Here is a 57,671-nt window from a genome sequence, read left to right on the forward strand (position 1 = left end):
TATGAACTAATTGACCTCCAAGTAATTAGTAATCCAATATTTCCATCGGCGAGTGTGAAAATTAAGAAGGGAAATCAAATTTTTAAGAGTAGCACTGTTGGTTCTGGACCTATTGATGCATTATATTCATCGATTAAAGAAATCATTGATTTAGATATTAAATTATTAGAATACAAAATTAGTAGAGTATCACGAGGGAAAGAAGCGCTAGGTAAAGTTAAGTTACAAGTGGATTATAAAGGAGAAAAATACATCGCCAAAGCAACAGATACAGATGTGATTAAAGCAAGTGCTTTAGCTTATATTAATGTCGTAAACAGTAATATTGTTGGAAACTTACTTCCAGTTTAACTAGATAGTGGCTATTCAATAAGCGTTCCATTCGTGGGGGATTCCATCATCCCCACGAAAAGTTAGTCCAGTTCGATTGTCGCATGACGTAGTTTGTAACAGTGTATCACAGCTTAGTACCTCAGACGGGCTATGAGCCGAAACTTGATTTGGCACGTATTCACCTATAAGTTTCATCGATTCCTTCTATAAGCCTTATAATGGAGGGTACGGCCCATTATTGTAGGATATATTGGTATCATATTAGAAAATATGCTAAAAGACTAAGACAAATTGAAGTTATTAACATGGCAATCAATGGTCTTAACGCTTTTGTGCGAAGATCACGAAGACTCACATTTAGGCCTAGACCTACCATGGCCGCGGTTAAACACCAAGTAGTCAAATTAGAGATTCCACTCAAAATTCCTTCAGTAATAGGGATATAACCACCGAGGGCATAGCTACCGAATAAACTCATAAGGATGAAACCGATTAAGAACCATGGGAATTCAATTTTATTTTCTGGTGAGTTATGATCCGGATATTTTCGTTTCATAAAATACATGAATATAAAGCATAACGGAACGAGCAGGAACACACGACCTAATTTCGCTAGTAAGCCGATAGCAAGCGCATCTTCCCCGCCAGGTGCTGTAGCTAAGGCAACATGGGCGATTTCGTGTAAGCTAATACCAGACCAAATTCCATATTCAATAGCAGTTAGTGGTAAAATTGGACGGAGTATGGTGTAAACAATTGCAAAAATCGTCCCAACTAGTGCAATAATTCCTACTCCAATTGCTGTATCTTCATCTTTTGATTTGACAATAGGAGCAATCGCAGCGATGGCAGCCGCACCGCAAACGCCAGTCCCAACTCCTAAAAGTAAAGAAATGTTTTTATCAGCCTTAAATACTTTAGCAAGCCATATTGTTAAAAGGATTGCAAAAATAATAACGCAAGCATCTCGAATTATCAGTCCAATCCCATCTTGTAAAACCGTATTGATATTTAATTTCAATCCGTACAAAATAATAGCTAAGCGTAGTAGCCTCTTTGATGAGAACGCAATTCCAGCTCGGATTGCTTCTGGATAACCAAATACTTGCCGATAAAAAACCGCAATCACAATTGCAGATGCTAGCAGACCAACCTGTTGAAACCCTGGCACCTTAGCTAATAAGAAGCCAAGGAAAGCGATAAAAAAGGTGAAGGCAATTCCACCAATCCAGATTAAGGTTGCAGCTTTTCGTTTAGGTTCCATTTGTTCATGTACTTTTACTCTTTCTGTTTCCAATTCCTCACCTCCAAAAATGTACCTCATTGTTAAGATAATTCAAATATGATGATAAGGAAAATAATTATATATGATATAAATAATAAGTAATACTTATAGTAGGAGGGGGATTATGGACCAACACTTACTCGTATTTGTAACAGTAGTGGAAAATGGTAACTTTTCACGTGCTGCTGAGAAATTACATATGACTCAACCAGCCGTAAGTCAGTACATCCAATTATTAGAACGTTCTTATGGTGCGAAGCTACTCGATCGCAGTAATAAATATGTTCGGTTAAATAAAGCGGGTGAAATTGTCTATTATCATGCAAAGGAAATATTAGGCCTTTATTCGAAAATGCAAGATTTAATTGATGATTTGTCTAATCTAGCAAGCGGGCAGCTATCAATTGGTGCGAGCTATACTTTTGGGGAATATGTTCTTCCGCATTTTGTTGCCAAATTGCAAGAACAGTATCCTCTCATAAAGCCTAGTATTACAATTGGCAATACAAAGGAGATAGCGGAGTTGGTACTTAGAAACCAACTGGATGTTGGAATTATCGAAGGAGATTTCAAGAATACACAACTTTCCATTGATGCATTTGCGGAAGATAGAATGTTTGTAGTTGCTTCTTCTCATCACCGTTTGGCCCAACGAGATAATGAGGCTGAAATTTCCGAACTGGAAAAAGAAAGATGGATCGTCCGCGAAATAGGATCTGGAACGAGGGAAGCAGTAGAAAAAGTGTTTCATTCTATGTCGATTTCCCCTAATGACATCATGGAATTCGGGAGTACCCAATTGATAAAAGAATCGGTTGAATCAGGACTAGGTATTACTCTCTTGTCTCATTTAACGATTCGAAAGGAAATATCTATGGGGCTATTAAAAGTTGTTCAAGTAAAAGGCACGCCGTTTAAAAGAAAATTTTCAATTGTATTGCGAACATCTTTTAAAACAAAAGCATTAGAAGTGTTTATCAATCTGTTAAAAGAAAAATACTTAATCGACGATCATATAAAGATGGAAGGGAATTGAAATACTAATGATTAGAATAAATAATATTATTATTAAAATTCAACTTTAGCCGATGAAAGAGTGATGTTTATTAATAGGGTGTGCTCTTCTAAATCTAGGTGAAATTATAACGGATATTACCCAAAAAGATATATGATAAGGTGAGATTTATGAAATGCATGCAAACTCCATATTTACTCACGTTAAATTAAGGTAGAAATAATTATCACTTCTAGAAAAAATGATTACTTTTTATTTAACCATCTGAATTTCTTTTGAGAATTTTTACGGCATTTTTAATGACATTAGGAATCGGCATGTTTAATCGACCTGCATTCTCAATAATGGATATCAATTATTGAGAATATGGAGGTAAAGGTAAAATAAAATACATCCTTAAGCTAAAATTTTTTAACTAAGTCTTGATTTATCGGTGTGTAGCAATTACTATAAAAGTAACAAAAAAATGGAAGGGTGACCTTGAAACAATGATCAATTAATCCTATTTATTAAGAAAAATTCGTTAGACATACGATCTTTTTTTCTGGATAGGATTAGCCTGTACATTATTACATACAAGCCAATAAGATCATTGTGTTCCTTCCATTAGGGATATTATGCCATTTTGTCATTGTATTGTACTGCCTCCTGTCCAGATCATTAACAGGAGGTTTTATTTTGGAAAATAACATTTCATCGGACACATCACCTAAATTGTTTAGCAACCGCGTGTTTCAAGCTATTATCGTTTCGGGTCTATTTTTACAAATAGGAATTTGGGTAAGGAATTTTGCGGTACTATTGTTTGTCATGGAGCAGACAAATGGTGATCCATTTGCAGTTTCCATGATTTCGGTAGCGGAATTCGCTCCTATTTTTATTTTTTCATTTATTGGCGGTACATTTGCTGACCGCTGGAACCCGAAAAAAACAATGGTGTGGTGCGACATTTTAAGTGCTATTTCTGTATTTGCTGTTTTAATCACGCTTATATTCGGAACTTGGCAAGTTGTGTTTTTTGTAACTTTAATCTCAGCGATTCTATCACAATTTTCACAGCCCTCAGGAATGAAGTTATTTAAATTACATTTGCCAGAAGACCAAGTTCAAGCTGGGATGTCGGTCTATCAAACAATATTTGCTGTATTTATGGTATTAGGACCTGTTATTGGGACATTTACTTTTCAATCCTTTGGTATAGAGATATCAATTATGATAACAGGATTGGCATTTTTACTTTCAGCAGGTGCACTCGCTTTTCTTCCAAAAGATTACAAAGTAGCAGAGGTAGAAGGAACAACAACATTATGGCAAGAAATGAAGAGCGGTGTTAAATATGTTCTGAATAAAAAGGAATTAAGCTTGTTAGGATTATGTTTCTTAGCTGCAGGACTTGGATTAGGTTTTATCCATCCCCTGTCGATTTTCCTTGTAACTGAACAACTCGGCTTACCAAAGGAAAATCTTCAATGGTTATTTATGGTCAACGGTATAGGCATGATATTAGGTGGAGCCGTTGTCATGATTTTCGCTAAAACAGTAACTCCTCAACGACTCATCACCTTTGGGATGCTTGTAAATGCGATAGGTTTAGCGGTCATGGGATTATCAACAAATTTTTGGCTTACGTTAACAGCTGAATTTGTTAATGGGTTAATGCTTCCTTGTATTCAGATAGGTATTAATACGATGATTTTGCAAAAAACGGAAGGTGCATATATTGGTAGGGTCAACGGAATCTTAATGCCTCTATTTACTGGTTCGATGGTATTAACAATGAGTATGGCTGGAATCGTCAAAGAGAAATTCTCATTAGTTGCTACTTTTGAAGTAGCCGCAGTCTTATTTATTATCGGCATGTTTTTCATTTTGCCATTATACAATCAGAAAACGGAAGTAAAACCAGAGAAACTTATCTCCCAAGATTAGTCTTTTTTAAATAGAAAGACATGGGCTGTCTCTGTAGTTGGTAAATAAACTAACTACTGGGACAGCTCTTTTCATTTTATTAGCTGTAAATATTACCTGAATGAATCAACTTTATTTTATATAAACTGATTGACTTAACTTAAAAAGAGGAGTAAATTTTAATAGTTCGAAAATGAACTGTTCATAAATATAAGAAAATTGGTGATGTAAGAATGGAAAATGAAAATCAACAATTCATGCGTTCAGTACAGGTCATGCGTTCATTTTGGAACGTGCAGAAAAATATCATGCGATTTGTTCAAAAGACAGCGGTTGAGAATGGATTATCAGTGCCGCAATATTCAATTTTGATAAGCATTGCACCTCTTAAGGAAATGACGCAAAAAACTCTTGGTGAGTTAACCTTCCTTCCGAAAAGCACACTGAGCCAAGCAGTTGATGGACTTGTTCAAGCAGGTTGGTTGTATCGCAAGCAAGTAGAAGGCAACCGAAGAGAGATACAACTTACTCTAAGTGACAAAGGTGAAACATTTTTAAAAACAATTCATCGAAAAGAAGGTGGAATTCATCAAGTTTTTCAAGCGGCAATTGAAATACTGACTGAAAAACAGGTTGAAGAACTACTTAAATCACATCTTCAAATTACAAATTATTTAGAAGAGCAGGCAAGAGTAGAAGGAGAGGGTTTGAAATGATTAAAATCCTGAAAAATCTAACCGTTTATAAGTGGATTGTATTAGTGGTAATCGGACTTGTCTTTGTTCAATCAATGTCTGATCTTTATTTACCAACACTAATGGCGGATATTATCGACAAAGGAGTTGTTGTTGGTAAAACTCCTTATATTTGGAAAATCGGTGGTTTAATGATGCTTGTAGCTGCGTTAGGCGCAATTGCCTCCGTATTTGCAAGTTATTATTCAGCAAAAGCAGCAATGGGACTTGGACGCGATCTTCGCCGGAAAGTCTTTAACAAAGTTGAACAATTTTCACTACAGGAATTTGACGAAATAGGTACTGCTTCGTTAATTACACGAACAACCAATGACATTACACAAGTTCAACAAGTGGTCATTATGATGCTCCGTATGGTTATCAGTGCACCGATTATGTTAGTTGGTGGAATTATTATGGCTGTTTCCAAAGATGCAAAATTATCACTTGTTATTGTCGTTACTATGCCTGTTTTAGTCGGTTCAATATTATTGATACTTTATAAAGGGATGCCGCTATTTCAAAAAGTACAAAAACGATTAGACCGATTGAATCTTGTTGTCCGAGAAAACCTAACTGGGATTCGTGTTATTCGTGCGTTTAATCGTGAAACTGAAGAGAAAGTACGTTTGACTCAAGCGAATAAAGAGTTGACAGATGTATCGATTAAAGTAAATAAAGTCATGGCATTTATGATGCCTGTGATGATGCTTGTTATGAATATAACGGTTGTCGCAATTATTTGGTTCGGTGGTATTCGCATTGATAACGGTGGAATGCAGATTGGCGACCTGATGGCATTTATTCAATATGTTATGCAAATTATGTTTGCACTTATAATGGCGTCAATGATGTTCATCATGGTTCCACGTGCTGCTGTGTCGGCAAAGCGGATTAACGAAGTACTCGACATGAAACCGGTCATTTTAGATGAAGGAACACAAAAAGCTTATCAAAAACGTGGAACACTTGAATTTGAGCAAGTGACTTTTAGTTATCCAGGAGCAGAAGAACCTGCATTATCGAACATTAGTTTTAGCGCACGTCCTGGTGAGATTACTGCAATTATCGGTGGAACAGGTTCAGGGAAATCAACCCTCGTTAATTTAATCCCACGCTTTTATGATATTTCGAGTGGAACAATTCGCGTCAATGGTGTTGATATACGTGAAGTACCACAAGAAGAAGTTCGTTCGAAAATTGGTTTTGTACCACAAAAAGCAGTCCTCTTTACAGGTACGATTGCTGATAATATTCGCTTTGGTAAAGAAAACGCAACACAGGATGAAATCGAACACGCAGCTCGGATTGCGCAAGCGGAAGATTTTATTTGTAAAATGAAAGACGGTTATCAATCAAAAATCGAACAAGGTGGTCAGAACGTCTCCGGTGGACAAAAACAACGCTTGTCGATTGCAAGAGCCCTTGTTAGAAAGCCTGATCTTTATATATTCGATGATAGTTTTTCCGCCCTTGATTATAAGACTGACGCAATGCTTCGAGCGGCACTAAAAAATGAAACAGAAGATGCGACAGTATTACTTGTTGCCCAACGTGTTAGTACGGTCGTAGACGCAGATCAAATTATCGTATTAGATAACGGCCAAATTGCAGGAAAAGGCACTCATCAAGAGTTGCTACAAACAAATGATGTATACCGAGAAATTGTCGAATCTCAGCTTTCAGAGGAGGAGATTGCATGAGTAAACATAAAAAACCTCAAGGTGGCGGACCGATGGGACATGGTCCAGGCGGCGGCAATATGATGATGATGGGACAAAAAGCAAAGGATTTTAAAGGAACACTTAAACGTCTATTATTGTATTTAAAACCTCGAAGTACTCAATTGATCGCTGTTTTCATTGCAGCAATTTTAAGTACGATCTTTATGATTGTTGGACCTAAAATTATGGGAATAGCGATTACAGAATTGTTTGAAGGAGCCTTTCAAAAGTTTCAAGGCGTACCGGGAGCATCTATTAATTTTGATAAAATCGGGCATATACTACTCCTATTAGCAGGGCTATATGTTTTTAGTAGCCTGTTTAATTACTTGCAGCAGTATATTATGTCTAGTGTTGCTCAAAAGACAGTGTACGATCTTAGAGAAGATGTCAATAAAAAGCTTGAGAAACTTCCACTAAAATATTTTGATGGACGTCCGAACGGGGAAACGCTCAGCCGAGTCACAAATGACATCGATACGGTCGGAAGCACACTTCAGCAAAGTTTGACACAATTCATCACATCAATTGTAACGATTATTGGGATTATTATAATGATGCTGTCAATTAGTCCAATTTTAACGTTGATTGCAATTGTAAGCTTACCGATTTCCATTTTTGCAATTCGACCGATTTTAAAAAGATCGCAGAAACATTTTGCTGATCAACAACGAACACTCGGACAATTAAATGGACATATTGAAGAAATGTATACGGGGCATCAAGTTGTTAAAGCGTTTGGACATGAGAAAAAGGCTGGTGCCCAATTTGATACAGTTAATGAAGAATTATATGAAGCAGGGCGAAAAGCTCAATTCATTTCTGGTATTATCATGCCAATGATGTTTTTTATCGGGAATCTAAGTTATGTATTAATTAGTGTAGTCGGTGGGATTTTAGTGACACAACGTGCAATTTCAATCGGTGACATTCAAGCATTTATCACCTATTCACGTCAGTTCACCCAGCCTCTCACTCAAACAGCTAACATTGCAAACATTATTCAGTCAACAGTTGCTGCTGCTGAACGTGTATTTGAACTGCTCGACGAAGAAGAAGAGGTGAACGAAAGTGCGACAGCTCATTTAACGAAGGCAAAGGGTGCTGTCACTTTCGAACACGTTGACTTTGGATATGACGAAGAATTATTAATAAAAAATATGAATGTTAATGTTTTACCTGGGCAAACGGTCGCTATCGTTGGACCAACCGGTGCTGGAAAAACGACGATGATTAATCTTTTAATGCGTTTTTATGAACTAAACGGTGGAAAGATTATGATTGATGGTCTAGATATCACGAAAATGTCTCGGAATGCACTTAGAAAAACTTTTGGCATGGTGCTTCAAGACACTTGGCTTTTTAAGGGAACGATTAAAGATAATATCGCGTACGGAAAAAGCGGTGCAACTGAAGCTGAAATATTAGCTGCTGCTCGTTCATCCTATGCGGATCATTTTATCCGTACGCTTCCAGACGGTTATGAGACAGTTTTAAATGAAGAGGGTTCAAACATTTCGCAAGGACAAAAGCAACTTCTGACAATCGCAAGAGCAATTCTAGCAGATCCACCAATCATGATACTTGATGAAGCGACATCAAGTGTAGATACGCGAACGGAAGTCTATATTCAACAAGCAATGAACAGATTGATGGAGGGACGGACTAGTTTTGTTATTGCTCATCGTCTTTCAACGATTAAAGATGCTGATTTGATTCTTGTAATGGACCAAGGAAAAGTAATAGAACAAGGAACGCATAAAGAACTATTAGCGACAAATGGTTTTTATGCTGAGCTTTATAACAGTCAGTTTTCTGAAAAAGAAGTAGGCTAAATAGCAAGAAGGAAGCTGCCCCAATCGAAAAGTACAGATCGACATTCGTTAGAATATGGAAACAGATTAGTCCTTCAATCGCTAAAGTTCCATGATTAAAATGAAGGGATAGCTTACTTCAGAATTAAACGGGAATCAATTAATAATGAAAAGTGACTAAAAGCTAAAAACCAAGAGAAGCCAGAAAAAGTCTGGCTTCTCTTTTTTCACTGACTAATCGATCCTGATCGCTCCGGTAGCCATTCTTTATAATAAGCGGGAAGTGTATCATCGTAAAGCATCTGAGCATGGCCACTTTCTAATAGATGTAATGTTTTATCAGGACTTGAAACGGCACCCATAATCGGTGATATCATTGCATTAGGCACGAGGCGGTCATTTTGACTTGCAATGACTAATAAATTCGCTTTTATTCTATTTAGTTTTGCTTTTTTTCCTCTAATTTTAAGCGTTCCTTTAATCAATTTGTTGTCTATGATTAGATCATGCGTCATCTGCTTTACCGCACCTGACGTTAGGGGGATATAATCATTTGTCCAAGCATTAAAGCGACGCCACCATTTCACATATTCTTCATCGTCTGCCCGATATAATAAAGACAATAAAGGGGATATATAAACGGGAGAAGTCATAAGTCGCAAACCAGACTTAACTGCATTAGCTGGTACAATTTGAAATACATCCAATATCTCATCAAATGAGACTTTTCCTTCACGCATTGCTTCAGACCATTGATCAAACTGGGGTACTTGTTCGAAATCGATTGGAGCAACTGTTAAGATTAAGTTTCTAATTGGCTCCTCTGCGATTGCTGCATAGATGGCAGCGAGTGTACCACCTATACAAGATCCAAGCAAGGAAATTTCTTTTGCGCCGGAATGCCTAAGAACTCGCTGTACTCCTTTTTGAATATAATCCAATATATACTCATCTATGGAAATATTTCCATCCTCATATCCAGGAATTCCGAAGTCTAGTAAATAGATGTCATATCCTTCTTTACCAAAAGCCCCTATCAAACTATTACCAGGACCCAAATCAAAGATATAAGGACGATTTATTATTGAATAAATGATAAGAATTGGTATATTGTATCGTTTTTTCTTAGCTGGATAATGCCATAATGTTGCCTTATTCTTTTTCCAAACGGCTATTCTTGGAGTCATCATCATTTCTGGCATTTCTTGGTTTTTAATGTCTAGGAAACTTTGTAATTTTGATGATTTTTTAGGGTCTGTTTTACGCTTTACCACTTAAACTTCCCCGTCTCATTTGCGTTATTTCCAGATGAGAGGTAAGTTTGTAAAATCTTTATTAATCGTTTTCTTCTTTCACTTGGTGATGTTGTAGGATTAGCCATGTTAATTTGTGGGTTTTTTTGAAACAGGGTAGCCAATGTTTCGTCTAATTTATCGAGTTTTTCTTCAAGTTGAACGGTCATTTTAGCAATATTGGCAATATCTCTTTTTGTTGGAAAATTAAGAGCGACGGACAACATTTCTATATTGTCTTGGTTTCTTTTAATTTGCGGGGCAATTTGATTAGAGTATAAACTTGCGAGTTCGATGATTTCTTTTTTATTCAATGAATCTTGAATTTTCTTATTAATCTTTCGTTCTGCATTGGTTCCATGTTTCTTCAATTCATAAAAAACATCTCGTTTTATAGCCATCATAATCTTCCTTTCCTTTAGTTTACACGAGTGCTGAAATGCCACCATCGACAACCAATATATGTCCAATCATATAATCAGATGCTCTTGATGCTAGAAATATGGCAGCACCTTTTAGATCCTCTTGATTACCGAAACGTCCTGCTGGCATATTCCCAAGAATATCAAAATTTGTTTGCTCAATAATTTTTTGTGTGATTTTAGTAGGGAAGAAACCAGGTGCAATCGCATTTACTTGAATACCATGTCTTGCAAGTTTAACGCCTAAGTCTTTCGTAAAGGTAATCACCGCACCTTTACTTGTGTTATAAGCAATCGTGTCTAATAATTCAGGGGCAGTACCTCCAAATCCATTCACAGAGGCTATATTAATAATTTTTCCAGAATGCTGTTTGATCATGACTGCTGCGACTGCTTGAGAAAATAAGAAGGTCCCTGTTATGTTAACGTCCATTACTTTTTGCCATTGATGTTCTTTCAGATCAAGCACAGGTGATACCCAAGATGTACCGCTATTGTTCACTAAAATATCGATTGAACCAAACTCGGCAACAGTTTCACTTACTACATGATCAATATCGGCTTTTTTTGTAATATCACATTGAAAAGCTAGCACTTTGACACCGATTTTACTAAGTTCTTCTTTGGCAGCCTCACACGCCGTAATGTCGCGAGAGGCAATTACGATATTGGCACCAGCTTCAGCTAGAGCACTCGCAATCTGTAACCCAAGACCGCGTCCTCCCCCTGTAATAATAGCTGATTTTCCAGTTAAATCGAATCGATTCATCTATAAACCTCCAATCCTCCAATCCTTTGCCTTTCTTAATAGTATAGACAAGCACACCCCTACGCGTGCGTATAAATGACCATCTGACCCCCGCCCGTTTTTACATCTGGAAATATGTAGTAAGAACTTGATACAAAGGTAGTAGATGACTTTACGCTCTTAAAGATAGATACACATCTGTTGCAATTAGTGTAGTGAAAGGCTAATGTTAAAGAACATAGAAGCCAAATATACATCAGTGTTGCACAGAGAATTTCAGATAAAGAGAAATGAAAGAAACCTCTTTGATCCAAAACAAAATCATATCAATGATTGAAGGTGAGAATATGAAGGGGATCGTTTTGTTTGATGGGGAATGTAATTTTTGTGATAAGAGTGTGCAGTTCATTATCAAACGTGATCCTAAAGGGTATTATAATTTCGCATCTCTCCAAAGTAATATAGGGCAAGAGCTTTTAAAAAAATACAAACTTTATTCAAACTTGGAAAGCTTTTTCCTAATTGAACATGATAAAGCCTATGAAAAGTCCACAGCTGCACTTAGAATTACCAAAAACTTAAGCGGATATTGGAAACTTCTTTACCCTCTAATACTTGTTCCTGTACCATTCAGGAATTGGTTATATAGGATTATCGCGAAAAATAGATATAAATGGTTCGGTAAAAAAGATCAATGTGTCATACCTTCCCCAGAAATTAGGAAGCGATTTATAGATTAAAGCGAAGGAAAAAGCAGACTAACCTGCTTTTTTTTATTGATTAATGTATTTAAAGTAAACTTCGTTAGTTTTTTTACATTTTCTGCATATGTCTTTAAACGTAAACTTATCTAAAACAGCATATCCTTTGTTTACTAATTTTCTTATTTATTCAGGATATTTCTAAAGCTAAATACGATGAAAGCAATCATGTTTACATAATCAAGTATTGGGGAACTTGGATAATGATTAAGTTAGATTCTGAACGATTCAGATCATCTTTAAGGTAAAAGAATTCGGTCCCTCTAAACAACCTCAAATTTTTAACTACTAATAAACAGCTAATGTCGTAATTCCACCCCACACACCATTATTTACAGCAATGTCCTAAAAAAATATGTTTTTCATTATTATTTAGTCCTTTTTTATAATCCAAACTTTCATAAGCAAAAATATTGAAAGTCAAAGAAGGTCAATGTATAATAAGGTCAAAGATAGTCAAAGTCAATAATTGAATTTGTAAAGGAGGAGTACAGTATGTACTGTGAAATTTGTCAAGATAAACAAGCTAATATTCAAGTTCATATGATTGTTAATGGTCAACAGCATGATATGAAATTGTGCTCCACTTGCTATAAAAAAGAGACTAGTAAGTTAACAGCAATGAATGGAGGAATGACTCCGTTTGAACCAGATTTTTTTAAAGCATTCAATCAAACTGAAAATCATATAAATGGTCACAATCAAACTTCAAAGCAAACAGCACCAAAAGGTGGAGGTATACTTGAAGAGTATGGTCGAAACTTAACAGATGCTGCAAAGGCAGGCATCATTGACCCAGTCATTGGCCGGAAAGATGAAGTGGAGCGAGTTATTGAAATATTAAATCGGCGGAACAAAAACAACCCTGTACTGATCGGGGAACCAGGTGTTGGTAAAACGGCGATTGCGGAAGGATTAGCTTTAAAAATTGCAGAAGGAGATGTACCGGTAAAATTACGAACAAAAGAAGTGTATATGCTTGATGTTGCTTCGCTTGTATCTAACACTGGCATACGTGGGCAATTCGAGGAACGGATGAAACAGCTGATTTCTGAATTACAGAATAGAAAAAATGTCATCTTATTTATTGATGAAATTCACCAAATTGTCGGAGCAGGCTCTGCGGAAGGATCAATGGATGCTGGAAATATATTAAAACCAGCTCTAGCACGTGGAGAACTTCAACTAGTAGGCGCAACAACATTAACTGAATATCGAAAAATAGAGAAAGATGGAGCGCTTGAACGTCGTTTTCAACCTGTATCGGTAAATGAACCCAGTGTCACTGATACGATCACGATTTTACACGGAATAAAAGCAAATTATGAAAAATATCATGACGTTGAATATAGCGAAGCAGCTCTTAAAGCAGCGGCTACACTTTCACATCGATATATTCAAGACCGTTTCCTGCCCGATAAAGCGATAGATTTAATGGATGAAGCAGGTTCGAAATTGAATTTAAAGATAGAAGCAAGAGATCAAGAGACTATTCAATCCCGTTTGATACAAATTTTTCAAGAAAAAGAACAAGCACTAAAAGAAGAAAACTATGAACTAGCTGCTAAGTTGCGAGACGAGGAAGATAAATTAGATAAACTGTTAAATCGAGAAAATATAGAAAAACCAATTGTGACGGTTGAAAATATTCAAGAAATTATCGAACGAAAAACAGGCATTCCTGTTGGGAAGTTACAAGAAGATGAACATAAAAAAATGCTGCATCTTCAAGAAGAATTGGCTAAGAAGGTCATTGGTCAGGAAGAGGCAGTGAAGAAAGTAGCTAAAGCAATCCGAAGAAGTCGAGCAGGGTTGAAATCAAAAAACCGCCCGATTGGTTCTTTCCTTTTTGTAGGTCCTACTGGAGTTGGAAAAACCGAACTGTCAAAATCACTAGCATACGAGTTATTTGGTTCTAAAGATGCGATGATTCGACTCGACATGAGCGAATTTATGGAAAAACATAGTGTATCAAAATTGATTGGTTCACCTCCTGGTTATGTAGGGCATGAAGAGGCAGGACAATTGACTGAGAAAGTTCGTCGTAAACCATATAGCATCATTCTTCTCGACGAAATTGAAAAAGCCCATCCTGATGTAATGCACATGTTTTTGCAAATTTTAGAAGATGGCCGATTAACGGATAGTCAGGGGCGAACTGTTACCTTTAAAGATACAGTCATCATTATGACAAGTAATGCTGGTGTTAGTGAAAAACGAAATGTAATGGGATTTGGAACAAGCACTGCAGTTGAGGAAGCTAGTATTCTGCATTCACTAGGTAGCTTCTTTAAACCTGAATTCCTAAATCGTTTCGACAGCATCATCGAATTCGCAACTCTAGAGAAAGCTGATCTATTACAAATTATCGAGATACTGATGCAAGAATTGTTTGTAACTATTCAAGCTCAAGATCTTACATTAGAAGTAACAGAGGAAGCGAAAGAAAAACTGGTTGAACTCGGATATCATCCAGCTTACGGTGCACGTCCTCTACGCAGAGTGATTCAAGAACAATTAGAAGATAGGATAGCAGACTTCATATTTGAACAACCTAGAGTAAAAAACTTTAAAGCAATTGTAGAAGATAATCAAATAAAAATTATTGCAAGATAAACAGCGAACGAGGCTGTCCCATAACGAAAGGGTAGACCATACATCTACTATGACACAATAAGTGGTTATAGAGAGTGAGGTTAGTTCCTTTGGGACTGCCTCGTTTTTGAATGCAAGAAATCAGTCTTTTATCGCACTGCTAACATCATAATGCTCTAATTCAATATCCAATGGCAATCCGAGTACAAGCTTTGCTATTTGGAATCCAATATAAGGTCCCATCGTTAGCCCTGAAGCTCCGAGACCATTTGCAACTATTAATCCATCCCAGCCAGGCATCGGTCCAATTATCGGCAGGAATCCAGGGGTAAACGGACGGAAACCGACCCGACCTTCTAAAAATGTACTATTCGCTAAACCAGGTGCTGTATCCAAAGCCTTATCAAGCACTTCCTGTAATCCGCCTGCTGTCAAGCGTAAATCAAACCAATCTGTGTTTTCATGTGTAGCACCTACGACAATCTTCTCGTTGTCAAATGCAAGCATATATTGGTCAGTTGGTGGCATAATGACAGGCCAAGCACTTGTATCTGTCTCTGGGAGTGCTAAATGGATAATTTGTGCTTTTTGAAAGCTTACTTGAAAGTTAATCCCTAGAGGCTCTAACAATTGGTTGGCCCATGCTCCAGCACAGACAATCACTTTACTTGCTTCGATTTTCTCATTATTTACTTGAACTCCAATAACTCGTTTTCCGTTAAATTGAAGGACTGCATTTCCAGAAATAAGTTTCGCTCCTCTTTTTTGTGCTGCCCGAAGCAATGAATCTCGTAACGAACGGCCATCTACTCTAGCCGCACCGCTTACATGTAGAGAAGAATATTCTTCTGATAGCGGGGGGAAAAGGCGAATGGTTTCTTGTTCAGTTAGTTTCTCGATTTCTCCGATTTCAGGTGCATCTTCTTTTCGTTTCAGAGCACGTATCTCCATGGCATTAATTTTTTCTTGCTCCTTATGTATACTTAAAGCTCCAACGCGTGCATAACCGGTTTCTGTTTCACCGTCTTTTTCAAGGTCGTCAATTAACTCCGGATAGAAACATGCACCTGACTTCGCAAGCTGGTACCATGCTTTATTCCGCCGTTGCGATAGCCAAGGGCAAACAATCCCTGCCGCAGCATCTGTCGCTTGACCAGCATCCTTGCGATCGATAATGACAACTTCCGAACCCATTTTAGAAAGTTGATAAGCGGTCGAAGCTCCAAGAATTCCCGCTCCAACGATAATAAACTTTTGCATACAAAACATCCTTTTCTTTCAAATTCCATTGCATCATTATAACGTATTTACAAGCCAACTTCATATTATTCCTTTGATAAAAACAATACAATTCCGTTATTCGTATAAAGTATTGTATAATCAGATGCAAAGCTTTAGTGATATTAGGAGGATATATTTTGATAAAAACCAAATTGAAACAATATATAACAGACGAATTGAGCAAGGGAGCTACAAACAAAATTGAATTATACAAAGAAGAAAAAGAATATGCTGAAACAAATCAACTAATTGATCCGCAAATAATCATTATTGAAGAGAAAAATGAAGCGTTACGTTTTGCTGACATATATATCGAGAGAAGCGATAAAGAAACGGAAGAACTCATATCAGAAGAAAATAGTGCTTTCTTAGATCAATCTATTATATTTTTGAAAACAAATCGGAATGAATTTATGTACGTTGAAGCTGATTCGTTTGATATTATTGGAGTAGAAGCTGTTTCTCTTGAACTTGATGATGTTTTTGGTACATACGACGTGATGCTTGGTTTAAAACAGCAGAAAAAAACGGGTCCCGTAATTAAAGAATTATTGGCAAAACAGCTTGGTGAGTCAGCATCCTTCAATTTACTATTTAATCAAGGGGAAGGCATGTGGGATCTGAATTTTTCATTAAATGATCTCGCTGGTTTTAAAGAGGAACTTTCCATCAGAGAAGTTCTTCAACTTATTTACCGTTTCTTATTTACATTAGTTGAAGAAGTTGAAATTGCAAAGTAAAAAATTTCGCAGTGTTGTTTGGGTATGTTACGTCCAAATAGGCAAAATCATGTAGTAGAGGTAATGTTAAGAACGCGACAATAAAAAGAACCAGCCCTTTATTTGAGCTGGTTCTTTAAAATTAGGCTAAGGAAAAGCTCATTGTTGATGTTGGCACTAGGTTGATTGTAGCGAAAGCCTGAAATGGAAATCAACAGGCAAGTTTAACAAAGTCTAAAATTAAAAAGGTACTTCAACCTGTTCTTTCCGTTTTCGATCTATAGTATCTATCAAAGTACGGATGGTTTTCATAGAAAATTGAAATACAGGGCTTTGAATAAACGTATAAATAAATGTCATAACAAATACTGGCCCTCCCAAAATAAACCCAATGATTAGAACTAAAGTTTCTACTACAATCCTTGCGCGACTAACAGACAAGCCAGTTTTATCAGACACCGAAAGCATAAATCCATCCCGCGGACCTGCTCCAAAACTGCAAGCTACATACATCCCTCCGCCAATCCCAGTGATTGTAACTCCAGACAACAGAATTAGCAGATTTAACCAAAAATGCTCCGTTGCATGGGGGAGAATATCAAGCCATAAGAAAAAGTCAAAGATCGGGCCTATCAGTAATGCATTTAAGAATGTACCGACATTAATGTATCTTCTGTCAACAAGAAAGACAACAATTACTAGCATCAGACCACAAATTACATTCCAAGTTCCAATCGTCAAGCCAAACCTTTGGAACATGGCAACATTAAGAACTTCCCAAGGATGCAAACCAAGAAATTTCACATTGACTGCGATTGCATTACCTAAACCAAATAATATTAAGCCTAGAAAAAAAATAAAATAGCGAAAAAGCTTTAAACCCATTCTCTCACCTCTAACTTATATATATCCATTACTTTAGAACAGTAGAAAGGAAAGGACAAGTAATAATTGGAATTATTTCCAAAATAATTGTCCTATAAATAAGAATTTTGTGATAATATACCTTTTATTAGTGTGATAAATATAAGTTATTGCTTTGAAAAATTGAGTATTAAAGTTTGAGAAGTTAATTTCCTATTATCCAAGACATAAAAGATTGTAAAGTCCCACTTTATCTACTGCAACATCTTTGTATAGCAAAGTCTTTATTCAAAAATTCAATGGAGAAATTCCAGTCTTTAAGTCGCGAAAATGTCAATAGTCTAGCAACATACCACTTAACCTTTGATAGGGAAGAAAGGAGGTAACACAATCTTAAGGAGTTGGGCTTTGTGACATTAAAAGCACTTGTACTAAATTGTACATTGAAAAAAAGTTCGAAAAAGTCGAATACATTTGCATTGGTTGAAGAAGTGACAACTTATTTCAAAGGTAAAGATGTTGAAACAGAAATCTTGACACTTGCTGATTTTAAGATTGGCTATGGGATTACACATGAAGCAGTTGATGCCGACGACCAATGGCCAGAAATTTACGAAAAAGTAAAGATGGCAGATATCTTAATTATCGCTTCCCCCATATGGCTTGGAGAACAGAGCAGTATTGCAACGAAGGCAATTGAAAGATTATATGGGGGGAGCAGTTTAACAAATAATAAAGGACAATATCTTTATTATAATAAAGTTGGTGGAGTGATTGTTACCGGGAATGAAGATGGTGCAAAGCATGTTTCAAGATCGGTTATTTATGCACTTTCCCATATAGGTTTTACAATTCCACCTAATGTAGACACATACTGGGTAGGAGAAGCTGGACCAGGACCATCATTCATCGAAGCAAAAGGAGAACAAAATAAATTTACGAGGCAGCATGCGAAAATCATGGCTTATAATCTTTACCATTTTGCAAATCTGTTAAAAGAACAACCGATTCCTGTTGAGGGTAATGTGATTGAAGAATAAGGGTTACATATCATAAAGAGAGCAGACCATGCAACCTAAAAAGGAGCCATATGATGATTCAATTTATAAATGTAACAAAGACATTTCCAGACGGTACAAGCGCGGTTGAAAATCTTAATTTAACCATAAAGGAAGGGGAGTTTTTTGTATTAATTGGCCCAAGCGGCTGTGGTAAAACTACAACATTGAAAATGATGAATCGACTAATTGATTGCACGAAGGGAACAATTACAATTGGAAACAAGGAAATAACGAAGTATGATGTTAATGAACTTCGTTGGAATATTGGATATGTTCTACAACAGACTGGCCTCTTTCCACATATGACTAATGGAGAAAACATTGCCATTGTACCAGAATTAAAAAAGTGGAAGAAAGTAAAAATTCAAAATCGAGTAAATGAATTATTAAACATGATCGGGTTAGACCCAAAAGTATATCGTAATCGTAAACCGAAAGAATTATCAGGCGGGCAACAGCAGCGGATCGGTGTTGCCCGAGCTTTGGCTGCAGATCCCACTATTATACTTATGGATGAGCCATTTAGTGCACTTGATCCGATTAGTAGGGAAAAGCTTCAGGATGATATGATTGATTTACAAAGAAAGATTAAGAAAACCATCGTTTTTGTTACTCATGATATGAATGAAGCACTTAAGCTTGGTGACCGGATTTGTGTGATGAAAGAAGGTAAAGCGATTCAAATAGGGACACCAGAAGAACTTATCAAAAATCCCGTCAATCACTTTGTGAAGGATTTCGTTGGTTCACAAAATGATCGAACAAACGATAGCTTTAATCTAAAAAATATTATACATCAACCTAGTAATGGGCTTTTTACAAACTTGGAAGACGCCATTTCTGTAGATCATTCTTTACAAGATACACTTGCTTATTTAACTGCTAACGAACAGTTGCCTGTAGAGGAGGATGGCGAGATAATTGGCATGATAAATAGGCAAATCATCATTGAATATTTGGCAGGTAAGTTGGATGAAAGAGGGCGCGGCAATGAATAGGTTCATTGATGTTTTTAGCGAAAGGAAGGGACAGTTATTCCAAGCGATAGTTGAGCACATACAAATTTCGTTTATTGCACTATTTTTTTCTGCCTTAATTGCTATACCTCTTGGGATTTACTTAACAAAAAAGCAAAAACAAGCTGAAGCGATTATAGGTATATCAGCTGTTCTTCAAACAATTCCTTCCCTTGCTCTACTTGGTCTGTTAATTCCGCTGTTCGGAATCGGCAAAGTACCAGCGATTATTGCTCTAATTGTTTATGCGTTGCTTCCAATTATAAGAAATACATATACAGGAATTAAAGAAGTTGACTCCTCAATACTTGAAGCGGCATGTGGAATGGGGATGAATAGATGGCAGCGATTAATAAGAGTGGAGCTACCGCTAGCAATGCCTGTTATTATGGCAGGAATCCGAACAGCAATGGTATTAATTATTGGGACAGCTACTCTTGCAGCACTCATTGGAGCAGGCGGTCTTGGTGAAATTATTTTACTTGGGATTGATCGAAATAATATGATTCTCATTATATTAGGCGCTGTCCCAGCAGCACTACTAGCGATCTTTTTTGATGTTCTACTACGTACGGTTGAACATTTATCTTTCAAAAAAACGATTACAGCAGTTGGAGCAATTATTACTGTGTTTTTCTTATCTACTATTGTGCCTTTAGCATTTCAAGATAACGAACAGACGAAAACAATCGTGATTGCAGGTAAGCTCGGTGCAGAGCCCGAGATTTTAATTAATATGTATAAGTTACTAATCGAAAATGACACAGATTTACATGTAGAACTGCAGCCTGGCCTAGGGAAAACATCATTTGTCTTTAATGCCTTAAAATCAGGCAGCATTGACATATATCCTGAATTTACTGGTACAGCTATTTCCGAGTTTTTAAAAGAAACGGCAGTTAGTACAGATCGGACTGAAGTATACAAGCAAGCGAAGAAAGGATTGAGTGAATCGTTTGATATGGAATTGTTGAAACCGATGAGCTATAACAACACGTATACTCTGGCTGTACCTAAGAAAACCGCAGATACATATAAACTTGCCAACATTTCTGACCTGAAGAATGTGCAGCAACAAATCAATGCAGGTTTCACTTTAGAATTTGCAGACCGCAAAGATGGATATCTTGGTATACAAAATTTGTATGGCATCACATTTGAAAATTTAGTTACCATGGAACCAAAACTACGATACTCTGCGATCGAAAAAGGGGATATCAACCTTGTAGATGCTTATTCAACAGATAGCGAGTTAAAAAAATATCAGCTCATCGTTTTAGAAGATGACCTTCATTTATTTCCACCATATCAAGGAGCGCCACTTTTAAGAAAAAAAACAGTGGCAGAGTATCCTGAAGTAGTCAAAGCATTAAATAAGCTTGCAGGGAAAATCACCGATGCCGAAATGCGAGACATGAATTATAAAGTAAATGTCAATGGCATCGCTCCTCGTCAAATTGCAAAGGACTATTTGAATAAGCAGGGTTTGCTTAAGTGAACTGAATGGGGCTGTGTCAGAGACCCTTTGAGCCAGCCCCTCCTTTTAGGGGTACGGTCAGGAAAATGCGGATATACAATGTAAAGCCTATTTTCCTGACGATTCCCCCGTTTTTAGCAACGTTCAGAAAGTTATAGTGGTCTTAAAGAATATAATGAGACCACTTTCTCCGAGTTAAAATGTTATTCTTCTAGTAAATTAATAAGTTCCCAACCTAAAAGCGACATATGATGCACTAAGTCTTCATTAAAACTACTAGTCCGTTTTGAATATTTTACTGCTTTTGTTAGGTGTAGAGTATTCCGAATACATATGGCAGTGATTATTTATGTTTAAAGCACTGAATCTTTGTTATTGATGCTGTGTGGTACACTCCCGAAGTAAATAGCTTTTGCCAGTCCATTCATAACTTCTCCTTTATTCGCTCCTTTTGTTTTTTCTATTCGTCCAATCTACATAAGGTTGTAGTTAAGGCTTTTTGTCTTGAATAAGAACCTAATTTCCCCATAACCAGGGATGCTATACTGTTCCTTTGACTATAAATAATGATCAAGGGAAAACTTGACATGACACAAAATAGTGTCGTATTATAAAAAAACAGATAGGACACCGATAAGTGTCGTTTGGGTCGCGAAAATCTCTAAATCTCGATCAAACTGGATTTAGTGAAGAAACAAAAGCACGCGAAGGAGCCATCGAGGGAGCTGAATATGCTTGGAAGAACATGGGTGCTCAGCTTGAAAAAGTGTTAACAGAACTGTAAAAATGATTTCTTCATCCTCTATAATTGCTGCTGTTTGGGTCCAACCTTTTTGGTGGGTACTTGAATATATCAATCACATAGAAGGTGATAATGGTTAATATTAATTGTTTTATACAATTAAACCATTCTTCAAAAAAAGGACGCTTTTCCGGAACAAGGAAAGCGTCATTTTTAATGGAATAGAGGAGTGAGATAAATAACAAGTTTTGTAGTTTAACAAAAGTGGCAGAAAGGTTATAGAATTTATTATAAACTTGAGAGTTAAGTAAATACTTTGTGGGTAGTGTTGAAAAAAGGGCCACTAATTGCTGGATTTGAGCCATGAAATTGTTTTTCAAAACGGTTTAAGTGAATATATAACGAGAAATATAAAATCTTCGTTAACAGATTAGTAATAATTTGTCGATTCGAAAAAAACACAACAAATTCATTTGAAGTTTTACTAACTGGCAATACAAATTTAGAGAATTGTAAGGAGATCACAATGAAAATAAATCAATTAATTGCGAACAATATTAACAAGTTAGATGCAGCACTCCCAGAAGATCAATCGTTAGGAATTGCTGGTTTGTCTGGATCTGGTAAAACAACTTTTTGTCAAACAATTGGTGAAGAATCAAAGAAGCGTCTTGTTTCCTTATTGCCTAAGGCTGAATATCAGTATTTATTTCCAAATATTATGGAAACTAATTTCAGTGCCATCAAGATGGAAGAGATGCCTTTAATCCTTTTTCTCGGAAGATCATCCATTTCTTCCAATCCACGTTCAACAATTGGCACACATACTGGCGTTTTTAAAGAGATTCGCGAACATCTTGCTGAAAAATTTAATCTTTCTCCAGAAGTGTTTTCATTTAATAACCCATTAGGCTGGTGTCCAGGTTGTAAAGGACGCGGAACTACTAATAATATTGAATGTAAAAAATGTGGGGGGAAACGTTTTAATCAAGAAGTTGAGCAGTATACGATTGAATTATTTGATCAACCACATTCGATTTCCGATATCAACAACTTAAGCGTGGAATCAATTCTTTCTCTAGCAGACGTTTTACATATTAATGAAGCGAAACAACATATTCTCCAAAATATTATCAATATGAATATTGGTTACTTAACATTAAATCGAATTATGGGTACATTGTCAGGTGGAGAATTAACACGTCTATACTTGGCTGAATTCATGGCAGTAAGTGAAAATACCGTGATTATTATTGATGAAATCTCAGTGGGCCTTGATCACCAAACATTATTGAATATTTTAGAACAGATTAAACAATTAGGCTATAAGAATCAGATTTGGCTCATCGATCATTCTGACACAGTGCTCAATACAACAAATGAACAATTGTTCTTTGGCCCTGGCAGTGGTAAATATGGCGGAAAAATTGTGGAAGAATCGCCGCGTCCACAACCAATACAATGGGAACGAAATCAAGCGATGCCACCAGAATACTACCAATTCCATGATCTATATTGCCGTAATATTCAAATGCATGTATTCCAGGTACCCAAAAATAGACTTGTAACCGTTACAGGAGAGTCTGGGTGTGGAAAATCTACACTTATCAATGAATGTATAGTCATAGATTTTCTAAAGCGATATCCAAAAGATAAATTGGTTATGGTAGGTCAAGATCGAAACCAATCAATTACCAGTCGGTCAACAGTTGCGACTTTTCTTGATATTAAAAAGAAACTTACAAAATATAGTGAAGAGATTGATGATATTTTTCAGCGCTCGATTGAAGATATTATTGATGAACTGCCAAATGAAGACATTGCTCATAAACGCTTGAGCTTATTGATCAAACTTGGACTCGGTTATTTGACATTAGAAAGAAAAACACAAACATTATCGACGGGTGAATTTCAGTGTGTTCATTTAGTTTCGGAGTTGTTTGCTAACTCAAGAAACCCACATACGCTGTTTATTTTTGACGAGCCTTCAAAAGGGTTATCACAAAATATTTTAAACCAATTCATTGATAGTCTCAGGGGCATTCTAGAAGATGAATCAGTCTCTATCCTAATGATTGAACATAATGCCTATATGTTGGAAAGTTCTAATTATATCGTTGATTTTGGTAAAAGACAGCTTGCGCCTGTTACTCATCTTGATGTTGTCAGTCATGATGATTATTTTCAACAAAAAATTCGGGAAGATATCGGAGTTCCAATGCCGATTACTTCCACACTTACGTATCAAAATGGCATTACTTATTTAAAAGAAAATCAGATCGACTATTTTAAAAATGCAGAAAACGTTTATAAAGGTGGTATCTTAAAAAGCTTATCATCAATGGCCCGTTTGATTTATGGTGAATACGAATCTGACACCATTGCTCCTGTCATTGCGATTGATCTTGAAAGACATTTGTATAGCCAATATAGTTTCCTTTATGAAATTGGTGGTCTGATTAACCATATTATAGCATCGCATCCGAATAATAAAGATACTAAAAGCTTTGATTTCTTTTCTCAGGACAACCATTGTCCATCATGCTCGGGACGTCTTAAGATTGAAATATTTGATAAAGATCTTATAATTCAAGACAAAAATCTCCCATTCTGGGATGGACTATTCTTTCCGGAAGTAATGGAAGTATTAAAATTTTATCAATATCAAAAATTAGAATTTCTATTTGAAGAGATTAAGAATGAGCTCGGGTTTGACCTGACGAAAAGCTATAATGAGATGTCAGATGAAGAAAAGCATACATTTTGGTACGGGTATTTCGAAAAGTCATTTTATGATAAGAAAGGCAAGGCACGTAGAACATGGGTAGGTTTTAATACCATCATTGGTGGGTATATTGTCGTTTCAAAATCAATTATTAAAGAGCAAATGAAAGCTTCTAAAGAAATGATTACATGTCCTATTTGTGAAGGTACTGTTTTAAATCACCATAAACCGCTTAAATTTGGAGACACAGATATTCGTGAAATGATCAATCAGCCGATTGACCAAGTATTGAAAATAGTAGGTGATATACCTGCACTCGTCAAACTGAAATCAATTGTAGGTGGCGATATGATTTTGACAGAAGATGTCTCCCTACTGTCTAGAAAAACACAAGTCTATTTAAAAATGTTTGAATTAGAACAAGCAAGCTTTACAGGTTATGAAATGGTATTACAAAATGTCTTACCATTCTGGGACATAATCAAAAACAATATCGAATCCATCAGCAACAATAATCAAGTGACCATCTGTGATTTTCTTCATATCAATGAAACGAGAGAAACGATTATTGATAAGTATTTCACAAATGGAAAATACAAAAAACTAACATATGTTTATGAAGCATTCGGTTACAAAAAAATAGTTACCCAAATTAATAAAATTAAGAAAAACCAGCCATGTCCATTCTGTAAAGGAAAGAAAGTCATTTCGGAAGATGGTCTCCATGATGGCGTGTATAAATTAACAATTCCATGTGTAAGTTGTTTTGCAAGTGGCATCAATGATGAGGGACGTAAGGAAATTATTGATGGTATAGACGTAGAAACATGGCTAACGGGCAAGGTAAGTGATGTTGTTAATGAAAGCTTGAATCATGAAGGTGTTGCAGATATCTCCATTTTCAATCGTATTCGTGAGTTGAATAAACAAGATATGATGGCGGTTTATCAATGCCTTGAGCAAAATCATTAAATAAAAATTATGAAATAAAAGCTAGATGGCAGCTAGTGATAGATAACCCATTTGCAATCAGAATTGCAAATGGGTTTTTATGCTATTCTTGAACTTGGTGGTAAAGTGCATATGTACATAGACAAAAAACATAGAAAATCTACTTTATTATATAAGCATGCCATTTGAAGCAAAAGTCTTTAGGAATGTTTTTAATGTTTTAATCTTGTGTATAAAAGCTTTAATAGAAGGAATGGAAATCCCCGAAATATAAAAACATAATTTAACAATCGGTCGCTATAATGAAGTATCGGAAATACGAGAAGTTGGGGTTATTAATTTGGAATTTCCTTAATGTTAAAATCGATTTTCTTGACAGTAACTCTTTTACGCAAAAATACTGAGTAACCGAATAGCTATAATATTATCCCATTTTAAAATTATTATTAAAATGTTAACGATATGACTCAGAAAAATATTATCTATATTTTCTGAATTATGTTACAATATCAGTATATATTTAAAGGAGGTAGTGTAAATGTCAAAAAATTACGAAATACTAATCCTGAATTGTGAAAGCGCTATCAACGATATAATTAACAAAATGGAAGAAGTTAGAATTAGATTTAAGAGTGCGGCTGTTCCCTATGTAAAGGAGTGGATGGGACATACAGCTAGAAATGAAATTAAAGAAAATCCAGAGTTAGCAGAAAAAGTTGGAGAAGTAAGACTAAAAGAATTAAAGTCTGAAGTTAACATTTTAATTGAAAATGCAGTTCATTTAGTTGATGAACATCTCGACAATAAAACTATTTGGTGGCATTTAAATGAACAGCAGGAGAAATCATATTGTGAAAATAACAGAATCCCAGATGATATTGAAAAAGCAATTAAATATATATTTGGACAATTGGGAGTTGTTCTTTCCAAAGATGGATTTATTAATGTTTCTTCTGCTACTGGGCAATATAAATATAAACCATGGATTGAGAGTGGAAACAAATATATGGATGAGAAACCGATATTTCCATATGCAATTGTTATACCCATAGAAATGAAAACTATTTTTATTGAATATCAAACACTGCTAAAGTCCGCACAAGAAAAAATAAAAGCAATAGAAGCCTTGAAAAAAGAACAAAAACAAACAAAAGTTGCAGCTCTTTGGGATTCGCTTTAAAATTTAATAATAAAGAAAGCTTCCATCAGAGGATTCTTTAGAGTGGGATAAATCTAAAAATGTAGTGATAAAAAATATAAATAACTACATACAATTTATTGAATATGAAAACCTAGAAACAGCACTTTTAAAGTGTTGTTTCTTTCTTTTACCCAACTTTAACGGGTAAGACTCTTAAAGCTAAAGAGGAATCGAAAGAAGCGTAGGTAAGTCAAACTGCCCGTAATACACCGATTTACACAATGTAAGAATATCATGACTTTCCGTTATACATTTGATGAATTTCACTATGATTTAACTCTGTCTTAATAAGCATTTATTAATTTTCGACTCTCTTCGTTTGAACTCTCACTTATTATTTGTTAAGGTAATAAAGTACTTCAGGGGGTATCCGTAAATTCCAAGGTAAGAAAAAATTAAAAAATCTGAGTAAAAATTCCATTTATATTTCAGTTGGTATTTGCTATCTGCTAGTTTCCTCAGTTGTGATTGTAACCTCTTTTCCCTACTCGAACTACTCATTAAATCACAAATTTATTTAAAGCAAAATCATTGCTTACGGGAATCTTTTTTTCAATTTAGGTGGTCTAGCGCAAGCAGTCGAACCCCCCAAGTCGTGTCTAGCAAAGACATTGGCGACTTACACTGGGTGGCTCTTTTTAGTTCGACTTGTCTATGAGAAGTGGTAGTCGCACTTCTAAGTCGAATCTTTAGAAGGATGTAGGTTTAAACAAGACAAAAAGATAAAATATGGAGGTGGCATATCGTCGTTCTTCTATACTCTCGGATGTGTTGACTTCAACGTCTGAATAAATGTAGCAACTCTAAGTTCCATATAGGCGCTTGCACGTTTTATGAATACTCATCATAAAACGAGAAAAATTCGGCAAAACTGAATATAATATGGGCAACTATTAGAATGGGGTGACTTGATGAATCCGTATGTAGAAGTCAGGAATGTGTCGAAAATTTTTGGCAAATCTCCAAAAGCAGCCATTGATTTATTAAAGCAAGGCAAATCAAAAAAAGAAATTTTGAAAGAAACGGGTCAAACGGTCGGAGTAAATAATATAAATTTTGAAATTTATCCTGGTGAAATCTTTGTTATTATGGGGTTATCTGGTAGTGGAAAATCCACTTTAATTCGCATGTTCAATCGGTTGATCGATCCGACAATAGGAGAAATCTTGATTGAGAATGAAGATATCGTGAAGATGAACGCATCTCGATTAAGAGAAGTAAGACAAAAGAAAATTAGCATGGTCTTTCAAAATTTTGCATTATTCCCTCATAAAACCATTTTAGAAAACACAGAATATGGACTTGAAATCCAAAAAGTAGATCCAAATGTACGAAAAGAAAAGGCGATGAAGGCACTAGAAGTCGTTGGTTTAAAAGGTTATGAAAATCAACTTCCATCACAGCTTAGTGGCGGAATGCAGCAAAGGGTAGGTCTTGCTCGGGCACTCGCTAGTGATACAGATGTCTTATTGATGGATGAGGCCTTTAGTGCACTTGATCCGTTAATTCGTAAAGACATGCAGGATGAATTACTCGAAATACAAGAGCAGTACAAAAAAACGATTATTTTTATTACCCATGACCTTGATGAAGCATTAAGAATTGGTGACCGGATTGCCTTGATGAAAGATGGTAGTGTCATTCAACTAGGAACACCTGAACAAATTATGATGAATCCTGCTAATGAATTTGTTGAAAAATTTGTCGAAGATGTGGACTTATCAAAAGTATTAACAGCATCACATGTTATGAAACGTCCTGAGAAAATCGGCGTTGACCGAGGACCAAGGGTTGCACTGGAAATTATGCGAAAACAAGGATATTCAAGCATATTTGTTGTTGATCGGAAGCAAAAGCTATTAGGGGCATTAACCGCCGAGGAAGCTCGTCAGGCAATTGATCAGAATCAATCCATTTCTGAAGTGATGACAACCGATATTCCAACCGTTACAGAAGATGAACTGCTCGTAAATCTTATGGAAGTGATGGCAACCTCAAGTTTGCCGATATCGGTGTTAGATGAAGAGAAAAGATTAAAAGGAATTATCATTCGCGGTGCTGTAATTGGTGCTTTAGCGGGTAATAAAGATTCTTTGAATGAGATGGAGAGTGAATGATTAAATGAACATGCCGAAAATTCCACTAGGTGCTTGGGTAGATTCTCTAGTGGATTGGATAACTATTGCATTTGCCGGACTATTTTCTATTATAACGAGTGCGATTGAAGGGCTATTAAACATCCTAATAAATGTAATGAGTTTTGGTCCACCTATCGTATTAATAATAATCCTTACCCTTTTGGTGACATATACCAGTCGATGGCCATTGGGAATCTTTACATTAATAAGTTTATTATTGATTGATAACCTCGGATATTGGGATTCAAGTATTCAAACACTTGCAATCGTTATATTATCAGGGTTTCTCACAATACTTATTGGGATCCCAATCGGAATATGGTGTGCGCAAAGTAACACAGTGAGAAAAATTATTACTCCCATTTTAGATTTTATGCAAACAATGCCTGCATTTGTTTACTTAATTCCATCCATATTATTTTTTGGTATTGGAGTCGTACCAGGAATTATTGCTTCGTTTATTTTTGCGATTGCTCCGACAATCCGTATGACCAATCTTGGAATTCAAGAAGTACCTAAAGATTTAATCGAAGCGTCAGATGCATTTGGTTCAACTAGCAGCCAAAAATTATTTAAAGTCCAATTACCATTAGCAACGCCAACGATTTTGGCTGGGGTTAACCAAAGTATCATGCTTGCTCTATCAATGGTTGTTACTGCTTCATTAGTTGGTGCGCCTGGACTTGGAGCAGATGTTTACCGAGCTGTAAGTCAAATTAATGTTGGGGAAGGATTTGAAGCTGGATTATCGATTGTCTTCATTGCAATTATTCTCGATCGTATCACGCAAAACTTACGTAAACCAGCGTATGAGCATATACTTAGTCGAAAAATTGTTTTTTCTATCTTAGCTGCACTTGTGGTAGTTACAGCATTATTTGGTGCATTTACGAAAGAAAATGCTGTGAAAGGAGATCCAAACAGTATTGGTGGGCAAACGGATTATACAATCATTGGTATTGAACCTGGGGCTGGAATAATGAATCAGTCTAGGGATGCAATTGAAAAATACGGATTGGATAATTGGCAACTTGTTGAAGGGTCATCGGCGGCAATGGTTGCAGAATTGAAGAAAGCCTATAATAAGAAAGAACCAATTATAGTTACGGGATGGTCACCACATTGGATGTTCTCTACATACGATTTGAAATATCTCGATGATCCTAAGAATACTTATGGTGGATCTGAAGACATTAATACAATCGTTAGAAAAGGATTTAAAGAGGATGCGCCAGGCGCTTATACAATTCTCGATCAATTTAGCTGGAAGACAAGTGATTTGGAAGAAGTGATGGTTGATGTTACCGGAGGTATGGACCCATCTAAAGCTGCTGAAAAATGGATCAATGCGAATCAAGACAAAGTAGCTGAATGGACAAAAGGTGCTCAAGCAGGAAATGGGGAAAGTATCAAACTTGTCTATGTTGCGTGGGACACAGAAATAGCCAGTACAAATGTGATTGGCAAAATTCTTGAGCAAAATGGCTATAGGGTTACACTAAGTCAAGTTGAAGTGGGACCAATGTTTGCTGGTGTTGCCAATGGCAGTGCCGATGCAATGGTCAGCGCGTGGCTACCAAGTACCCATCTCGAATATTATAATACTTATAAAAATGATTTCGATGACCTAGGACCCAACCTTAAAGGAACGAAGACAGGCTTAGTTGTACCAAAATATGTCGATATTAATTCAATTGAAGATTTAAAATAATAAATAACATAAGAGTCAGAACACGTAATCAGTATACACCGTTCAAATTAAGCGTAAGCATCACAAGAACCGTGTATAGAGAGCGTAGTCTGACTCTTTTTTGTATGTCCAAGTCTTCCGAAAATAGGATAATAATCATGCCAGCAAAATATTTATTCCAATAACTACCTCGTCAGAATATTTAATTTTATCCATAAACATAATACAGCAAAACTATTTTTATTTCTATTATTAAGGCTCTTTTCGTAAAGATTGTTGTTTTTAGCAAGAAACCAATTCGAACAGATGTTGATCTTCGTTACAGGTGCGAGACTCCTGCGGGAAAAGCGTGTTGAGGGAGACCCCGCAAGTGCAAAGCACTGAGGAGGCTTCTGAGACCGCCCGCGGAAAGCGAGGACCTGCAACGGAAATCAACCCGGGTTATTAGTGTAAAAATGATTGAAAAGCAACAAAGTATGTGAAAAAGCCATTATTAAAAACTGATCAATAACGCAACAGATTTTGCTTGTCGTTTATTGATTGCAACAACATGCTGTTCATATTGAAATTGACTAGAACAATACCGCAAAAAAGAGCTGATGCTTGACAGTTTTCAACAAATAAAAAATGAAAAAAGTGCTAAAGTTGAACGAAGAGTCACAGCTTTTTTTATCATATACTGATACTTCACTATTACTTTTTTGATTGAGGATCTTAATTTCTTTCCTATATCATTTGCAAAAAAAGATTTTGCATATCAATTTTATTAGGAGGTAATGAAGATGAAATCTGAAGAAATTATTCAAAAAACTAATAAATTTGGTGCCAATAATTATCAGCCACTGCCAATTGTAATTTCATACGCCAAAGGTGTGTGGGTAAATGATCCAGAAGGCAAGCAATATATGGATATGTTAAGTGCTTATTCGGCGGTGAATCAAGGACACAGACATCCCAAAATCATTCAAGCATTAAAAGAGCAAGCAGATAAAGTAACTTTAACATCACGAGCCTTTCACAATGATCAGCTGGCACCGTTTTATGAAAAAATCGCAAAACTAACTGGAAAAGAAATGATCCTACCGATGAACACAGGTGCTGAAGCTGTGGAAACAGCTATTAAAGCAGCAAGACGCTGGGCATATGATGTAAAGGGAGTTGAAGAAGACAAAGCAGAAATAATTGCATGTACCGGAAATTTCCATGGACGCACGATGAGCGCTGTTTCGCTATCTTCAGAGCAAGAATATAAAAGAGGATTCGGCCCGTTACTTCCAGGAATTAAACTGATTCCATATGGAGATATCAAAGCACTAAAAGCTGCAATAACTCCACAAACAGCGGCTTTTATCGTTGAACCCATCCAAGGAGAAGCAGGCATCGTTATTCCACCAAATGGATATTTACAAGAGGTTGAAGAGGTTTGTAAACGGACAAATGTATTATTCATCGCAGATGAAATCCAATCTGGTCTTGGTCGTACTGGGAAAAACTTTGCTTGTGATTGGGAAAATGTAATTCCTGATGTATATATCATAGGAAAAGCACTAGGTGGGGGTGTATTCCCAATATCATGTATTGCTGCAAATAAAAACATTCTCGGAGTATTTAATCCTGGGTCACACGGTTCAACATTTGGTGGAAATCCGCTTGCATGCGCTGTTTCAATAGCTTCTATTGAGGTATTAGAGGAAGAAATGCTGGCAGAGCGTTCATTGAAGTTAGGAAATTACTTAAAAGAAAAACTCCAAGAAATTAAAAATCCTCTCATTAAAGAAGTACGCGGTAAAGGTTTATTCATTGGACTTGAGTTAACAAAAGCAGCACGTCCATATTGTGAGGCGTTGATGGAAGCAGGAATTTTATGTAAAGAAACACATGATTCGGTCATAAGATTTGCTCCTCCTCTAGTGATTTCACAAGAAGAACTTGATTGGGCTATAGCTCAAATCAAAAGAGTTCTTTCAATTTAGTGAATTTTCAAGAAGGATTAAACTAGAATAAAGTCGAATAATATTTCTAATCCATGATGTAGCGTATAAATTACTCACCAACTTCTTTCTTTTACTACCGTTATGAAGTTTTTGTAGGAAAAGCTAGCTTAATAAGGAGAATTATGATGAATAAAAAAATTATGATTATTGGGATGCCGATGGATTTGGGGCAAATGAGAAGAGGCGTAGACATGGGCCCCAGTGCCATTCGTTATGCTGGGATAGTAGAGAGGCTCAGCAGTCTGAATTACGAAGTCCACGATATTGGCGACATTCATATCGGCCGACCTGAAATAAGCATTGACCAAGACTCAAAGCTTCGCAACCTAGAATTAATAGCTGAAAAAAATGAACTTTTGGCCAATGAGGTACATAAAGCAATAGAAAACGGAGCTTTTCCACTAGTATTTGGCGGCGATCATAGTATTGCAATTGGAACGCTTGCTGGTGTCTCCAAACATTATGAAAATTTAGGGGTCATCTGGTATGACGCACATGGTGATTTGAACACGGCCGAAACATCACCTTCAGGTAATATTCACGGAATGCCCCTTGCTGCAAGTCTTGGATTGGGACACCCGGCACTTACTCAGCTAGGAGGATACGCGCCGAAAATCAAACCAGAAAATGTAGTTATTATTGGTGCTCGCGCATTGGATGAAGGTGAAAAAGTGTTAATAAAAGAAAAGGGAATCAAAGTGTATACGATGCATGAAATTGATCTAATCGGCATGACAAAAGTTATAGAAGAAACAATTGAACACTTTAGAGGACGTACAAATCATGTTCATCTATCACTAGATTTAGACGGTCTTGACCCATCTGATGCGCCTGGAGTCGGAACTCCTGTTATAGGAGGTATTTCTTATAGAGAAAGTCATTTAGCAATGGAAATGTTGGCAGAAGCAAGCATCATAACTTCAGCAGAGTTTGTCGAAGTCAATCCAATATTAGATGAGAAGAATAAAACTGCAATTGCTGCTGTGGCATTGATGGGATCGTTATTCGGTGAGAAACTTCTATAAAATTAAGTGAAACACTTCATCAGTGAGGGGCTTACTGACCGTTAAGAGTGGGATAAAAATAAGCGATAACTTTCATCATAAAACCAATTTATCTAGGCTGTATAAATTGAAGATAGGAATCAAAAGGGGTGACCCAAATGAATAGTGCTCAACTTTTAGAAGCAAAAGAAATATTGATAGGAAGACTATTTACATTGGGAGGTATGATAATATAATCAAGGACTATTCAATTAATAGATTTGCAACCTTTAATGTAGTTTATCCTATTTTCATAACGGAGCAAAAAGAGGTTGACACACCTGTCAGCCTCTAAATTATTAATACAAGGTCAAACATTCATATCATTCAATTGATCATTTGATTTATATTCGATCACTAATAATATGGGTAGTATGGATAGCTATCATAATACGAATAACCGTAACCACCGTAATAAGGACCCACTAAGGCACCAGCAGCAAGACCCCCTAACAGTCCTCCAACAAAAGGGCCTCCGAAGCCAAATCCAAATGGCCTACCAAAACCAAATGGACTTCCAAACCCAGCGTGGAAACCATGGCCGAATCCTCCAAAACCAAACGGTCTTCTCAAGTCATTTACATCCAGATGATTAATTAGACCAGTATTCATAATAGGCCTCCTTTTTTCTAATTCTCAATAAAATATGTTCTTACCTATAATATGTATAGGTAAGTGTCCAGAGATAAAAGATATATTAGAACTTAGTTAAAGTGTGCGAGATCAGACCCTTATCAGACAACCTATTTCTGAAGATTTAATAAAGTGGAATTTCAATCAGTGGGGATTTCTTTATCCCACACTGATTATTAGTCCTCTCATGAAAATAGCCATTAATATCATTTATGTAAACTTACTTCATGTTTTACTGCCCGTTAAGGCGAGAAAAAACTTTATAGTCTTTCCCTATATTCTCACGAGCAACTTTTATGTAATTAAATCACTTCACACAAATTTCCCACTATTTTTGGACTTCTTAAAGTATACAAATGCAAAAATAAGAAGGAGAAGGACAACAAGTATAATAATGTAAAGACTATAATCAGTTAAATAAATTCCAACTTTCTTCCATTCTCGACCTAGTTTTGTTCCTAAAGTAATAAAAGTGAAACACCATACAATTGCTCCAGAATAAGCATACACAGCAAATTTTTTATAAGAAAGCCCGTTAATACCAGCTAGATAGGCAGTAACATGACGGATTCCGGGAATAAAATAACCAATAAAAAGAAGAAATGGACCTACTTTCGAAAATAATAGCTTTGTTTTATTAATCCTTTTCTCAGTAAGATGAAACTTTGGTCCGAATTTCCTTAAAAATGGTAAACCAAATTTCCCCCCTAAAAGGTAACTAATTGAAATACCCCCGATAGCACCAGTAACTGCACTTACTAAAGAAGTCATATAATTCAATTGATCATTAAAAACTAAATAACCTATATATGTTAAAAGAATTTCATCAGGTATTGGAAGTCCTATAATCCCTCCCATTAAAGCAATAATGATACCAAAGTATCCAAAATGTCCTAGAAGATACATCAAGTGTTGCATCATGGATTCACCCACCCAGTATTGATAATTAACATTTTTTAATAAATTTTTTATCAAATACACCCTAAGCATAAACATATTATCATAAACGGTAAGGTTACTCTTAATCATTTTCGGAATAGTCGACAGATAACACCCATGTTATGAATCAAATAATTCCATATGATGACGAATAACACCGAGAAATTGGCTGTAATGAAAAAAACTAATCTAAAACCATGTATTCCCCCGAATTCTAATGATGATGACTCGTTAGCTCTTTTATAATGTCTCCTAATTTTGTATCCAAAATTATTAGACGACCCTGCTCTAGTATTACATTCCCCTATTACCTTGTAAACAATTAGTTAAAAAGTCATAGTAATTATGATTAGATAAAAAGAAAAAATATTAATAATTAACAAAAAAATATAGATGAAACTATTATAGTTTTTGATTTCAAAGAAATGGATAGTTTGATATTTTTACCGAAAAACCATTAACATATTTAATAAAGGGTGGAAACTATTAGATGCCAAGTTTAAACATTAACCATAACAAAAAATTTTTATTTCCCTATTTTCCATCTTTAACAGAAGCAGGTTCCAATTATTTAGTCATTGATTATATAGAGGGTGAAACGTTGTTTGAATGTTTAAAAAAGGGTATCCCTATTTCAGAAGACCAGGTAAAAGAGGTTGATCGTGCTTTATGATTAGCTAGACAAGAAGGCTTGAATCCATCTGATATCCATTCACATCAGATAAAAAAATTAAACTAATCGATGTAGCTCGATTTAGACAAAATAAAGTATGCAGGCAGTGGAGTGACTTAATAAATGCATTCTACCGCTTTTATAAAAAGTGTTTTTTTTCAAAGAGAATCCCAGAATTCATATTAAACACTATTGCCGGGCTTTATAAAAAACTATTATTATAACGTTGAAAGTTTTCAACAGTTTCGTTTTTTGCTAATAGGTAAACATAAAAACATTTTCCATAGAGAGACAAGCTAGAAAAATTATCACAGGAACTGCGATCGAACTTTTGAAAAAATCTATACGAGTTGAAACAAACAAAAGCAGTACTATTATACGTTCTTTAAGTCTTGTTTTCTTAGATAGAAAAGAGGTGTCAAAAAAAACGAGCCTCTTCTTTCTAAGGCTCGTTTTTCCTACTACACTTTTTCTCTAATAAATTACTTAATCAATAGTTACCCCTCTAAAATAGGATTTCTTCTTTCCAGAATTAGAAGCTGAAGTTTGCTCTAATTTTCTTATAACTTTTTTATATTTTTTCAAAGAATAAACCCACCCCGTATAGGATGCCGTGCTTTTTAATTCAGCGGAAATAAACACAACAGCTAGATAAGGAAAAAATTTATTGTGGCGAAAACGGAGATCTTTCCAATAAACAAAGGTTCCATTTTTCTTTTTTTCGACAAAGGGGTAGGCATAATCGGTGCTTGAAAGAAAGTCAGTTACGAGACTGTTATTCATGCTTTCCAAAATCATTTCAGAGTCTAACTGCTTTTTCGGTAGTGTATGTTCAATAATAAGGCTTTTTCTGGAATATTCACCGAATAAAAAATCATCCTCCGTTTCGATCAACAAACCCCAATAAAGGATTCTTGCTCTTGGCATTAGTTTGATGCGAATTGCATTTTGAAAATAACCTTGCAAATATCTTTTTGTATAGTAGGCATAGGCAGTGCGAATCAATATATATAAGAACATCAGCAAGTATACGACAAGAAAAACTTTTCCTGTCTCATAAAAAGGAAGAAGAAAAAACCCAATAGTATGAAGTACTAAAATATTTGGATCTACTAATGGTATCGAATCAAATGAAATCCATTTTGCAGAAAATGGCCGAATTACCTGGGTTCCATGTACATTAAATAAATCTAAAAAGACATGCAAAATAACGGAAAGAAACGTCCAAATAAACAAATGTAAAAAGGATATATCAGGGAGAAAAGAATAAATGGTTCCAGAGACGGCAAGACCCCATAAAGGCAGGGCAAGTAGAGAATGTGATAACCCTCTATGATGGCGATAATAGCTGCTATTTCCTTTAAATTTATATACATAATCAAAATCAGGTGCGTTTGAACCAATCAATGTACCTAATAGCGTTGCATATGATAAGGTTGTACTTTCAGCCACTATTGGATCTAATTGTGATAACGCCCCTAGACCTACGCCAATAATAATATGGGTAGTTGTATCCATTTTCTAATCTCCTCACTAAAGAACTGAATTTTGACGGTTGATCCGATTAATTGCAAAATCGGCTATGAGAGTAGAAGATTGTGGTTTGTGAATTTTATGTAATGCCCTTTTCATGCTTTGAGCCGATTCTTCATTACTTGATAACTCATGTACGTGGTGAACCGTTTCCGCTATAGTGTGGGAAATAAGAGCCGCTCCATTCTTTTCAAAATGCCGAGCGTTTTCGCTTTCTTGCCCGGGAACTGGATTATAAAGAATTAACGGAATTTGCAACGCGGAAGCTTCAGTAAGAGTGATCCCTCCCGGTTTTGTAATTAAACAATCAGATATCGCCATAAGCTCATAGACTTTTTCTTCATATCCGAATAGACGAAAAGACTCGGGAAAGTGAATAGCGAGCGGCAGAATCTTTTCGTATAAATTATTGTTTTTTCCACAAACTGCTACAACATAATAAGAAGGATTACACACAAGAAGCTGGCAAAGCTCTTTTACGTTTTTTAAAACACCTAGTGCTCCTGCAAGCACAGTAATCACTTTTTTATTCTGGTTAAAATTGTGTTTTTGGAAATAAGTTCTTTTATCAATATGCATTTCAAATTCTGGACGAATGGGTATCCCGCTTACCGTAATACATTTGTCCTTTATATATTGATTTAATAAAGAGCTTTTAACCGAGTCGGAACCAGCAAAGTAATGATCAATTAATGGATTAATCCAATAAGGATGAATACAATAGTCGGTTATGACAGTGTAAGTTGGAATGAAAAATCCGGATCTTTTGCTAAGAAAAGGTGCAGCATGAAGAGGAAATGTTGTAATGATAAAATAGGGTAGATGGTCGTTAATAAGTTCCTGAAGCCTTTTTCGACCTAAATATCGCGAGAATTGAGACAGCCCTTTAGAATTTACTTTTTTCGTTCCGTAGTAAAACCATTTATAAAAAGAAGGTCTATAGGAAACACTTTTGACTAGTAAAGATTGGGTAAAGGTAGAAAATGCTGGATAAGACTCACCGAATAAATCAGATACGATAGGTTCAAATCCTTTTTGTTTGAGTTCAGTTGCAATAACATTAGCAACCTGAAGATGGCCATTCCCATAATGGGCTGTAAGGATCAAAGCGGAAGGACGTCGCAAAACTAAAACCCCCTCTTGTTTTTTTAAGAGTAACATGGCTATTTTAAGGTAATATGAAGGGACAAGGAGGTTTTGTAAAGGGAATGAAAATATTTGATGAGATTTATGTGGAATTCATACATGCCGTTGCTAGCATCTTATAATGAAGGATAGATCATATGGGGGATAATAAAAAAAATTTTGTTTAGGAAAGAAATATCCCTTTATTTTGAGTATCTAAGTATCGTAATGCACACTTTTACTACTGTAAAACATCAAAACCAAGAAATACAAACTTATTTAATCGGTTTTAGGAGAGAAGACTCCCACATCAAGGAATGTGAAGGGCATAGCCCAATGAGTAGGTGGGAGATGAATTACATTTTCATGTAGAAAAAACCTTATCACTATGGTGCAATTTCTAATTACAATTAGTTCTTTGAAAACTGAAGAAATAGAATTCTAGCAGGAATTGCGCCTGCTAGGTAAAATCTGCAATATTCTTGCGCCTCACACGTATCGAAGTTCTAAAGTAAGGCAAGTTGGCAAGCTCACAACGTACAAGTTATAAAGCCCTATCCGCTGGAACGTGGTTAGACTACTTAATAAATAGTCGATCCACCGGTGTTTGTAGGAATTCCCACTTCAAATTTGGTTAGAAAATTAAAGGGAAGGTAGTTCAATCGTTAAATCAATTAATAGTCATAACTTTAAGATTTGGTATAATTAAGGTCCCATATCATACCAAAAGGATCTTGCACTTTTGCAAATTTTGCTCCCCAAAAAGTGTCTTGTAGCTCCATAAGGATAGTACCTTTTTGACTTAGTCGTTTATAAACATTTTGAATTTCCGCTTCGTTCTCGAAATCAATTGTCAAAGAAATGTGGTTCCCAATTTCAACTGAATTACCGGGAAATGTATCTGAAACCATGAAAAATAAATCATCTTTTTTAAATTGAGCATGCATAATGCGATCATCAGCTTCTACTGGAGTTGGAAAGTCTGCTTCACCAAAGGTTTGGATACCAATGATTTCACCTTTAAAAATCTCCTTATAATATTCTAAAGCCTTTCTAGCCTTTCCGCTAAAATTTAGATAAGGCGTAATCTGTCTCATCATTACCGCTCCTCATTTTTCATTTTTTGTAATTTGTTCAACAACTGCACCTTTGCATCAGATCATAAAAACCCCAATACCTAATTCATTTAAAACCAGATTTAACTCTTAAGGTAGACTTACAGAGAAAATAAAGCCTCTAACTGTATATTTTACCGATGTCTACTATTATAACCACTAGAATAACAAAAACACAAGAATATACGTTCGTATATTTGGTAATACGACCTAAAACAAGTAGCAAACCATTTTTGATAAAAAATTTTAAAATTACGACACGATAAAATCGTATTTAGAATTTGATATATTTTTTATAGGTAGTATACTTATTATACAAAAGGTGTTATCAAAAATAAATATTAAGGGTAATTTTGACGGTTTTCATAAGTCTTCATTTTACCTTTGTTTTAATGTGAAAGTACATTTAGTTAATTCATTACATAATAAGGAGAATACAGTATGGCATATTTATTACAAGTTGATTTTAAACATGAAGGACCGTATGGGGATGAGATGGCAAAAGCTTTCTCTGAATTAGCTAAAAGTATCAATGAAGAACCAGGTTTTCTTTGGAAAATATGGACAGAGAATCAACAAACGAATGAAGCAGGCGGAATTTATATTTTTGAGAAAAAAGAAGATGCTGAAAAATATGTAGATAAACACACTAAAAGATTGAGTGGATTCGGAATCACAAATGCAAACATGAAAATTTTTGATATTAATGAACGACTTTCTCAAATTACCCAATCACCTTTAAAATAACCAACTATGGCACTATTTAGGTGGGATCGTACCTGAGCCCATTTGGGTGGATACACAAAGGACTCGAAATGAGATTAGAGGACGCTTGCAAAATTATCTAGATAAGAATTGATATAAACATCCATCTTATACTTGGATTGCATTGTAGGGTTTGGTCCATTTGTTTTTGACTATTTACTTCACCAAAGTAGAAAACATTCTAAAAACCTTGGCCCTCACTTTGGACCAAGGTTTTCTACATAAATGGCAGTAATTTTTTTCTATTTCATATTTAATTAACTCGATAGATTCTACATTAGCCTTTACGGAGATTTTCCCCCATTCACTAATATAAGGTCATATTTCTTAACGATTGCATTTATCTAAACAATATTAGAGCATAACTGTTACTTCAAGGGGTTTCAAAATGCTTTCTATCTCACTTAAAAACCACAAATTCATATCACTCACAATAAATCTAAGTCTTTAATCTGTTATTAAATCTTTTTAACGAAATTCGTTTTCGAGATAAAACGAATGGTATACCTCCCATGGTCCTGCTCTATTTTAGATAAATCAACTATACATTCAATTTCAAATCCCCATTATTCCATTATGACATTTACTATCCATTTATCAATAAACTATAAATAGTACAATCAAAGAATCTTAATTATACGATGACATAAATCTTTGTGAATTTTAATAATGAACTTCCAATATATTAAAAGGTGTACAGTATGTATTGGGTATATTTGTCAGATTTATATAATAATAATATTGAAGGGTTTAAAGAATAAATGGCGCGATACCGTGAAAAAATTTTTAGAATTATTTATGTAAGCACATTAAATTGAAGTACAAGCGATATATTCCGACACAAAGGCATACTTACGGAACCAAATACTCAAACTTGGAGGTAATTTAAAATGACATTTGTAATAACTTCACCATGCATAAAAGAGCTTGCAGCGGAATGTGTAGATGTTTGTCCAGTAGATTGTATTTCAAAAGGTGATAACCAATATTTTATTGATCCAGATATATGTATTGATTGTGGTGCTTGTGAACCAGTTTGTCCTGTAAAGGCTATATTTTATGAAGATGAGGTACCTGAAGAAGAAAGTGAATATATTCAAAAAGCCAAATCGTTCTTTGGAACTAAATCATGATAAGTGTATTGTCGCTTAACACCAATCATAAAAAATTGACTATAATTTGAAGGTCGAATAGTAAATATTAATAAGAAAGTAGCTGTTTCGAAAAGTAATATTTTTTCGGATCAGTTTTTTTATATATTTGGTCTGTACCAATTAAACCTTATTCTTTTTATGGTCCAATTAAGATGTTATCCCTTTGTAATAAAACTTATTTGTTATGTAACTTCATGGAAATAAAACTGAAAAGAATCATTGGTAATATTTTAAGAAGTGTTTTTTTTATGGGACATATTGAGTATAGTCGAGGGGGATAAAGATGGAAACACATATAAAAAAAGCTTTAGACGAGTGGAAAGAAGAAATTAGTGAAGAATTAAATGTGATTGAAAAAGAATACGAAGAAGTTAAACGTGAACTTCAAGTTTATTCTTATAAATTCAATATTACTAAACAAGTAGTACAATCTACAATAAATGATGAAATAATTCGAGACATTCGGGATCTTTACCATAAGCCATTTGAACAAAAAGTAAGCCAATTGAAAGAATCAATAAAAGAGCTTGAAGAAAAGAAAAAAGTTTTTCAAATGTTTGTTGATAAAATTGAAAGGGTAAGTGAAAAAGAAGAAGGAAAGCCTTATGTTTCTGTCATATAAGAAACATAATAGGTAACGTGAATTCTACTTATTAACGAAAAATTGATAAAGTACAATTTCAATGAATCACAGACTAAATACGCAACGTTCTTTATCTCCCACTTACGCTTTCTTGATTCCTCTAAGCCTTAAAGTGAGGGGTTACTTGCCGTTAATGCGGAATAAACAGTGTCACTTCATCAGATCATTTAGTTAAGTGTGAAAATGAGCGGTTATTCTGCTCATTTTCACACTTGAGCTTTTTTACATTATTAGAAGAACATTTATTTTGTGCAATTATTTAAGGTTTAATCTGTTCCTCTTTGTGTATCATCTTCTTTAAATACATAACTATCTTCAGCCTGCAATGCTTTGGAAATAACACCCGTCAAACTGTATAATCCTTCTGCGTCATGACCGGCCTCCCAAAGCATCATCCCACCAAATCCATGATCTAGTGCTAACTTTGTTTTCTTTAGAATGGTCTTGGCACCGTTGTAATAATATGTTGTTCCATTCATGTTCACAGTATCATGTTCAGCATTTTCTGTATTATTTTTTATTATTGCCGCGTAGGAAATCTGCTTAATGGAAGGATCTTCTGGCTGTGCATAAAACGGAACACCCAATACTAGTTTTTCTTTTGAAAGATTATGAGAATCAAACAGCCTAGTCCAATAGTTTACGATTTTCTCGTTAAACGGATATGGGGACAAGTTAGCAGCGTTATATCCACCATCCCACTGACCGTCATACGCCATTATATTTACATGGTCGACATATTGGAACATCGATGGTTCATATAGGACATAATTACTTTGAGTACCTGTAACACTATTAATTTTAGCTTGAACTGCAATTGACAATTCTTTGTTTTTATCATGAAGCTTTTCACTTAGTAATTTGATAAAACTAGTTAAATTTTGAGCATCCTCCCATGATCGAGGATGTTCAAAATCAATATCTATGCCATCAAGCTTTTCCCGTTCTACTATACTTATAAGCTCATTGACAAGCTTAGATCTCGATGTTGAATTGGCTATCGCTGACTTAAAATACTCATAGGATTCGCCACCCTGGATATGATACCACCCGCCTACAGCAAGTATAGCTTTTGTATCATGCTCATGTGCTTTTGAAACCATTAGCCGTAAATTATTCAAAGCGGTTTCTCCATTAAGCAAAAGTCCACCATCCTTTGTAGGGTGGGCAAAGGAAAAGATAATATGTGTCAAATTATCGTAATCAACCAGATTGGGATCACGAAAATCCTGAATGTAGCCAATTAATACTTTGTCTTTTGCCGATTCTAACTTTGGCAGTTGCTTAGGGAGAGGCTTTATAAATGATTTGGATGCTTGTTCCATTATTAACCTTTCTTGCTGACTATTCGTAGAAAATAATTTACCTGCAAAAAATCCTCCTGTGAAAGTTATCACCAATATTAGAGGTAGAAGGAATTTAAGATTTTTCATAGATGTATTCCTCCCCATACTTATTCAACATAAGAATTGTATCAATAAAATAGATAAGAAGGGTGTGGTAAAATCAAACATATCATAATATTAAGGAAGAAGGGGAAGTGGGTGTAGATGGGAAAGGAGACGAATCCTAATATAAAAAAACACCTTTTAATCTTTTAAATAATTTAAGCAAAACTATCGCTCACGGAGTGTGAAGATGGAGATTCTAGAACTCAATTTCTATGAGTTTAAAGTATTTCTAGTGATGAAAATGATAAATAATACCGAATTATTGAAGTAGATGTACCTGACTCAAAAAATTGGAGAGCTTACTTAGCCTCAATCTACCAAAAGAATCATGTGTAAAACTCTAGAAATATAATAAACTTTAAACTGTATTAAAGTTAACTCAGGGTTCACATTCAATAGATTTAGCAGATTTTTGATTGATGTAGGAATATTTATTAATGAATTATAGAATGGGATAATGCAGATAAGTTAAATTAAATTCAACATCTCTCATCACCAACAAACAGGAGATGTTTAATCAGTTTGCTACGGTAATAAGTATTAACTATAATAAAATTCTCATTGTGTTCCCAAATTTATTAACATGATACTAATAATAAAGAAATTTGGTATGGATAATAAAATTAGGCTATGTAAACAAATATTGTTGTCAAAAAAACAAATCATGAATTACATAGCCTAAATAAATAATTTCATTCAAATTAAGTAAGATCCTTTGTTTTTTCTCAAGACTTTAACTGCCACCATTTTTTCTTCTTTTCTTTAGCTGCTGCGGCGTCACGATAGGTTGATATCATAACTTTAAACACCTCTTCTATTTTTTTTATTTCACCGGTCGATTGTTTTAAATCGTTAAGTGATTCAATTAAATCATCCTGCCTAGTATCAAATGATTGCGTAATATGTCTTATTTCATCCTTTGTTTCCTGAACTGTGTTAGAGACTTTCTCTAGTACATTTTGATTCTCTATTTCAGTAACTTTAACAGTCAGATCCATTCGCTTCGAAAGCTTTTCGAAAGTAGCTTTCGAATCCTTCACAATGTCAACAGATAGGGCTGCGAATGTTTCAGAGGTACGTTCCGAAGCTTTCATAACCATCTCCGAAATTTCATGAACATCCACTTTTCTTTTATCATCTGATCTCTGAATAGATTTAGAGATTTCATCAACTGTTTGGAAAGAGACGTTTATAAACTCATTTTTGATCTCTTCAATGAGTACATTACGGCTTACGTCCATCTCATTTTTGATTTCTGATAAAAGATTCTCCTTAAATGTTTCCAAAGCGGTATTAAACTCTAACATATTGTCTGTCTGCTGCCCCTTAGATGTCTGAATGGATATCTCTTCTACTGGCGGAATCGTCATTTCGAATGTTTCGGAAGTAGGTTCTGAATCGATTTTCATATGTTTTTTTAATAATGAACGAATCATCCCTTTACTTATATCTTGTTCACGCATCTCTTTTATTTTATTAAGCAGTGTGATCTCTTTCTCTGTATAATATCTTGCACCTTGCTTTGTACGAGGAATAATAAGAAGACCTTGTAAATCCCTTTCCCACTGTCTAATTGTACCTGTTGGAATATTTATTTGCTTAGAAACTTCATTAATTGAATAGGCTCTTAAAATCTGGCTATTGTTCATATCTCCATTCCTTTCTATTTGGAAACTTAAATGGGGTTAATTTAAGTAATATTCTTTATTGAGGTTCACTTTTTCCTGCTACTAGACAAAAGCTTTCAAAAGAAGGGTAGATTCAACAAAAACTGTTATTTTAATGCGAAATTCGTCGTACCAAAAACTGAGTGTTTGCTATTTAATTTAATGAATGATCTTTTTCGTAAATAAGCAAAGAGGGCTCATGTGAAAATAAAAAAGTTTAATGATTATACGGGATTAATGAGTTTTTATGCGGAAAATAACTAGAAATTCTATCTTTTAGTTAAAAAAGACGAATGAATTATATTTATTAGCTGATAAAATTCGTGTATAATTCTTTTGACTAGAAAGTGGGGGGGATTTATATGTATCAATCAAGAAAAATTCTATTATTAGGGTCTGGCGAATTAGGGAAAGAAGTCATTATTGAAGCGCAAAGACTTGGCGTTGAAACAATTGCCGTTGACCGATATGAACACGCTCCTGCAATGCAAGTAGCCGATCGAAGCTACGTAGTTGATATGTTAGATCCACAACAAATTCGAAAGATTGTCGAAACTGAAAAACCAGATTTAATTGTACCGGAAATCGAAGCCATTGCGACATCTGAACTTATTAAATTGGAAAATGAGGGGTATCATGTGATTCCTACAGCACGAGCGACAATGCTTACTATGGATCGCGAAGGAATTCGCCGCTTAGCTGCTGAAACTCTAAATCTTCCCACTGCTAAATATGCATTTGCCGACACATATAAAGAATTTGTACAAGGAGTACAAAAAATTGGATTTCCGTGTGTGATAAAGCCTCTTATGAGTTCTTCAGGTAAAGGACAAAGTATTTGTCGCTCTGTAATAGAATTAGAGACTTGCTGGGAAATTGCACAAAATAACGGAAGGGTACAAAACGGAAGAGTGATTATTGAAGAGTTTATTCAATTTGATTCGGAAATCACCCTTCTGACTGTACGTGCTATAAATGGAACAATGTATTGTGCTCCGATTGGCCATATTCAGAAAGATGGGGACTATATAGAGTCTTGGCAACCACATGAAATGACGGAACAACAAATCCAAGAAGCAAAGAAAATTGCCAAAACAATTACAGATGAGCTTGGAGGATATGGAATTTTTGGGGTAGAACTTTTCCTTTCGGGTGATCATGTCTATTTCAGTGAGGTATCTCCTCGACCACACGATACCGGTTTAGTAACACTTATCACCCAAAATCTATCAGAATTTTCTCTGCACGTTCGTGCTATTTTAGGATACGCAATCCCTGAAATTATTCAGAATACTTCAGGTGCCAGCCGTCCTTTAAAAGTAGAAGAAGAATTAGATAATTACAAAATTGGCGGATTAGAAGAGGCACTAACTGTACCTAACACAGAGGTTCGGGTATTCGGAAAACCTGTAACAACCGTTGGGCGTAGAGTTGCAGTGGTCTTAGCTGCTTCTGATAGCACGAGTAAAGCGCGTGAAAATGCGAAACATGCCTTAGATAAATTGAATATCCAAAAATAATTTTAGAAAGAACATAGGAAAACGTGCTATATAGAAAAGCAAGGGAATAATGGAGTGTTTAGATTTAACTGCTTCAATGATTAATTAATCGCTGAAGCAGTTATTATGAACAGACACTTTAGTGTGCTAATACACTAAAAAATTCGTTGACATTCGTTTAAATTTTGTGTTAACTTTATCTTATAATAATTTATCACTCTAATATTTTAATGAATTAAAGTATGTCGAATATTACTTAGTCAAAGGTGGTTTTTCAATGAAACGGATCGTAACTATTATTCTAGCTATCACAGCGGTATTCTCTCTACTTACAGCATGCTCCAAATCAGCAGAAAAAGAAGATAACACGCTAGTAATTGGGATCGATGATAAATTTGCTCCAATGGGATTCCGAGATAAAAATAATGATATTACTGGTTTTGATATTGACTATGCTAAAGCTGCTGTTGAAAAAATGGGAGCAACGCCTAAATTTCAACCAATCGACTGGAAAACAAAAGAATCTGAACTAAGCAGTGGAAGGATTGACCTCATTTGGAATGGATATACAATTACAGATGAACGTAAAGAGAAGGTACTTTTTACAAAGCCTTATTTAAAAAATGCACAAGTAGTTGTAACCCTGGCTAATTCAAATATTACTAAACTAGATGATTTAGCAGACAAAGTCGTTGGCCTTCAGTCTCTTTCTTCCGCAGCCGATGCCTTGAATGATAATCCAATCAAATCTAAGATCAAGACAATTACGGAGTTCGCCGACAATGTATTGGCTCTGAGTGATTTAAAGACTGGTCGTTTGGATGCGGTGGTCATTGATGAAGTGGTCATTAATTATTATATGTCTAAAGAGGAAGGTACATTTAAGATTCTCGATGAATCTCTTGCACCGGAAGAATATGGAGTAGGGGTAAAAAAGGGGAATGAAGCACTCTTAGAAAAGCTTCAAAAAGCACTTGATGAGATGAATCAAGACGGCACTGCTGCAAAAATCTCACAAAAGTGGTTTGGCGAAGATAAAGTATTAAAATAAGTTGAACAAATCGGGGATTTACATGCTGTAATAATGGGATAAACATAGCGAACAAATATGAGGCAAACAGGATTTCCTTAGGAAACCCTGTTTTGTTTTTGGAGGATTTATTTTATGGCAGATTATATCAATACAATGATTAAACCGATGCTAGAAGGAGCTCAGATTACGATTCTCTTGTTTTTAATTGCTATACTAGCATCGATTCCGTTGGGCTTCTTATTAACTCTAGCGGCAAAAAGCAGGATTAAGCCCATATCTTGGCTTGCTCAAACTTACATATATTTAATGCGTGGCACACCCTTATTGTTGCAGCTTCTATTTATATGCTTTGGACTACCATTGCTGCCAATAATCGGTGATTATTTAGTTCTAGATCGCTTTGTAGCGGCTTGTTTAGGCTTTATTTTGAATTATGCAGCCTATTTTGCGGAAATTTTCCGCGGTGGACTTCTAGCAATTGATAAAGGTCAATACGAAGCTTCCCAAGTGCTCGGGTTAAATAAATGGCAGACCATGACTCGAATTATACTACCTCAAATGTTTCGCATTGCACTTCCTGCGGTTTCTAACGAATCTGTTACTTTGGTTAAAGATACCGCATTGCTTTATGCTGTTGCCGTACCAGAATTACTACACTTTGCTCAAACAGCGGTGAACCGTGACTTTACGATTGTGCCTTTCTTCATAGCTGGTATCATTTATCTAATCATAACGCTTTTATTAACTATACTCTTTAAATGGCTAGAAAAAAGGTTCAAATTTGAATAAGAAGGAGTCGTGAATATGTCTATCATTGAAGTTTCCAACCTCAAAAAATCATATGGCGATTTAGAAGTACTAAAACAAATTACATTCGATGTAAATAAAAACGACGTGGTTGCCGTGATAGGACCTTCTGGATCTGGGAAAAGCACAATGCTCCGTAGTCTGGTCCATCTTGAAGAAATAAACAGCGGTAGTATCTGTGTATCTGGTGATTATTTAGTAAAGGATGGCGTGTATTCGAAATCACAGGAAATCAAGAAGATCACCTCCAAAATGGGTATGGTCTTTCAACATTTTAATCTTTTCCCACACATGACGGTCAAAGAAAATTTAGAAGTCGCCCCTAGAATGTTAAAAAAACAGCCGGCTCATTTGATCCAGCAACAAAGTGCAGACCTTCTGGAGAAAGTTGGGTTATCAGATCGGGCGACAGCGTACCCAGCAAATCTCTCAGGTGGTCAAAAACAAAGAGTCGCGATTGCCCGAGCTCTTATGATGAACCCTGATATTCTACTGTTTGATGAACCAACTTCCGCTTTAGATCCGGAATTGACAGGGGAAGTACTTCAAGTAATGAAGCACCTAGCTGAAGAGCACATGACGATGATTGTGGTTACCCACGAAATGGGGTTCGCGAAAGAAGTAGCCAACCGAGCGATATTTATGGATAACGGGGAAATTATCGAATCTGGTCACCCAGACAATTTGTTTACAAATCCTCAGTACGACCGAACGAAAGCTTTCTTAAATCGTAGTTTGAAATAATGGCGTAACTTTATCAACTAACTTTGCTATTATTGAAATTTTAGTAAAATCAACAATCGATACGTTTGTGATTAGATGAATAAAATGAATAATACATTCTTAAGAAAAGCAGAATCTCTCCAATGGAGAAATTCTGCTTTTTTATTTAATATTGCCTATAAAACGTTTTTTTCGTGATAAATTAATAGTGTGTTATGTTAAAATATATAAATAAAGGAAAATGATAGATTCTATTTTGTGTACTACATTAAAAGGAAAGGTACATTGAATTAACTTATAAAACATAGTTTTCTTTAAAAATGATTGAAAGCGCTTTTATTTTTTGGTAATCTTTATTAAAAGTGTGTAGAGTGAAAATTCAGATAATACAAAAAATTATATAGCTGGAGGTCATCATACTTGGATGAAATATTAATTGTTGAAGACGATGCTGATATTCAGAAGATTTTATCGATGAATTTATCTCTTGAAGGGTTTGCCTATACGATTGCTTCAACTGGCATGGACGCAATAAAAAAGGTACGGGAAAAAACACCGGATCTTATTCTTTTGGATATACAATTACCCGATATGAATGGAATTGATCTATGTCAGCAACTGAGAGAAATGACAGCCGTACCCATCCTGTATGTAACCTGTAATAATGAAGATAAGGAAAAAATTCTAGCTTTTGCATGTGGGGGTGATGATTATATTGAAAAACCCTTCAACTCAAGAGTTCTAATCGCCCGCATCAAAGCCCACTTAAGACGAAATTCTATTAATCACAATCAAAGCACATTAAAAAAACAAATCACTTTTGATGATATCGTCATCGATCTAACAGCTCGAGAAGTTAAGCGAAACGGCCAAGTGATTGAATTAACAGCAAAGGAATTTGAATTACTTACTTTTTTTGCTAAACATCCAAATCAAGTATTTTCAGCAGAACAGCTTTTAAATCAAATATGGGGATATGACTCATTTAGTGAGAAAAGTACGATAATCGTTCATATTTCAAACTTGAGAAAAAAGATTGAGGATTATCCAGTAAACCCATCCTACATCATTACAATGAGGGGAGTCGGCTACAAGTTTGTTCAAACGTCTATTTAAGATTAAAAAATCTTACTATTTTAAAATATTAGCATTTACAACAATGATCTCTTTTATTCCCTTTGTCATGATTGCTACATACAGTATGTATCAAGGGAGCAATCTATCCAATCAAATAATGAAAGATCAAATTGCCAATACAAAAAAAGAAGTTTTATCGCAAAAACTGTTGTATTTACAAAAAGAAACTCAAAATTTGAATACAGATTTGCACAATCTAGAAAACACATTAAGATTAATTCAAAAACAAGCTGAAACCATATATAGTCGGCCTAACTTAACTCTTTCAAATGAATTACATGTAAAAAAAGGGAAAGAAGGTTACTTGTGGGAAACGTTTGACATTAAACATGAAAAAACAAATATTTTTATTAGTTCAATATCTAGTAATGTGGCTAATAAAACTATAAATGATTTAAAAATAGCAAAGCAACTTGAACCATTGTTCGTTCAAACGATGAAAAATGAAACGATGATCAATGCCGTTTATTTATCGTTACCAAGTTCTGCTTGGCTGTATTACCCATTTCTAGACGTAGAGGAAGCCATTTCTTCGAAAAAATTTGCACCTAATCTACGTTTTCAAGATTATGAATTTTATACAGTTGCTTTAAATCCACAACGGAAAGTGGAATGGACGAAACCATATATATGGTCGGCAAAACCGATGGGTGATGTAACGAAAGAGGATTGGCTTATTTCTGCTGGAGCACCTGTTTATTTGACAACGGGCGAATTCAAAGGGATGGTAGGACTAGATGTCCCTATTGAAAACATTACAAACAAATTAATGGACGTTAAATTCAGTGAACCAAACGCCTTTGCCTTTTTAATCGATGATAAAGGAAATTTTATCTCGGGACAAACAAAAGCCGAAAAAATTCAAGAGAACTCATCTATAATGAATAGCGCTATAAAAAATAAAGAAGGCATATTGCCAATAACCTATTCCAATTCAGAAGCTTATCTTTTATCTTCATCATTAAATAACGGATGGCGTCTCAACTTTATCATTTCAGAGTCCGATATTGTTGGACCGATTGTAAAAAGTACAAAGGCGCAAACAAACAAGCATATGCTTCTTTTTTTATCACATCTATTAGTATTTTTACTTTTTGGAATTATTGTTCTGCTGTATATGACTTATCGTTTTTCACGAACGATTACTCAACCAATTGATCAGTTAACTGATGCATTAAGAGAAAGCGCTGCCGGAAATTTTGTCAAAGAACTTCAAATTGAGCAAGAAGATGAAATTGGCAACTTGGCGGTAGCATTTAATTTTATGAATCAAAAAATCCAAGAGTTAATTGGGGAATTAAACTTAAAAGCCCATCAACTTGAAGATAAAGTGCTAGAGCGGACGAAAGAGTTGGAAAGTGCCAATGAACGGTTAGTTAACACAAACCAACAACTTCAAGAATCGGAGAAACGGAGAAAAGAATTTATGTCACAGATTTCTCACGATTTAAAAACGCCATTAACGTCCGTAAGAGAATACACAGAAATCTTAGTTAATCATCAGTCACTTCCTGAAACCCAGAAAAAGGAAATAATGAATTCCATATTATTACGCAGTAACCATATAATCCAATTAATTAATGACTTATTTGAAATGAATACGGATGATGATGGAGATTACGTAAAAGAAGTTATTCCATTTGATTTTTTAATCGAACAATCATTAAACATAATTGCCATCCGATCAGAAGGCTCCGAAATAGAAATTACTAAAAACTATAAAAAAGACTCATTGTTCATTTTTGTTGATCCTAAGAAAATGAATCGCGTTTTTATTAACATTTTAGAAAATGCCATTAAGTATTCAAAATCAAATAATGGTGAGAAAATAAAAATAGATATTTTCGCCTATCAACAAAATAAAAACCTGATCATAAAGTTCCAAGATTATGGTATAGGTATCTCGCAAAAAAATAAAGAAAAAATATTTCTTCCATTCTTTAGAGAAAAAAGGACCAGAACCGAAAAAATTCAAGGGAATGGATTAGGACTGTCTATTGTTCAAAAAATTATTGCTGCACATGATGGACATATTTTAGTAGAAAGTAAAGTAAGTGTAGGTACAACGATTACGATTATGTTGCCGTCCGTTGAAACATTAGACATCTAAACACAAAAGATGCCGTTGTTTTATTTCATACTTGGCGATATCTCGTATTGGAGGAAATTTTGAAGCTCAATGGTAACTTCATACTGACATATATAATACATATGAATATGTAATATGTTTCAAAGCTAGAAGGTGTCCCGAAAAGCTCACTTAACATATATTATTATCGTTTATTGGCAGTAGCTATCATAATAAACGGTTTGATAGTATGTGAAGTTTGACTTTTTGGGCTCCTTCTTTTTTTATTTCATCCATCGACAGAAACCTGTTAAATAAGTGAAAAATAAGTGGAATTTTATTTATTTTTGGAATTTATTGAAAATTTATCGTTAGTTTAGATTGACTTTAGGATAACTTTATAAATAAATAATATGATACATATATAGAAAAACATACGAACCAAGAAGTATGACACAGCTAGAATAAATCAAATGATAGTATGTATTTCTTGTAGTACGATCACTTGTATTGAAAGTGATGAAAGCGTTGTCAGATTTAGACAACATGATCGCACCGTAGAAGCATAAGAACAAATCTTGTATACAACGATGAACTATTCATTGTACATAAGACAACATGATGCCTAAGCAGTTGAACGATTCAATTAAAAACCGAGTACAAAGTTATACTTGATGGTAAAAGCGATGGAGCTATTTATTGTTAGCAATTCGTCTGAATTACCCATCAATTCTATAATTTAACGGTTAGGAGGCGGATATGTGGATGTCATTTATGTAAATAAAAGCAACCGACATTTGTTTCTTTCAGAAAGCGAACCAAGTGTGATTGCTTTAGGATTTTTTGATGGAGTTCATCTAGGTCATCGACAAGTCATCAACGAAGCTATAAGAATTGCTGATGAAAAGAAGCTGCAACTTGCATGTATGAGCTTTTTCCCCCACCCCAAAGAAGTACTTAAACGAGATAAGAAAAAAATTCAATATTTAATGCCGATGAATACTAAACAACGAATTTTAAAAAAATTAGGTGTTCAAAAGTTTTACATCGTGCAATTCGATCAAGATTTTGCTTCCTTAACTCCAAAGCAATTTGTCCAGAAATATCTCTTAGAATTTGGAGTAAAATATGCAGTTGCTGGATTTGACTTTACGTATGGACAATTTGGCGAGGGGAATATGGATCGCATAAAAACCGATTCTAATAACAGTATTGAAGGAGTTAAAGTAAACAAAGTCGATATTAATGGCGAAAAGATAAGTTCTACTCTAATTAGAAAATTAATTTCTACTGGAAAAATGGACATCGTTCACCGTTATTTAGGCGAGCATTATCAAATAAAGGGTCAGGTTTATTCAAATACAAAAACTGTTGAAGTAGTACCGAGCCCTTATTATTTACTTCCTCCCCCAGGAGTATATGAAGTAACTGTTTCTAAAGGGAATGAATCAGACGACCAAGTTGTATTAATCACACAAGATGCTACTAAAATCATTTTTCCTGCTCATAACAAGCGAATATTAGTGAACCAAGAAGAGATTCATATCAGTTGGAAGAAACGTCTGTCACCTGGATTGTTCACGATTTTGGAAAAGCAACCTAAGCATAACGTAATGAATAAACCGGTTTTTACTTCCGGGCTATTATAAAACAAAAATTAAAAATAATGGAGGTACAAAAATGAGTACAGAAACTACATGGTTAGATGAATTGACGTATTTAAACGATAAGCCAGGTGTAAAACTTATTAAAGCAGGAACATATAAAAAGAAGGAATTAAATACAATTCTTGGTATTCCTAATCTTGACAGTCAAATTATTGATGTTCCAGTTTGTACAGATAAACATGCGTTACAAATGGGATATTTCTCAATGCAAAATTCTGAGGATTTCGAATTCACTTATACATTTTTAGAAATCAAAATCGTCTATAGAGGACAAATCATCGTTCGTGACGATCAAGGGAAAAAGTATATCGCTAATGAAGGTGATGTATTCGTATTCAGTCCGACTACAACCGTTATATTTGACGGTGAAAGCGACGGTGACGCTTTCTATACAGCCCATCGTCAGCCTGAATCTTCTTTTATGTAATCTTTAAAAATAGTGAGCTATGAAATTAGATTAAATAATAATAAAAGAAAAAAATCCTGATAGGAGTGGATATATATGAGTCAATCAATAACAGAAGCAAAAAACTATGATTATTTAAGTAAAGCACCTGGTTTCCAAATTATTAAAGCAGGCACATACCAAAAGAAAGAATTAAATGGATTGCTAGGAATCCCAGCACTAAAAAGCCAAATCATTGATGTTCCAGTTACATCAAAGGAAAATGCCATTTCAATGGGATACTTCGATATGCAACCAGGGGAAGAATTTGAATTTGTGTATGAATTTTTAGAAGTAAAATTCGTCATTAAAGGTCAGTTTGTCTTACGTGATCAGCAAGGACAAAAACATGTAGCAAAAGCAGGAGATGTCATCATCTTCACGCCTAATGTTCCAGTCATTTTTGACGCAGAAAGCGATGGAGAAGCTTTCTATACAGCCCATCGTATACCTGAACCATCATTTTTGTAAATCTTGCTTGTACGTATAAATAAATAAATAACAAGAATGACCCCGGCTGAGTTTAATTTATTCTAATTTTCCGCAATAGAAAAAAGGGGGATCTAGCAATGCATACAGTCAATGCCATGAGCTATCAGGACTTTGACTTTGAATTAGAAGGAAAGAACGTTCTGTTAGAAGATATTTTCCCAAATTTCAATGAATTCGACCGTATTGGAGTGGTCGTAAGAGAAACAGGTGGAGGTACTGGTGCAAGTAGTTTACTAATGTCGGCACTTACAAGATTTTATGATTTTTTTCGACCTAATCTTGGTGTTGAGCCTGGGCAACAGTTTATTTATCCCGAGTTCTTTATCTTCCATGTAGGGAAGCAGCATATGACCCATTATTGGATGGATATTTGGCCGCCGCATAAAGAGATTGTCGTTGAGGATGACCCTGAACAAATTTTAGAAGCGATTAATGACCGCGGCATTACACGGTTGCTCGTGGAAGACATTACGCCTATCCAACCTATTTTTTTAAAAGAAACATTAAATAGTGCGAAACATCGAATTGTTAGCGCATTGGCTTATTCTCCGACAGGTCGTGTTGAAAATAGCGATGTCCAGATCACCAGTTGTGAAGCTGCAGAAAAAAATGTACTTGACACTATCAAAATTTCAGAAGACCTTACGATTGAAGAAAAGGCGCTATTACTAGAACGAAGGAACTCTCTTAAAACGAATGGGCGTGTAACTGAAACATATCGCCGCATCGAAGTATCCAATGCTTTGAACATGCTTACTCAAAATACTGAACCGGGACCTACTACCCGAAGCTATTTTAAAATGCTTGAAATGGAAGATGAGATTACGAAAGACAAAGTCATTTAATTGAAACTATACCTATATTAATAGGATATCAATATTAAATCATATAGATATCCTATTAATTTAAATAAAAATTGCTGAGGAGTGAAGAATCATGTCAGTTTCTAACACAGTATTAAATGAAGGTATTATGCAAGTTCCAAGCTGGTGGACTTGCCCTCCAGGTTATGAAGAATTACAAGCGAAGGCACACGCACTTGGAAAAAGTGAGTTGCTAGAAAGAGCCTCTATTTCTGATCAGCAAGGCATCTATCCGCGTGAGAGTTTAGGTAAAATTGCTGAAGCAGGATTTGGCGCTGTTACCCTTCCGAAAGAATATGGCGGACTTGGAGCTGGACTTACTGGATTTGCCGTATTAGCTGAAAGTTTTGCTCAATATTGTGCATCTTCAACGATGTGCTGGGTAATGCATACAACTGCACTTCAAACACTATTTTCAGCTGGTAACGAAGAACAGCGTCAGCGTTTTATTCCTGATGTTCTTCGTGGAAAAATCGGCGGGTTAGCATTTAGTGAACCAGCAACTGGTAGTCACTTTTGGAATGTTGTGAGTACAGCTCCCCGTCTTGGAAATGGCTACTCATTGAATGCTGATAAATCGTTTGTTACAAGTGCTGGAGAAGCTGATTGGTATATCGTGGCAACGACGTATCCAGAAAGTACAGAATCCGATAAGTTAATGTATTTACTTGTAGAAAATGGACAAGAGGGGATCACCCAATTTCCGTTCTCCGCAATGGGACTTCGTGGGAATTCAAGTGGACCAATGAAATTTAGAGATGTATATGTCCCTGCAGAAAACCGTATAGGTAGTGAAGGCGGGATGAATTATCACAATGATAATACAATCGATCCACTATTTTTATTAGGCACAGCCGCTTGTTGGACTGGTATTGCACAAGGTGCTCTAAACGCAGCAATTAATGGTGCGAAGAAAAAGGTTCATGCTGATACAGGTAAATCAGTTGCTAGTTATCAAGTCATTCGTCATGAATTAGCGAAAGCTCAAATTATGGTAGACAGTGCAAGAAGTATGCTTTATCGAACAGCTGAAAATCTAGACAGAGCTGCTGCAAATGGAACGCCGCTTGGAGAATTGCTATACCCAATTTGGGAATTAAAAACACATGCAGCTGATATCGTTATTCAAGTAACAAACCAAGCGCTACAAGTTTCCGGCGGAAGAGGATATTTGACAGGTCAAGTAGAAAAATATTTACGTGATGGTCGCGCTGGCGCAATTATGGGACCTACAAATGAAATTTTACGTGAGTGGATTGGCAATACATTAATCGATGTTCCATGGTTTGAGTAAATTATAGAAGATATTAAATTTCTATTTATATACCAGAGCCAAAACAAAGTGGTTTGGTTCTGGTATATACCTCTATTGAAAGGGTATGGCACATTTCATCCTAAAATAATTAACATCTTCACGGTGAAAAGGGCACTGGGATTCCGTAAGTTTATCTTATTTGGAGTGGTACTTCATTTATTTGTTATAGGGGCACACTTAATAAATCCTATATGGACTCCCTTCAATAATAGGAGAAAGGAAGCAACCCCTCTTCTATGATGTTATTATGAGTCAAATACTTTCGAATGAAATTTTCTGAATATTGCGTCATTTCACCTTTTGAATAACCAAAAAATATCTAGAACATTTAGTTATAAAAGTCGAAAGATGGTACAAGTAAATCCTTGTTTCCTCAAACTCGGCATATGCC

At 35.3% G+C, this 57,671-nt stretch carries 47 protein-coding genes and 2 pseudogenes (1 of these 49 only partly in view); 34 read left to right on the plus strand and 15 right to left on the minus strand.

The features are described from left to right. Positions 1 to 351: pseudogene (locus HNP81_RS11545) on the plus strand (2-isopropylmalate synthase) (it extends 1,202 nt beyond the left edge of the window). Between the two features lie 238 nt (positions 352 to 589). Here HNP81_RS11545 and HNP81_RS11550 read toward each other — a convergent pair. Further along, on the minus strand, positions 590 to 1,597 hold the full coding sequence (locus tag HNP81_RS11550; RefSeq protein ID WP_246399325.1) for a YeiH family protein: 1,008 nt from the start codon (positions 1,595 to 1,597) through the stop codon (positions 590 to 592). A 145-nt stretch (positions 1,598 to 1,742) separates the two neighbouring features. Between HNP81_RS11550 and HNP81_RS11555 the strand changes: the two genes are divergently transcribed. Beyond that, on the plus strand, positions 1,743 to 2,654 hold the full coding sequence (locus HNP81_RS11555; protein ID WP_182502722.1) for a LysR family transcriptional regulator: 912 nt from the start codon (positions 1,743 to 1,745) through the stop codon (positions 2,652 to 2,654). A 235-nt stretch (positions 2,655 to 2,889) separates the two neighbouring features. Here the strand turns inward: HNP81_RS11555 and HNP81_RS24625 are convergent, their stop codons facing one another. Continuing rightward, entirely contained in the window at positions 2,890 to 2,988 is a 99-nt protein-coding gene (locus HNP81_RS24625; RefSeq protein ID WP_182502723.1) for a phage holin family protein, read from the minus strand. Positions 2,989 to 3,311: 323 nt separating this feature from the next. Here HNP81_RS24625 and HNP81_RS11565 point away from each other — a divergent pair, with 323 nt between their 5' ends. The 4 genes from HNP81_RS11565 (at position 3,312) to HNP81_RS11580 (ending at position 8,834) form a co-directional block, all read left to right on the plus strand. Continuing rightward, positions 3,312 to 4,562, plus strand: a complete 1,251-nt coding sequence (locus HNP81_RS11565; protein ID WP_028391279.1) for an MFS transporter — start codon at positions 3,312 to 3,314, stop codon at positions 4,560 to 4,562. Between the two features lie 212 nt (positions 4,563 to 4,774). Beyond that, entirely contained in the window at positions 4,775 to 5,257 is a 483-nt protein-coding gene (locus HNP81_RS11570; protein ID WP_028391278.1) for a MarR family winged helix-turn-helix transcriptional regulator, read from the plus strand. Continuing rightward, positions 5,254 to 6,978 (plus strand): ABC transporter ATP-binding protein, encoded by a 1,725-nt coding sequence (locus HNP81_RS11575; protein ID WP_182502724.1) that lies wholly within the window; start codon positions 5,254 to 5,256, stop codon positions 6,976 to 6,978. Before HNP81_RS11570 ends, HNP81_RS11575 begins: the two co-directional genes overlap by 4 nt. Further along, the gene (locus tag HNP81_RS11580) at positions 6,975 to 8,834 is read left to right on the plus strand and encodes an ABC transporter ATP-binding protein (RefSeq protein ID WP_182502725.1); all 1,860 of its coding nucleotides are present in this window, start codon (positions 6,975 to 6,977) and stop codon (positions 8,832 to 8,834) included. Before HNP81_RS11575 ends, HNP81_RS11580 begins: the two co-directional genes overlap by 4 nt. A 206-nt stretch (positions 8,835 to 9,040) precedes the next feature. Here HNP81_RS11580 and HNP81_RS11585 read toward each other — a convergent pair whose 3' ends face one another. The 3 genes from HNP81_RS11585 to HNP81_RS11595 are packed head-to-tail and all read right to left on the minus strand — an operon-like array spanning position 9,041 to position 11,296. Further along, entirely contained in the window at positions 9,041 to 10,087 is a 1,047-nt protein-coding gene (locus HNP81_RS11585) for an alpha/beta fold hydrolase (protein WP_182502726.1), read from the minus strand. Then, positions 10,081 to 10,509 carry a hypothetical protein gene (locus tag HNP81_RS11590; protein ID WP_182502727.1) on the minus strand — a complete coding sequence of 143 codons (429 nt, stop codon included), beginning with the start codon at positions 10,507 to 10,509 and terminating at the stop codon, positions 10,081 to 10,083. The genes HNP81_RS11585 and HNP81_RS11590 overlap by 7 nt, the downstream gene beginning before the upstream one ends. A 19-nt stretch (positions 10,510 to 10,528) precedes the next feature. Beyond that, positions 10,529 to 11,296 carry an SDR family oxidoreductase gene (locus HNP81_RS11595; RefSeq protein ID WP_028391274.1) on the minus strand — a complete coding sequence of 256 codons (768 nt, stop codon included), beginning with the start codon at positions 11,294 to 11,296 and terminating at the stop codon, positions 10,529 to 10,531. Positions 11,297 to 11,622: 326 nt separating this feature from the next. Here HNP81_RS11595 and HNP81_RS11600 point away from each other — a divergent pair, with 326 nt between their 5' ends. Then, positions 11,623 to 12,015 carry a thiol-disulfide oxidoreductase DCC family protein gene (locus HNP81_RS11600; RefSeq protein WP_182502791.1) on the plus strand — a complete coding sequence of 131 codons (393 nt, stop codon included), beginning with the start codon at positions 11,623 to 11,625 and terminating at the stop codon, positions 12,013 to 12,015. 516 nt (positions 12,016 to 12,531) lie between these two features. Beyond that, positions 12,532 to 14,652 (plus strand): ATP-dependent Clp protease ATP-binding subunit, encoded by a 2,121-nt coding sequence (locus HNP81_RS11605; RefSeq protein WP_182502728.1) that lies wholly within the window; start codon positions 12,532 to 12,534, stop codon positions 14,650 to 14,652. Between the two features lie 120 nt (positions 14,653 to 14,772). On the opposite strand, the gene HNP81_RS11610 is transcribed toward HNP81_RS11605, so the two are convergent. Beyond that, a complete protein-coding gene (locus tag HNP81_RS11610; RefSeq protein ID WP_182502729.1) occupies positions 14,773 to 15,891 on the minus strand; it encodes an NAD(P)/FAD-dependent oxidoreductase in 1,119 nt (372 codons plus the stop codon). Positions 15,892 to 16,049: 158 nt separating this feature from the next. Between HNP81_RS11610 and HNP81_RS11615 the strand changes: the two genes are divergently transcribed. Then, positions 16,050 to 16,652: a hypothetical protein gene (locus HNP81_RS11615; protein WP_028391270.1), complete on the plus strand. Its 603-nt coding sequence runs from the start codon at positions 16,050 to 16,052 to the stop codon at positions 16,650 to 16,652. Positions 16,653 to 16,871: 219 nt separating this feature from the next. Here the strand turns inward: HNP81_RS11615 and HNP81_RS11620 are convergent, their stop codons facing one another. Next, positions 16,872 to 17,516: a YczE/YyaS/YitT family protein gene (locus tag HNP81_RS11620; protein WP_182502730.1), complete on the minus strand. Its 645-nt coding sequence runs from the start codon at positions 17,514 to 17,516 to the stop codon at positions 16,872 to 16,874. A gap of 389 nt (positions 17,517 to 17,905) precedes the next feature. Here HNP81_RS11620 and HNP81_RS11625 point away from each other — a divergent pair, with 389 nt between their 5' ends. From HNP81_RS11625 to opuFB, 3 genes are read left to right on the plus strand one after another with little or no spacing between them, the layout of a single operon-like run. Next, on the plus strand, positions 17,906 to 18,535 hold the full coding sequence (locus tag HNP81_RS11625) for a flavodoxin family protein (RefSeq protein WP_182502731.1): 630 nt from the start codon (positions 17,906 to 17,908) through the stop codon (positions 18,533 to 18,535). A 53-nt stretch (positions 18,536 to 18,588) separates the two neighbouring features. After that, positions 18,589 to 19,554 carry an ABC transporter ATP-binding protein gene (locus HNP81_RS11630; RefSeq protein WP_182502732.1) on the plus strand — a complete coding sequence of 322 codons (966 nt, stop codon included), beginning with the start codon at positions 18,589 to 18,591 and terminating at the stop codon, positions 19,552 to 19,554. Then, a complete protein-coding gene (gene opuFB / locus HNP81_RS11635; RefSeq protein WP_182502733.1) occupies positions 19,547 to 21,070 on the plus strand; it encodes an osmoprotectant update ABC transporter permease/substrate-binding subunit OpuFB in 1,524 nt (507 codons plus the stop codon). Before HNP81_RS11630 ends, opuFB begins: the two co-directional genes overlap by 8 nt. 182 nt (positions 21,071 to 21,252) lie before the next feature. On the opposite strand, the pseudogene HNP81_RS24440 reads toward opuFB, so the two are convergent. Further along, positions 21,253 to 21,590: pseudogene (locus HNP81_RS24440) on the minus strand (Tn3 family transposase); the annotation flags it as partial. A gap of 96 nt (positions 21,591 to 21,686) precedes the next feature. Between HNP81_RS24440 and HNP81_RS11640 the strand changes: the two are divergent. The 7 genes from HNP81_RS11640 (at position 21,687) to rocF (ending at position 33,515) form a co-directional block, all read left to right on the plus strand. Next, complete coding sequence (locus HNP81_RS11640) at positions 21,687 to 21,833, plus strand: hypothetical protein (RefSeq protein WP_235179013.1); 147 nt, start codon at positions 21,687 to 21,689, stop codon at positions 21,831 to 21,833. 484 nt (positions 21,834 to 22,317) lie between these two features. After that, complete coding sequence (locus HNP81_RS11645) at positions 22,318 to 25,488, plus strand: ATP-binding cassette domain-containing protein (RefSeq protein WP_182502734.1); 3,171 nt, start codon at positions 22,318 to 22,320, stop codon at positions 25,486 to 25,488. Positions 25,489 to 26,005: 517 nt separating this feature from the next. After that, positions 26,006 to 26,647, plus strand: coding sequence for a hypothetical protein (locus HNP81_RS11650; RefSeq protein WP_182502735.1), 642 nt, complete (start codon positions 26,006 to 26,008; stop codon positions 26,645 to 26,647). A 932-nt stretch (positions 26,648 to 27,579) separates the two neighbouring features. Continuing rightward, positions 27,580 to 28,785: a quaternary amine ABC transporter ATP-binding protein gene (locus HNP81_RS11655; RefSeq protein WP_220478562.1), complete on the plus strand. Its 1,206-nt coding sequence runs from the start codon at positions 27,580 to 27,582 to the stop codon at positions 28,783 to 28,785. Between the two features lie 4 nt (positions 28,786 to 28,789). Continuing rightward, positions 28,790 to 30,517, plus strand: a complete 1,728-nt coding sequence (locus tag HNP81_RS24275) for a glycine betaine ABC transporter substrate-binding protein (RefSeq protein ID WP_182502737.1) — start codon at positions 28,790 to 28,792, stop codon at positions 30,515 to 30,517. Between the two features lie 761 nt (positions 30,518 to 31,278). Next, the gene (locus HNP81_RS11665; protein WP_246399322.1) at positions 31,279 to 32,469 is read left to right on the plus strand and encodes an ornithine--oxo-acid transaminase; all 1,191 of its coding nucleotides are present in this window, start codon (positions 31,279 to 31,281) and stop codon (positions 32,467 to 32,469) included. Positions 32,470 to 32,615: 146 nt separating this feature from the next. After that, entirely contained in the window at positions 32,616 to 33,515 is a 900-nt protein-coding gene (rocF, locus tag HNP81_RS11670) for an arginase (protein WP_376766741.1), read from the plus strand. Between the two features lie 375 nt (positions 33,516 to 33,890). On the opposite strand, the gene ymaG is transcribed toward rocF, so the two are convergent. Together ymaG and HNP81_RS11680 are read right to left on the minus strand one after the other, a co-directional pair. Continuing rightward, positions 33,891 to 34,145, minus strand: coding sequence for an inner spore coat protein YmaG (gene ymaG / locus HNP81_RS11675; RefSeq protein ID WP_220478563.1), 255 nt, complete (start codon positions 34,143 to 34,145; stop codon positions 33,891 to 33,893). A 333-nt stretch (positions 34,146 to 34,478) separates the two neighbouring features. Next, entirely contained in the window at positions 34,479 to 35,087 is a 609-nt protein-coding gene (locus HNP81_RS11680; RefSeq protein WP_246399330.1) for a DedA family protein, read from the minus strand. Between the two features lie 508 nt (positions 35,088 to 35,595). Between HNP81_RS11680 and HNP81_RS11685 the strand changes: the two genes are divergently transcribed. Beyond that, positions 35,596 to 35,778, plus strand: a complete 183-nt coding sequence (locus tag HNP81_RS11685) for a hypothetical protein (protein WP_182502740.1) — start codon at positions 35,596 to 35,598, stop codon at positions 35,776 to 35,778. Positions 35,779 to 36,264: 486 nt separating this feature from the next. Here the strand turns inward: HNP81_RS11685 and HNP81_RS11690 are convergent, their stop codons facing one another. The 3 genes from HNP81_RS11690 to HNP81_RS11700 all read right to left on the minus strand — a co-directional run bounded on the left by HNP81_RS11690 (position 36,265) and on the right by HNP81_RS11700 (position 39,536). Further along, the gene (locus HNP81_RS11690) at positions 36,265 to 37,296 is read right to left on the minus strand and encodes a metal-dependent hydrolase (protein WP_182502741.1); all 1,032 of its coding nucleotides are present in this window, start codon (positions 37,294 to 37,296) and stop codon (positions 36,265 to 36,267) included. 15 nt (positions 37,297 to 37,311) lie between these two features. After that, on the minus strand, positions 37,312 to 38,436 hold the full coding sequence (locus tag HNP81_RS11695) for an MGDG synthase family glycosyltransferase (RefSeq protein ID WP_182502742.1): 1,125 nt from the start codon (positions 38,434 to 38,436) through the stop codon (positions 37,312 to 37,314). Positions 38,437 to 39,125: 689 nt separating this feature from the next. Next, positions 39,126 to 39,536 (minus strand): VOC family protein, encoded by a 411-nt coding sequence (locus HNP81_RS11700; RefSeq protein WP_182502743.1) that lies wholly within the window; start codon positions 39,534 to 39,536, stop codon positions 39,126 to 39,128. Positions 39,537 to 39,992: 456 nt separating this feature from the next. Between HNP81_RS11700 and HNP81_RS11705 the strand changes: the two genes are divergently transcribed. The 3 genes from HNP81_RS11705 (at position 39,993) to HNP81_RS11715 (ending at position 42,092) form a co-directional block, all read left to right on the plus strand. Continuing rightward, positions 39,993 to 40,298, plus strand: a complete 306-nt coding sequence (locus HNP81_RS11705; protein ID WP_182502744.1) for a monooxygenase — start codon at positions 39,993 to 39,995, stop codon at positions 40,296 to 40,298. Between the two features lie 908 nt (positions 40,299 to 41,206). Then, positions 41,207 to 41,449 carry a 4Fe-4S ferredoxin gene (gene fdxA / locus HNP81_RS11710; protein WP_028391253.1) on the plus strand — a complete coding sequence of 81 codons (243 nt, stop codon included), beginning with the start codon at positions 41,207 to 41,209 and terminating at the stop codon, positions 41,447 to 41,449. Between the two features lie 304 nt (positions 41,450 to 41,753). Beyond that, entirely contained in the window at positions 41,754 to 42,092 is a 339-nt protein-coding gene (locus tag HNP81_RS11715; RefSeq protein WP_028391252.1) for a hypothetical protein, read from the plus strand. Positions 42,093 to 42,379: 287 nt separating this feature from the next. Here the strand turns inward: HNP81_RS11715 and HNP81_RS11720 are convergent, their stop codons facing one another. Next, positions 42,380 to 43,546 (minus strand): glycoside hydrolase family 18 protein, encoded by a 1,167-nt coding sequence (locus tag HNP81_RS11720; protein WP_182502745.1) that lies wholly within the window; start codon positions 43,544 to 43,546, stop codon positions 42,380 to 42,382. Positions 43,547 to 44,289: 743 nt separating this feature from the next. After that, positions 44,290 to 45,213, minus strand: a complete 924-nt coding sequence (locus HNP81_RS11725; RefSeq protein WP_028391250.1) for a MerR family transcriptional regulator — start codon at positions 45,211 to 45,213, stop codon at positions 44,290 to 44,292. A gap of 380 nt (positions 45,214 to 45,593) precedes the next feature. Between HNP81_RS11725 and purT the strand changes: the two genes are divergently transcribed. From purT to HNP81_RS11780, 11 genes are all read left to right on the plus strand, one after another. After that, positions 45,594 to 46,751 (plus strand): phosphoribosylglycinamide formyltransferase 2, encoded by a 1,158-nt coding sequence (gene purT / locus HNP81_RS11730; protein ID WP_182502746.1) that lies wholly within the window; start codon positions 45,594 to 45,596, stop codon positions 46,749 to 46,751. A 256-nt stretch (positions 46,752 to 47,007) separates the two neighbouring features. Beyond that, positions 47,008 to 47,781 carry an amino acid ABC transporter substrate-binding protein gene (locus tag HNP81_RS11735; protein ID WP_028391248.1) on the plus strand — a complete coding sequence of 258 codons (774 nt, stop codon included), beginning with the start codon at positions 47,008 to 47,010 and terminating at the stop codon, positions 47,779 to 47,781. A gap of 114 nt (positions 47,782 to 47,895) precedes the next feature. After that, positions 47,896 to 48,552 carry an amino acid ABC transporter permease gene (locus HNP81_RS11740; protein WP_028391247.1) on the plus strand — a complete coding sequence of 219 codons (657 nt, stop codon included), beginning with the start codon at positions 47,896 to 47,898 and terminating at the stop codon, positions 48,550 to 48,552. A 15-nt stretch (positions 48,553 to 48,567) separates the two neighbouring features. Further along, on the plus strand, positions 48,568 to 49,314 hold the full coding sequence (locus tag HNP81_RS11745; protein ID WP_028391246.1) for an amino acid ABC transporter ATP-binding protein: 747 nt from the start codon (positions 48,568 to 48,570) through the stop codon (positions 49,312 to 49,314). 399 nt (positions 49,315 to 49,713) lie between these two features. Further along, on the plus strand, positions 49,714 to 50,409 hold the full coding sequence (locus HNP81_RS11750; protein ID WP_028391245.1) for a response regulator transcription factor: 696 nt from the start codon (positions 49,714 to 49,716) through the stop codon (positions 50,407 to 50,409). Beyond that, positions 50,390 to 52,540, plus strand: a complete 2,151-nt coding sequence (locus HNP81_RS11755; protein WP_182502747.1) for a sensor histidine kinase — start codon at positions 50,390 to 50,392, stop codon at positions 52,538 to 52,540. Before HNP81_RS11750 ends, HNP81_RS11755 begins: the two co-directional genes overlap by 20 nt. A 719-nt stretch (positions 52,541 to 53,259) precedes the next feature. Next, complete coding sequence (locus HNP81_RS11760) at positions 53,260 to 54,147, plus strand: FAD synthetase family protein (RefSeq protein ID WP_051404908.1); 888 nt, start codon at positions 53,260 to 53,262, stop codon at positions 54,145 to 54,147. A 31-nt stretch (positions 54,148 to 54,178) separates the two neighbouring features. Beyond that, positions 54,179 to 54,592, plus strand: coding sequence for a EutQ-related cupin domain-containing protein (locus HNP81_RS11765; protein ID WP_028391243.1), 414 nt, complete (start codon positions 54,179 to 54,181; stop codon positions 54,590 to 54,592). 75 nt (positions 54,593 to 54,667) lie between these two features. Beyond that, complete coding sequence (locus tag HNP81_RS11770; RefSeq protein WP_028391242.1) at positions 54,668 to 55,081, plus strand: cupin domain-containing protein; 414 nt, start codon at positions 54,668 to 54,670, stop codon at positions 55,079 to 55,081. Positions 55,082 to 55,179: 98 nt separating this feature from the next. Continuing rightward, positions 55,180 to 55,947 (plus strand): hypothetical protein, encoded by a 768-nt coding sequence (locus tag HNP81_RS11775; protein ID WP_028391241.1) that lies wholly within the window; start codon positions 55,180 to 55,182, stop codon positions 55,945 to 55,947. A 91-nt stretch (positions 55,948 to 56,038) separates the two neighbouring features. Beyond that, positions 56,039 to 57,259, plus strand: a complete 1,221-nt coding sequence (locus tag HNP81_RS11780; RefSeq protein ID WP_028391240.1) for an acyl-CoA dehydrogenase family protein — start codon at positions 56,039 to 56,041, stop codon at positions 57,257 to 57,259. Positions 57,260 to 57,671: the final 412 nt, after the last annotated feature.

Source organism: Peribacillus huizhouensis (genome assembly GCF_014138605.1).
Lineage (GTDB): Bacteria > Bacillota > Bacilli > Bacillales > DSM-1321 > Peribacillus > Peribacillus huizhouensis.

Excerpts from the sequence above, each read along its gene's own strand:
- HNP81_RS11550 (WP_246399325.1), bottom strand. The coding sequence starts at position 1,597 with ATGGAACCTAAACGAAAAGCTGCAACCTTAATCTGGATTGGTGGAATT.
- HNP81_RS11555 (WP_182502722.1), top strand. The coding sequence starts at position 1,743 with ATGGACCAACACTTACTCGTATTTGTAACAGTAGTGGAAAATGGTAAC.
- HNP81_RS11570 (WP_028391278.1), top strand. The coding sequence starts at position 4,775 with ATGGAAAATGAAAATCAACAATTCATGCGTTCAGTACAGGTCATGCGT.
- HNP81_RS11575 (WP_182502724.1), top strand. The coding sequence starts at position 5,254 with ATGATTAAAATCCTGAAAAATCTAACCGTTTATAAGTGGATTGTATTA.
- HNP81_RS11580 (WP_182502725.1), top strand. The coding sequence starts at position 6,975 with ATGAGTAAACATAAAAAACCTCAAGGTGGCGGACCGATGGGACATGGT.
- HNP81_RS11590 (WP_182502727.1), bottom strand. The coding sequence starts at position 10,509 with ATGATGGCTATAAAACGAGATGTTTTTTATGAATTGAAGAAACATGGA.
- HNP81_RS11595 (WP_028391274.1), bottom strand. The coding sequence starts at position 11,296 with ATGAATCGATTCGATTTAACTGGAAAATCAGCTATTATTACAGGGGGA.
- HNP81_RS11600 (WP_182502791.1), top strand. The coding sequence starts at position 11,623 with ATGAAGGGGATCGTTTTGTTTGATGGGGAATGTAATTTTTGTGATAAG.
- HNP81_RS11605 (WP_182502728.1), top strand. The coding sequence starts at position 12,532 with ATGTACTGTGAAATTTGTCAAGATAAACAAGCTAATATTCAAGTTCAT.
- HNP81_RS11610 (WP_182502729.1), bottom strand. The coding sequence starts at position 15,891 with ATGCAAAAGTTTATTATCGTTGGAGCGGGAATTCTTGGAGCTTCGACC.
- HNP81_RS11620 (WP_182502730.1), bottom strand. The coding sequence starts at position 17,516 with ATGGGTTTAAAGCTTTTTCGCTATTTTATTTTTTTTCTAGGCTTAATA.
- HNP81_RS11630 (WP_182502732.1), top strand. The coding sequence starts at position 18,589 with ATGATTCAATTTATAAATGTAACAAAGACATTTCCAGACGGTACAAGC.
- opuFB (WP_182502733.1), top strand. The coding sequence starts at position 19,547 with ATGAATAGGTTCATTGATGTTTTTAGCGAAAGGAAGGGACAGTTATTC.
- HNP81_RS11645 (WP_182502734.1), top strand. The coding sequence starts at position 22,318 with ATGAAAATAAATCAATTAATTGCGAACAATATTAACAAGTTAGATGCA.
- HNP81_RS11650 (WP_182502735.1), top strand. The coding sequence starts at position 26,006 with ATGTCAAAAAATTACGAAATACTAATCCTGAATTGTGAAAGCGCTATC.
- HNP81_RS11655 (WP_220478562.1), top strand. The coding sequence starts at position 27,580 with ATGAATCCGTATGTAGAAGTCAGGAATGTGTCGAAAATTTTTGGCAAA.
- HNP81_RS24275 (WP_182502737.1), top strand. The coding sequence starts at position 28,790 with ATGAACATGCCGAAAATTCCACTAGGTGCTTGGGTAGATTCTCTAGTG.
- HNP81_RS11665 (WP_246399322.1), top strand. The coding sequence starts at position 31,279 with ATGAAATCTGAAGAAATTATTCAAAAAACTAATAAATTTGGTGCCAAT.
- rocF (WP_376766741.1), top strand. The coding sequence starts at position 32,616 with ATGAATAAAAAAATTATGATTATTGGGATGCCGATGGATTTGGGGCAA.
- ymaG (WP_220478563.1), bottom strand. The coding sequence starts at position 34,145 with ATGAATACTGGTCTAATTAATCATCTGGATGTAAATGACTTGAGAAGA.
- HNP81_RS11680 (WP_246399330.1), bottom strand. The coding sequence starts at position 35,087 with ATGATGCAACACTTGATGTATCTTCTAGGACATTTTGGATACTTTGGT.
- HNP81_RS11685 (WP_182502740.1), top strand. The coding sequence starts at position 35,596 with ATGCCAAGTTTAAACATTAACCATAACAAAAAATTTTTATTTCCCTAT.
- HNP81_RS11690 (WP_182502741.1), bottom strand. The coding sequence starts at position 37,296 with ATGGATACAACTACCCATATTATTATTGGCGTAGGTCTAGGGGCGTTA.
- HNP81_RS11700 (WP_182502743.1), bottom strand. The coding sequence starts at position 39,536 with ATGATGAGACAGATTACGCCTTATCTAAATTTTAGCGGAAAGGCTAGA.
- HNP81_RS11705 (WP_182502744.1), top strand. The coding sequence starts at position 39,993 with ATGGCATATTTATTACAAGTTGATTTTAAACATGAAGGACCGTATGGG.
- fdxA (WP_028391253.1), top strand. The coding sequence starts at position 41,207 with ATGACATTTGTAATAACTTCACCATGCATAAAAGAGCTTGCAGCGGAA.
- HNP81_RS11715 (WP_028391252.1), top strand. The coding sequence starts at position 41,754 with ATGGAAACACATATAAAAAAAGCTTTAGACGAGTGGAAAGAAGAAATT.
- HNP81_RS11720 (WP_182502745.1), bottom strand. The coding sequence starts at position 43,546 with ATGAAAAATCTTAAATTCCTTCTACCTCTAATATTGGTGATAACTTTC.
- HNP81_RS11725 (WP_028391250.1), bottom strand. The coding sequence starts at position 45,213 with ATGAACAATAGCCAGATTTTAAGAGCCTATTCAATTAATGAAGTTTCT.
- purT (WP_182502746.1), top strand. The coding sequence starts at position 45,594 with ATGTATCAATCAAGAAAAATTCTATTATTAGGGTCTGGCGAATTAGGG.
- HNP81_RS11735 (WP_028391248.1), top strand. The coding sequence starts at position 47,008 with ATGAAACGGATCGTAACTATTATTCTAGCTATCACAGCGGTATTCTCT.
- HNP81_RS11740 (WP_028391247.1), top strand. The coding sequence starts at position 47,896 with ATGGCAGATTATATCAATACAATGATTAAACCGATGCTAGAAGGAGCT.
- HNP81_RS11745 (WP_028391246.1), top strand. The coding sequence starts at position 48,568 with ATGTCTATCATTGAAGTTTCCAACCTCAAAAAATCATATGGCGATTTA.
- HNP81_RS11765 (WP_028391243.1), top strand. The coding sequence starts at position 54,179 with ATGAGTACAGAAACTACATGGTTAGATGAATTGACGTATTTAAACGAT.
- HNP81_RS11770 (WP_028391242.1), top strand. The coding sequence starts at position 54,668 with ATGAGTCAATCAATAACAGAAGCAAAAAACTATGATTATTTAAGTAAA.
- HNP81_RS11775 (WP_028391241.1), top strand. The coding sequence starts at position 55,180 with ATGCATACAGTCAATGCCATGAGCTATCAGGACTTTGACTTTGAATTA.
- HNP81_RS11780 (WP_028391240.1), top strand. The coding sequence starts at position 56,039 with ATGTCAGTTTCTAACACAGTATTAAATGAAGGTATTATGCAAGTTCCA.